The 57443-nt window shown below is 72.5% G+C and carries 54 protein-coding genes and 1 pseudogene (2 of these 55 cut by a window edge); 28 read left to right on the top strand and 27 right to left on the bottom strand.

Annotated features, from left to right (window positions below; translation table 11 throughout):
- Nucleotides 1-475, bottom strand: the beginning of a protein-coding gene (locus tag ISO16_RS07280) for a phospho-sugar mutase (protein ID WP_029544697.1). 1001 nt of this gene lie to the left of the window's left edge; the window shows 475 of its 1476 coding nt (coding positions 1-475); the start codon lies at nt 473-475; its stop codon lies beyond the left edge, outside the window.
- Nucleotides 472-1284, bottom strand: a complete 813-nt coding sequence (locus ISO16_RS07275) for a purine-nucleoside phosphorylase (protein WP_006939640.1) — start codon at nt 1282-1284, stop codon at nt 472-474. The genes ISO16_RS07280 and ISO16_RS07275 overlap by 4 nt, the downstream gene beginning before the upstream one ends.
- A 65-nt stretch (nt 1285-1349) precedes the next feature.
- On the opposite strand from ISO16_RS07275, the gene ISO16_RS07270 reads away from it, so the two are divergent.
- The 6 genes from ISO16_RS07270 (at nt 1350) to ISO16_RS07245 (ending at nt 8091) form a co-directional block, all read left to right on the top strand.
- The gene (locus ISO16_RS07270) at nt 1350-2048 is read left to right on the top strand and encodes an enoyl-CoA hydratase/isomerase family protein (protein WP_006939639.1); all 699 of its coding nucleotides are present in this window, start codon (nt 1350-1352) and stop codon (nt 2046-2048) included.
- A gap of 34 nt (nt 2049-2082) precedes the next feature.
- Complete coding sequence (locus tag ISO16_RS07265) at nt 2083-3243, top strand: M20 family metallopeptidase (protein WP_065923430.1); 1161 nt, start codon at nt 2083-2085, stop codon at nt 3241-3243.
- Nucleotides 3240-4394 (top strand): M20 family metallopeptidase, encoded by a 1155-nt coding sequence (locus tag ISO16_RS07260; protein ID WP_006939637.1) that lies wholly within the window; start codon nt 3240-3242, stop codon nt 4392-4394. The genes ISO16_RS07265 and ISO16_RS07260 overlap by 4 nt, the downstream gene beginning before the upstream one ends.
- 54 nt (nt 4395-4448) lie before the next feature.
- Nucleotides 4449-5489, top strand: a complete 1041-nt coding sequence (locus ISO16_RS07255) for an iron ABC transporter substrate-binding protein (protein WP_006939636.1) — start codon at nt 4449-4451, stop codon at nt 5487-5489.
- Nucleotides 5490-5593: 104 nt separating this feature from the next.
- Nucleotides 5594-7048 carry an ABC transporter permease gene (locus ISO16_RS07250; RefSeq protein WP_170914114.1) on the top strand — a complete coding sequence of 485 codons (1455 nt, stop codon included), beginning with the start codon at nt 5594-5596 and terminating at the stop codon, nt 7046-7048.
- Nucleotides 7045-8091, top strand: coding sequence for an ABC transporter ATP-binding protein (locus ISO16_RS07245; protein WP_050035483.1), 1047 nt, complete (start codon nt 7045-7047; stop codon nt 8089-8091). Before ISO16_RS07250 ends, ISO16_RS07245 begins: the two co-directional genes overlap by 4 nt.
- Here ISO16_RS07245 and ISO16_RS07240 read toward each other — a convergent pair.
- Entirely contained in the window at nt 8088-8558 is a 471-nt protein-coding gene (locus ISO16_RS07240) for a gamma-glutamylcyclotransferase (protein ID WP_006939627.1), read from the bottom strand. The two genes, ISO16_RS07245 and ISO16_RS07240, sit on opposite strands and share 4 nt — an antisense overlap.
- A gap of 177 nt (nt 8559-8735) precedes the next feature.
- Here ISO16_RS07240 and ISO16_RS07235 point away from each other — a divergent pair, with 177 nt between their 5' ends.
- Entirely contained in the window at nt 8736-10136 is a 1401-nt protein-coding gene (locus ISO16_RS07235) for an NAD(P)H-quinone dehydrogenase (RefSeq protein WP_006939626.1), read from the top strand.
- A 376-nt stretch (nt 10137-10512) separates the two neighbouring features.
- Nucleotides 10513-11682, top strand: coding sequence for an aminotransferase-like domain-containing protein (locus tag ISO16_RS07230; protein WP_072635636.1), 1170 nt, complete (start codon nt 10513-10515; stop codon nt 11680-11682).
- Nucleotides 11683-11688: 6 nt separating this feature from the next.
- Here the strand turns inward: ISO16_RS07230 and glpK are convergent, their stop codons facing one another.
- Nucleotides 11689-13203, bottom strand: coding sequence for a glycerol kinase GlpK (glpK, locus tag ISO16_RS07225; RefSeq protein ID WP_006939621.1), 1515 nt, complete (start codon nt 13201-13203; stop codon nt 11689-11691).
- Between the two features lie 95 nt (nt 13204-13298).
- On the opposite strand from glpK, the gene glpD reads away from it, so the two are divergent.
- Nucleotides 13299-15032: a glycerol-3-phosphate dehydrogenase gene (gene glpD / locus ISO16_RS07220; RefSeq protein WP_006939620.1), complete on the top strand. Its 1734-nt coding sequence runs from the start codon at nt 13299-13301 to the stop codon at nt 15030-15032.
- A 108-nt stretch (nt 15033-15140) separates the two neighbouring features.
- Here glpD and ISO16_RS07215 read toward each other — a convergent pair whose 3' ends face one another.
- Nucleotides 15141-15677: a hypothetical protein gene (locus ISO16_RS07215; RefSeq protein WP_006939619.1), complete on the bottom strand. Its 537-nt coding sequence runs from the start codon at nt 15675-15677 to the stop codon at nt 15141-15143.
- Nucleotides 15678-15828: 151 nt separating this feature from the next.
- Between ISO16_RS07215 and ISO16_RS07210 the strand changes: the two are divergent.
- Nucleotides 15829-16380 (top strand): annotated as a pseudogene (locus ISO16_RS07210) (TetR/AcrR family transcriptional regulator); the annotation flags it as partial.
- Between the two features lie 69 nt (nt 16381-16449).
- The gene (locus ISO16_RS07205) at nt 16450-16707 is read left to right on the top strand and encodes a DUF7218 family protein (RefSeq protein WP_029544682.1); all 258 of its coding nucleotides are present in this window, start codon (nt 16450-16452) and stop codon (nt 16705-16707) included.
- 99 nt (nt 16708-16806) lie between these two features.
- Here the strand turns inward: ISO16_RS07205 and ISO16_RS07200 are convergent, their stop codons facing one another.
- The 5 genes from ISO16_RS07200 to ISO16_RS07180 all read right to left on the bottom strand — a co-directional run bounded on the left by ISO16_RS07200 (nt 16807) and on the right by ISO16_RS07180 (nt 25733).
- Nucleotides 16807-17601: a DNA-formamidopyrimidine glycosylase family protein gene (locus tag ISO16_RS07200; protein WP_072635614.1), complete on the bottom strand. Its 795-nt coding sequence runs from the start codon at nt 17599-17601 to the stop codon at nt 16807-16809.
- Complete coding sequence (locus ISO16_RS07195) at nt 17601-22118, bottom strand: ATP-dependent helicase (RefSeq protein ID WP_072635613.1); 4518 nt, start codon at nt 22116-22118, stop codon at nt 17601-17603. Before ISO16_RS07195 ends, ISO16_RS07200 begins: the two co-directional genes overlap by 1 nt.
- A gap of 95 nt (nt 22119-22213) precedes the next feature.
- The gene (locus ISO16_RS07190; RefSeq protein WP_072635612.1) at nt 22214-22777 is read right to left on the bottom strand and encodes a hypothetical protein; all 564 of its coding nucleotides are present in this window, start codon (nt 22775-22777) and stop codon (nt 22214-22216) included.
- A gap of 44 nt (nt 22778-22821) precedes the next feature.
- The gene (locus tag ISO16_RS07185; RefSeq protein WP_170914113.1) at nt 22822-24192 is read right to left on the bottom strand and encodes an FAD-binding oxidoreductase; all 1371 of its coding nucleotides are present in this window, start codon (nt 24190-24192) and stop codon (nt 22822-22824) included.
- Nucleotides 24189-25733, bottom strand: coding sequence for an AMP-binding protein (locus tag ISO16_RS07180; protein ID WP_072635610.1), 1545 nt, complete (start codon nt 25731-25733; stop codon nt 24189-24191). Before ISO16_RS07180 ends, ISO16_RS07185 begins: the two co-directional genes overlap by 4 nt.
- Nucleotides 25734-25871: 138 nt before the next feature.
- Between ISO16_RS07180 and ISO16_RS07175 the strand changes: the two genes are divergently transcribed.
- From ISO16_RS07175 to ISO16_RS07165, 3 genes are read left to right on the top strand one after another with little or no spacing between them, the layout of a single operon-like run.
- Nucleotides 25872-26840, top strand: coding sequence for a hypothetical protein (locus ISO16_RS07175; RefSeq protein WP_072635609.1), 969 nt, complete (start codon nt 25872-25874; stop codon nt 26838-26840).
- 22 nt (nt 26841-26862) lie between these two features.
- Nucleotides 26863-27240, top strand: a complete 378-nt coding sequence (locus ISO16_RS07170; protein ID WP_072635608.1) for a hypothetical protein — start codon at nt 26863-26865, stop codon at nt 27238-27240.
- Complete coding sequence (locus tag ISO16_RS07165; RefSeq protein WP_072635607.1) at nt 27237-27671, top strand: pyridoxamine 5'-phosphate oxidase family protein; 435 nt, start codon at nt 27237-27239, stop codon at nt 27669-27671. The genes ISO16_RS07170 and ISO16_RS07165 overlap by 4 nt, the downstream gene beginning before the upstream one ends.
- A gap of 10 nt (nt 27672-27681) precedes the next feature.
- Here ISO16_RS07165 and ISO16_RS07160 read toward each other — a convergent pair whose 3' ends face one another.
- Nucleotides 27682-28842, bottom strand: coding sequence for a hypothetical protein (locus ISO16_RS07160; protein ID WP_072635606.1), 1161 nt, complete (start codon nt 28840-28842; stop codon nt 27682-27684).
- Nucleotides 28839-30344: an L-piperidine-6-carboxylate dehydrogenase gene (gene amaB / locus ISO16_RS07155; RefSeq protein WP_072635605.1), complete on the bottom strand. Its 1506-nt coding sequence runs from the start codon at nt 30342-30344 to the stop codon at nt 28839-28841. The genes ISO16_RS07160 and amaB overlap by 4 nt, the downstream gene beginning before the upstream one ends.
- A 36-nt stretch (nt 30345-30380) precedes the next feature.
- Between amaB and ISO16_RS07150 the strand changes: the two genes are divergently transcribed.
- Together ISO16_RS07150 and lat are read left to right on the top strand one after the other, a co-directional pair.
- Nucleotides 30381-30830: an Lrp/AsnC family transcriptional regulator gene (locus ISO16_RS07150; protein WP_072635604.1), complete on the top strand. Its 450-nt coding sequence runs from the start codon at nt 30381-30383 to the stop codon at nt 30828-30830.
- 66 nt (nt 30831-30896) lie between these two features.
- Nucleotides 30897-32240 (top strand): L-lysine 6-transaminase, encoded by a 1344-nt coding sequence (gene lat, locus ISO16_RS07145; RefSeq protein WP_044476115.1) that lies wholly within the window; start codon nt 30897-30899, stop codon nt 32238-32240.
- A gap of 37 nt (nt 32241-32277) precedes the next feature.
- On the opposite strand, the gene ISO16_RS07140 is transcribed toward lat, so the two are convergent.
- Nucleotides 32278-34107, bottom strand: a complete 1830-nt coding sequence (locus ISO16_RS07140; protein WP_083662543.1) for a sensor histidine kinase — start codon at nt 34105-34107, stop codon at nt 32278-32280.
- A gap of 505 nt (nt 34108-34612) precedes the next feature.
- Between ISO16_RS07140 and ISO16_RS07135 the strand changes: the two genes are divergently transcribed.
- A complete protein-coding gene (locus ISO16_RS07135) occupies nt 34613-35446 on the top strand; it encodes a tyrosine-protein phosphatase (protein ID WP_083662542.1) in 834 nt (277 codons plus the stop codon).
- Between the two features lie 34 nt (nt 35447-35480).
- On the opposite strand, the gene ISO16_RS07130 is transcribed toward ISO16_RS07135, so the two are convergent.
- From ISO16_RS07130 to ISO16_RS07095, 8 genes are all read right to left on the bottom strand, one after another.
- Entirely contained in the window at nt 35481-35822 is a 342-nt protein-coding gene (locus ISO16_RS07130) for a VanZ family protein (protein ID WP_072635602.1), read from the bottom strand.
- Nucleotides 35819-36079 carry a hypothetical protein gene (locus tag ISO16_RS07125; RefSeq protein WP_006939587.1) on the bottom strand — a complete coding sequence of 87 codons (261 nt, stop codon included), beginning with the start codon at nt 36077-36079 and terminating at the stop codon, nt 35819-35821. The genes ISO16_RS07130 and ISO16_RS07125 overlap by 4 nt, the downstream gene beginning before the upstream one ends.
- Nucleotides 36080-36460, bottom strand: coding sequence for a DUF1707 SHOCT-like domain-containing protein (locus ISO16_RS07120; RefSeq protein WP_043801426.1), 381 nt, complete (start codon nt 36458-36460; stop codon nt 36080-36082).
- A gap of 20 nt (nt 36461-36480) precedes the next feature.
- Nucleotides 36481-37092, bottom strand: coding sequence for a DUF1707 SHOCT-like domain-containing protein (locus ISO16_RS29040; RefSeq protein WP_072635601.1), 612 nt, complete (start codon nt 37090-37092; stop codon nt 36481-36483).
- An 83-nt stretch (nt 37093-37175) separates the two neighbouring features.
- Nucleotides 37176-38972: an acetyl/propionyl/methylcrotonyl-CoA carboxylase subunit alpha gene (locus ISO16_RS07110; protein ID WP_072635600.1), complete on the bottom strand. Its 1797-nt coding sequence runs from the start codon at nt 38970-38972 to the stop codon at nt 37176-37178.
- Nucleotides 38973-39092: 120 nt separating this feature from the next.
- The gene (locus ISO16_RS07105) at nt 39093-40535 is read right to left on the bottom strand and encodes a condensation domain-containing protein (RefSeq protein ID WP_072635599.1); all 1443 of its coding nucleotides are present in this window, start codon (nt 40533-40535) and stop codon (nt 39093-39095) included.
- Nucleotides 40536-40541: 6 nt separating this feature from the next.
- A complete protein-coding gene (locus ISO16_RS07100) occupies nt 40542-40955 on the bottom strand; it encodes a SufE family protein (RefSeq protein ID WP_006939577.1) in 414 nt (137 codons plus the stop codon).
- Entirely contained in the window at nt 40952-41845 is an 894-nt protein-coding gene (locus ISO16_RS07095) for a sulfurtransferase (RefSeq protein WP_072635598.1), read from the bottom strand. The genes ISO16_RS07100 and ISO16_RS07095 overlap by 4 nt, the downstream gene beginning before the upstream one ends.
- A 93-nt stretch (nt 41846-41938) precedes the next feature.
- Between ISO16_RS07095 and ISO16_RS07090 the strand changes: the two genes are divergently transcribed.
- Nucleotides 41939-42340 (top strand): group III truncated hemoglobin, encoded by a 402-nt coding sequence (locus ISO16_RS07090; protein ID WP_072635597.1) that lies wholly within the window; start codon nt 41939-41941, stop codon nt 42338-42340.
- On the opposite strand, the gene ISO16_RS07085 is transcribed toward ISO16_RS07090, so the two are convergent.
- From ISO16_RS07085 to ISO16_RS07065, 5 genes are all read right to left on the bottom strand, one after another.
- On the bottom strand, nt 42306-42668 hold the full coding sequence (locus ISO16_RS07085; RefSeq protein ID WP_006939570.1) for a cupin domain-containing protein: 363 nt from the start codon (nt 42666-42668) through the stop codon (nt 42306-42308). The two genes, ISO16_RS07090 and ISO16_RS07085, sit on opposite strands and share 35 nt — an antisense overlap.
- 9 nt (nt 42669-42677) lie before the next feature.
- Entirely contained in the window at nt 42678-43475 is a 798-nt protein-coding gene (locus ISO16_RS07080; protein WP_072635596.1) for a class I SAM-dependent methyltransferase, read from the bottom strand.
- Between the two features lie 25 nt (nt 43476-43500).
- Complete coding sequence (locus tag ISO16_RS07075) at nt 43501-44157, bottom strand: Maf family protein (protein WP_029544651.1); 657 nt, start codon at nt 44155-44157, stop codon at nt 43501-43503.
- 2 nt (nt 44158-44159) lie between these two features.
- A complete protein-coding gene (locus ISO16_RS07070; RefSeq protein ID WP_072635595.1) occupies nt 44160-44468 on the bottom strand; it encodes an acyl-CoA carboxylase subunit epsilon in 309 nt (102 codons plus the stop codon).
- Nucleotides 44469-44620: 152 nt separating this feature from the next.
- Complete coding sequence (locus ISO16_RS07065) at nt 44621-46261, bottom strand: acyl-CoA carboxylase subunit beta (RefSeq protein WP_072635594.1); 1641 nt, start codon at nt 46259-46261, stop codon at nt 44621-44623.
- A 117-nt stretch (nt 46262-46378) separates the two neighbouring features.
- On the opposite strand from ISO16_RS07065, the gene ISO16_RS07060 reads away from it, so the two are divergent.
- From ISO16_RS07060 to ISO16_RS07045, 4 genes are read left to right on the top strand one after another with little or no spacing between them, the layout of a single operon-like run.
- Nucleotides 46379-47245 carry a biotin--[acetyl-CoA-carboxylase] ligase gene (locus ISO16_RS07060; RefSeq protein ID WP_065922394.1) on the top strand — a complete coding sequence of 289 codons (867 nt, stop codon included), beginning with the start codon at nt 46379-46381 and terminating at the stop codon, nt 47243-47245.
- A gap of 45 nt (nt 47246-47290) precedes the next feature.
- A complete protein-coding gene (locus ISO16_RS07055; RefSeq protein ID WP_072635593.1) occupies nt 47291-47836 on the top strand; it encodes a PH domain-containing protein in 546 nt (181 codons plus the stop codon).
- A gap of 38 nt (nt 47837-47874) precedes the next feature.
- Nucleotides 47875-48558 (top strand): response regulator transcription factor, encoded by a 684-nt coding sequence (locus ISO16_RS07050; protein ID WP_006939563.1) that lies wholly within the window; start codon nt 47875-47877, stop codon nt 48556-48558.
- A gap of 10 nt (nt 48559-48568) precedes the next feature.
- On the top strand, nt 48569-49873 hold the full coding sequence (locus ISO16_RS07045) for a sensor histidine kinase (RefSeq protein WP_006939562.1): 1305 nt from the start codon (nt 48569-48571) through the stop codon (nt 49871-49873).
- A gap of 82 nt (nt 49874-49955) precedes the next feature.
- Here ISO16_RS07045 and ISO16_RS07040 read toward each other — a convergent pair whose 3' ends face one another.
- Nucleotides 49956-50504 carry a GtrA family protein gene (locus ISO16_RS07040; RefSeq protein ID WP_043801440.1) on the bottom strand — a complete coding sequence of 183 codons (549 nt, stop codon included), beginning with the start codon at nt 50502-50504 and terminating at the stop codon, nt 49956-49958.
- Nucleotides 50505-50732: 228 nt separating this feature from the next.
- Between ISO16_RS07040 and ISO16_RS07035 the strand changes: the two genes are divergently transcribed.
- From ISO16_RS07035 to ISO16_RS07010, 6 genes are all read left to right on the top strand, one after another.
- The gene (locus ISO16_RS07035) at nt 50733-51935 is read left to right on the top strand and encodes a 5-(carboxyamino)imidazole ribonucleotide synthase (RefSeq protein WP_202917709.1); all 1203 of its coding nucleotides are present in this window, start codon (nt 50733-50735) and stop codon (nt 51933-51935) included.
- Nucleotides 51928-52431, top strand: coding sequence for a 5-(carboxyamino)imidazole ribonucleotide mutase (gene purE / locus ISO16_RS07030; protein WP_006939559.1), 504 nt, complete (start codon nt 51928-51930; stop codon nt 52429-52431). Before ISO16_RS07035 ends, purE begins: the two co-directional genes overlap by 8 nt.
- A gap of 10 nt (nt 52432-52441) precedes the next feature.
- Nucleotides 52442-53623: a sensor histidine kinase gene (locus tag ISO16_RS07025; RefSeq protein ID WP_072635592.1), complete on the top strand. Its 1182-nt coding sequence runs from the start codon at nt 52442-52444 to the stop codon at nt 53621-53623.
- 13 nt (nt 53624-53636) lie between these two features.
- Nucleotides 53637-54359 (top strand): response regulator, encoded by a 723-nt coding sequence (locus ISO16_RS07020; protein ID WP_072635591.1) that lies wholly within the window; start codon nt 53637-53639, stop codon nt 54357-54359.
- A gap of 142 nt (nt 54360-54501) precedes the next feature.
- Nucleotides 54502-55266, top strand: a complete 765-nt coding sequence (locus ISO16_RS07015) for an ABC transporter ATP-binding protein (protein ID WP_072635590.1) — start codon at nt 54502-54504, stop codon at nt 55264-55266.
- Nucleotides 55266-57443, top strand: partial view of an FtsX-like permease family protein gene (locus ISO16_RS07010; protein ID WP_072635589.1) — the 5' portion only. Its footprint extends 291 nt past the window's final position; the window shows 2178 of its 2469 coding nt (coding positions 1-2178); its start codon is at nt 55266-55268; its stop codon lies beyond the right edge, outside the window. The genes ISO16_RS07015 and ISO16_RS07010 overlap by 1 nt, the downstream gene beginning before the upstream one ends.

The following is a 57443-nucleotide window of genomic DNA, read 5'->3' as shown; positions in this document are numbered from 1 at the left end:
CCACCAGTTCGTCCCCCGCGGGTGCGACGGTGACGCGCGGCACCGACGCCGCGTCGCCGACGGCGTCGATCGCCGCCTCGATCTCCCGGTCGTCCGGCTCGACCAGTTGTGCGCCGCCGCGGGTGTAGACCTTGTAGCCGTTGTCCGTGGCCGGGTTGTGCGACGCGGTGATCTGCACACCCGCGACCGCGTCGAGCGTCCGCACGGCGTACGCCGTCACCGGGGTCGGGAGCGGGCGCGGCAACGCCACGACGTCGAAACCGGCGGCCGCGAGAACCTCTGTGGCGGCGGCGAAGAACTCGGCCGATCCGGTGCGCGCGTCGCGGCCGACGACCACGGTGCCGCCGCCGGAGCCGCGCGCGTCGAGCCAGCGGGCCAGGCCCGCGGTGGTGCGGACGACCACGTCCTCGTTCATGCAGTCCGGGCCGTCGCCGACGGGGCCGCGCAGCCCGGCGGTGCCGAAGCGCAGGGTCACAGCCGGCCCGCCAGCTCACGCAGCAGGTCGCCCATGCGGGTGGCGGCGGCCCGTCCCGCCGCAAGGACCTCGTGGTGGTCGAGGTGCTCGCCGGTGATCCCCGCCGCGGCGTTGGTGACCAGGGAGATGCCGAGGACCCGGGCGCCGGCGGCACGCGCGGCGATGGTCTCGTGGACGGTGGACATGCCCACCAGGTCCGCGCCGAGGGTGCGCAACATGCGGATCTCGGCGGGGGTCTCGTAGTGCGGGCCGGGCAGGCCGGCGTACACGCCCTCGCCGAGGGTGGGGTCGATCTCGCGAGCGAGGGCGCGCAACCTCGGGCAGTAGGCGTCGACGAGGTCGACGAACTGGGCGCCGACGAGCGGCGAGCGTCCGGTGAGGTTGAGGTGGTCCGAGATCAGGACCGGCTGACCGACCGCGTGATCGGGCCGGATGCCGCCGGCGGCGTTGGTGAGCACGACGGTGCGCGCGCCGGCGGCGACGGCGGTGCGCACCGGATGCACGACGCGGCTCAGGTCGTGCCCTTCGTAGGCGTGGGTGCGGCCCGCTAGGAGCAGCACCGGGGTCTCGCCGACCCGCACCGAATGCACGGTGCCCGAATGTCCTTCGGCGGTGGGCGGGGCGAATCCCGGCAGTTCGCTCATCGGAACGTCGGCGACCGCCGTGCCGAAGCGCTCCACCGCGGCGCGCCAGCCGGAGCCGAGCACCACCGCGACGGAGTGCTCGGGCACGCCGGTGCGCTCGGCGAGTGCCGCGGCGGCGCGGGCGGCCTCGGCAGGGGGGTCGGCGATGGCGTCGGGTGCTCCCATGTCGGTCGACCCTAGCGCCAACCGTGTTGTTACTCACCGGTAGGTTCTGGCGCTATCCTCTCCGCATGCCATACCTCGAACGCGACGGCGACGTCTTCGTCCTCCACCTCGGCGACCGCTCCGGCGGCGACACCGAGAACCGCTTCCACCCCGACTGGCTCTCCGCCGTCCACGCGCTGCTCGACGAGGTCGTCGCGCACGACGGCCCCGCGGCGCTCGTCACCGCGGCCACCGGGAAGTTCTGGAGCAACGGCCTCGACACCGACTGGATCTTCGGGAACCTCCCCGGGCTGCCGGGTTACCTCGATTCCGTCCACGAGTTGTACGGGCGGATCCTCACCTTCCCCGCGGCCACCGTCGCGGCGGTGCAGGGCCATGCGTTCGGTGCCGGTGCGATGCTCGCGCTGACCCACGACTTCCGCGTGATGCGGGCCGACCGCGGCTTCTGGTGCCTGCCCGAGGTGTCGCTGAACATGCCGTTCACCGTGGGGATGTCCGCACTGCTGCGCGAGCGGCTGCCGATCCAGGCCGCGGTCGAGGCGACCACGACCGGCCGCCGGTTCGGCGGTGGTGACGCCCTCGCGGCGGGCATCGTCGATCGCGCCGTCGACGGCGACACCGTGCTGGCCGCCGCCGTCGAGCGGGCTGCCGCCCTGACCGGCACCCGGGGTGCCAACCTGGCGGGCATCAAGCGCGGTCTGCACGCGCCGCTGATCGCGGCGCTCGAGACGAAGACGGACGAGTCGAACTTCCGCCTCGGGTGAGGTGCCCTCGTTCCGCCCGTGCCAGACTGAGCGGGTGACGAGCGATGCGGACAGGGCGATCGAGGCTGCGTCGGACGGCCTGATCGCCCTGTCGCATTCGATCCACGCCGAGCCGGAGCTGGCCTTCGACGAACACCGCAGCGCCGCGAAGATCGTCGAACTGCTGCGCGGCGGCGGATTCGAGGTCCGCACCGGGATCGCCGATCTGCCCACCGCGTTCGACGCCCGGTTCGGCAGCGGGGAACTCGTCGTCGGCATCTGCGCCGAATACGACGCCCTGCCCGGCATCGGGCACGCGTGCGGGCACAACATCATCGCCGCCGCCGCCGCCGGCGCGGGCCTGGGTCTCGCCGCGGTCGCCGACGCCCTCGGCATCACCGTCCGCGTCATCGGCACGCCCGCCGAGGAGACCGGCGGCGGCAAGGTGCTCATGCTCGAGCGCGGCGTGTTCGCCGACGTCGGCATGGCCCTGATGGTGCACCCGGGCCCGTTCGACATCACCGGGGCGACGTCGCTGGCCCTCGCCGACATCGCCGTCACCTACACCGGTCGCGAGGCGCACGCCTCCGCCGCCCCCGAATACGGCCGCAACGCCGCCGACGCCGCGACCGTCGCGCAGGTCGCCGTCGGCCTGCTGCGTCAGCATCTGCTGCCCGGCCAGCAGATCCACGGCATCGTCAGCGACGGCGGCACCGCCCCGAACATCGTGCCCGCGCACACCGAACTGCTGTACTACCTGCGGGCGACGACCGCGGACTCCCTCGCCGACCTGTCCGAGCGCGCCGGGAACTGCTTCGCCGCCGGGGCTCTCGCCGCCGGCTGCACGCACGAGATCCGCACCGTGTCGCCGACCTATACCGAACTGACTCCCGACCCGTGGCTGGTCCGGGCTTATCGTGAGGAGATCATCGGTCTCGGGCGCACGCCGCTGCCCGTCGAGGAGGAAGGATCGCGCCCGCTGGGCAGCACGGACATGGGAAACGTGACGAACGTGGTGCCGGGTATCCACCCGGTGATCGGTCTCGACTCGGGTGGGGCGGTGACCCACCAGGCGGCGTTCGCCGCCGCGTGCGTCACCGCCTCGGCGGACCTCGCCGTCCTCGACGGCGCCCGCGCGCTCGCCGCGACGGCGGCCCGGGCGGCGACCGATCCCACGCAGCGTGCACGGCTGCTCGAGAACGTGGCGCGCCGATGAACCCGTACATCGAGAAGTGGCTGGGCGAGCACACCGACGACCTGTCGGCGTGGCGCCGGCACATCCACGCCAATCCCGAACTGGCCCGTCAGGAGTACGCCACCACCGAGTTCGTCGGGAGCACGCTCGCCGCCGCCGGGCTCGAGCCGAAGGTGCTGCCGCGCGGCACGGGCCTGATCTGCGATCTCGGCCCCGAGGGCCCGCGGATCGCCCTGCGTGCCGACATGGACGCGTTGCCCATGCAGGAGCTGACGGGCCTGCCGTTCGCCTCCACCGTGCCGGGCGTGACACACGCCTGCGGGCACGACGCACACACCACCGTCCTGCTCGGCACGGCGCTGGCGCTGCACTCGGTGCCCGAGCTGCCGGTGGGTGTGCGGCTGATCTTCCAGCCGGCCGAAGAGGTGATGCCGGGCGGTGCGCTCGACGTGGTCGCCGCGGGCGCGCTCGAGGGGGTGGCCCGGATCTTCGCGTTGCACTGCGATCCGCGGCTCGAGGCGGGCCGGGTCGGGGTGCGGGTCGGGGCGATCACCTCGGCCGCCGACACGGTCGAGCTGGTCCTCGACTCGCCGGGCGGGCACACCTCCCGCCCGCACCTGACGGGCGATCTGGTGTACGGGCTCGGCACCGTGATCACCGGGCTGCCGGGCATGCTCAGCCGGCGCATCGACCCGCGCACGAGCACGGTGATGGTGTGGGGCGCGGTGACGGCGGGCAAGGCCGCGAATGCGATTCCCCGCACCGGCATGCTGACCGGCACCGTCCGCACCGGCGACCACGAGACCTGGGAGCTGCTCGAGCCGATGGTGCGCGAGATCGTGCACGGTCTGCTCGCGCCGACCGGCCTGAGCTACGAGCTGGACTACCGGCGCGGTGTGCCGCCCGTCGTCAACGACGAGGTGTCGGCCCGGATGGTCGAGGACGCGGTGCGCGCGATCGACCCGGACGCGCTGGCGGACACCCCGCAGTCCGGGGGCGGCGAGGACTTCTCCTGGTACCTCGAGCAGGTTCCGGGGGCGATGGCCCGGCTGGGTGTGTGGCGGGGGACCGGGCCGAAGCTCGACATCCACCAGCCCGACTTCGATCTCGACGAGCGGGCCCTGGCCGTCGGCGTACGGGTGATGACGAACCTGGTCCTGGGATCAGGTTAGGCTTGCACAACCTGTACGTTGCCTGTGAGTCGTCGCTCACGCCAGGAGGTCCGGATGCATTTTCGACGCAGAGCTGTCGCCGTACTGTCGGCCGGGGTCGTCGCCGCCGTGTTGGCCGCCTGCGGCAGCGACTCGGGATCGGGTGAGTCCGAGGGCGGTTCCACCGGTGCGCTCACCCTGTACTCCGGGCGCAGCGAGAACCTGGTCGGGCCGCTGATCGACCAGCTCGAGGGCACCCTCGGCTTCGAGGTCGACGTCGTCTACGGCAGCACCCCCGAGATCACCGGAAAGCTGGTCGAGGAGGGCGGCTCCTCGCCGGCCGACGTGGTGTTCACCCAGGACGCCGGTGCGCTCGGCCTGCTGGACCAGGCGGGGCTGCTCGAGACGCTGCCGGCGTCGGTGACCGAGCTGGTTCCCGCCGACTACCGCGCCGCCGACGGCACCTGGGTGGCGACCTCCGCGCGCGCCCGCGTGCTCGTCTACAACGACGAGAAGGTGCAGCCGCAGGATCTGCCCACCGGCATCGACGGCCTGCTGGACCCGAAGTGGAAGGGCCAGATCGGCTTCGCCCCGACCAACGCGTCGTTCCAGGCGTTCGTCACCGGGCTGCGCGTCGCGCGCGGCGAGGACGGGGCCCGCGCCTGGCTCGAGGCCTTCAAGGCCAACGAGCCGGTGGCCTTCGAGGGCAACGGCCCGCTGATGGAGGGTGTGGACACCGGCCAGGTCACCCTCGGCCTGACCAACCACTACTACTGGTACGGCCTCGCGGACGAGCGCGGTGCCGAGAACCTGAACGTGCAGGTCTACTACTTCCAGGCCGGTGATCCGGGCGCGCTGGTGAACATCGCCGGGGCCGGCGTGCTGAAGACCACGGACCAGAAGGAGCAGGCGGAGCAGTTCGTCGCCGCGCTGCTCTCGCCCGAGGCCCAGGCCTACTTCGCCGACGAGACGGCCGAGTACCCGGTCGTCGAGGGCGTCGAGACCAAGGACCAGCTGCGTCCGCTGTCGGAGATCGGCAACTCCGACATCGAACTCGCCGAACTCGCCTCGCTCGAGCAGACCCAGGCGTTGCTGCAGGAGCTGGGATTCATCTGATCCAGCTCGCCGCTCTCCGTCCCACCCGGCGCAGCCGGCCCGTTCTCACGCTGGCTGCGCTGGGTGTCTCGGTGTTCGCGCTCGCCCCGGTGGCGCACCTGGTCATGCGTGCGTTCGCAGACGGCCCCGACCGCGTGTGGTCGCTGGTGTTCCGGCAGCGCACCCTCGATCTGGTGTGGCGCAGCGGCATTCTCGCGCTCACCGTCACCGTCGCCTGCCTCGTGATCGGCGTCACCGCCGCGTGGCTCACGGCACGCACCGACCTGCCCGGCCGGCGGTGGTTCGCCCTGGCGCTGAGCGTTCCGCTCGCCATCCCGTCGTACGTGTCCGGCTTCGTCTACATCGCCCAGTTCCCCGGCCTCGCGGGTTTCGCGGGGGCCGCGCTGGTCCTCACCGCGGCGAGCTTCCCGTACGTGTACCTGCCGGTGTCCGCCGCGCTGGCCTCGGTCGATCCGGGACTCGAGGAGGTGGCCCGCACCCTCGGCCGGTCCCGGCTGCGCACGACGCTCACCGTGACCCTGCGTCAGGTGTGGCCGACCGCGGCGGCCGGCGGCCTGCTGGTGGCGCTGTACACCCTCAGCGACTTCGGCGCCGTCGCGCTGATGCGGTACGAGGCCTTCACCCTCGCCATCTACGGCAGCTACCGGGGGCTGCTCGACCGCACCCCGGCCGCGGTGTTCGGCTTGGTGCTCGTCGTTCTCGCCGTCGCGCTGACGGTCTCCGAGCGCCGGGTGCGCCGCGGGGCCACCGCGCGCGTCGGTTCCGGCGCCCCACGAGCCGCCGCGGCCGTGCCGCTGGGCGGGCAGCGGTGGACGGCCCTGGCGTTCCTCGCCGTCGTGCTGGTGGTGAGCGTCGGCGTGCCGCTGGCCGGACTCGCGCGCTGGCTGTGGTTCTCGCAGCAGGCGGCGATCGACTGGGCGGGGATCTGGACGGCGACGACGTACACGCTGTGGGTGGCGGCCCTGGGGGCGTTGCTGACGACGGCGCTGGCCCTGCCGGTGGGCACCCTGGCGGCGCGTTCGACCTCGCCGGTGGCGCGGTTCACCGAGAGCGCCTCCTACGTCGGGTTCGCGCTGCCCGGCATCACCGTGGGTCTGGCCCTGGTCTTCTTCGGTATCCGGCTGCTGCCGCAGTGGTACCAGCACACCCCGATGCTCGTGATCGGCTACGCGGTGTTGTTCCTGCCGCTCGCCGTCGGGTCGATCCGCGCGGCCGTCGCCTCGATCCCGCTCGGCCTCGAGGACGCGTCCGCGACCCTCGGCAGCGGACGGCTGCGGACCGGCGTCCGGGTGATGATCCCGCTGGCCGCGCCCGGTGTCGTGGCGGGCGCGGCGCTGGCGTTCCTCACCATCGCGAAGGAACTGCCCGCGACGTTGTTGCTCGTGCCGATCGGGGAGGACACCCTGGCGTCACGGATGTGGAAGTACACCGAGACCCTCGAATACGGTTCGGCGGCCCCGTACGCCGCGATCCTGGTGCTCATCGCCGCGCTGCCGTCGCTGGTGCTGGGTCGACTGTTGCGGGGCCGGGTCGATGCGGAAAGTGGCGGTGAGGAATGAGCGGGCTCTCCATCGAGGGCGTATGCGCCCGGTACGGGCGGACCGAGGTCGTCAGCGACGTCTCGCTGACGGTGGAGCGAGGCGCGTTGCTGGCCGTACTCGGGCCCTCGGGCGGGGGCAAGACCACGCTGCTGCGCGTCGTCGCGGGTCTGCACCCGGCGAGCGCGGGGCGCGTCGTCGCGGACGGACGCGACCTCACGGCTCTGCCGCCGGAGCGCCGGGGGGTGGGGCTGGTGCCGCAGGAGGGTGCGCTCTTCCCGCATCTGAGCGTGGCGCGCAACGTCGGCTACGGGCTGGTGCAGCCGACGTGGCGATCGATGGTGCGGCAGAAGTCCGTCCGGCACCGCCGCGTGGCGGAACTGCTCGACCTGGTCGGCCTGGCCGGCACCGGTCAGCGCAAGCCGTCGCAGCTGTCCGGCGGCCAGCAGCAGCGCATCGCGCTGGCGCGGGCGCTGGCCCCGAACCCGTCCGTCGTACTGCTCGACGAGCCGTTCAGCGCCCTCGACGCCGGGCTGCGGGCCAGTCTGCGCGCCGAGGTCCGCGCCCTGCTGCGGGACCAGGAGGTCGCCTCCGTGCTGGTCACCCACGACCAGGCCGAGGCCCTGGCCATCGCGGACACGGTCGCGGTGATGCTCGGCGGGCGTGTCGCCCAGGTGGGCACCCCGGAGGAGGTCTATCGGTGGCCCGCGACGCTCGAGGTGGGCGCATTCGTGGGGGATTCGGTCGTGCTCGACGCCGATGCGGACGGCGACCGCGCGCACACGGTGATCGGTGCGGTCCCGCTCGCCGCCCCGGCCCACGGCAAGGGTCACGTGCTCGTGCGCCCGGAACAGGTGCAGGTCGCCGCGGCCGACGAGCCGTCGAAGTTCACCGTGCTCGACATCGCCTTCGGCGGGGCACTGACGGAGGTGCGGGTGACCGGCGCCGGGCAGACGATCCGGGCGCAGCGGGCCGCGTCGCACGACGTGCAGGCCGGGGATCCGGTGACGCTACGGGTCGGCGTCCCCGTGCCGTTCTACCCGGACCGGCCGGCCGGGGACTAGAAGCTGTCGGGCCGGCCCGGCCCGACGTTGCGGCTGTTGCGGGTGCGCAGGTCGCGCACGTAGTCGGCGGGGGCTCCCGCGATCTCGGCGGCGTCGGCCATCACGCCCAGGTAGCGGGCCGACGGCAGGCCGCCCTCGTACGCGTCGAGGACGTACAGCCAGGCGAGCACGGGACCGTCGTCGGTGTCCACGCGCAGCCGGATCTTGCGGTGGATGCCGAGTTCGGAGCCCTCCCACCGGTCGAGGCTGCGTTCGTCCTCGTCGGGTACGTCGTACAGCACCACGAACACCTTCGAGTCGGGATCCTCGACGACGGTGGCGAGCGCACCCTCCCAGCCGATGTCGCCGCCGCTGAACGTCAGCCGCCAGCCGTGGAGCCAGCCGGTTCCGGCCATCGGCGAATGCGGGCAGCGCTGCAGCATCTGCTCGGGATGCATGTTGGAGCCGTAGGCGGCGTAGATCGGCACGGGGTACAGGCTAATGGCTGACCGTCCGGCGCAGGACACGGGGCGCTGGCCGCTGCGTGGCCGAGTCCGCGTGCGCAGGACGGGGCCGGTGGCATAGCGTGTCTGCGGACGTTCGGCAACCCCGGCGCCCGCACACCCGGACCGAGGACCATCTCGGAATCGATACAGAGGAGAACAATGACCCGGATCGTGATCATCGGCGGCGGCCCTGCGGGCTACGAGGCGGCGCTGGTGGCGGCTCAGTACGGCGCGACCGTGTCACTGATCGATTCGGACGGGGTCGGCGGTGCCTGCGTGCTCTTCGACTGCGTGCCGTCCAAGACGTTCATCGCGTCCACCGGCATCCGCACTGACATGCGCCGAGCCGCCGACCTCGGCGTCCAGCTCGAAAGCTCCGGGGTGGCGCTGCCCGAGGTCAACGCCCGGGTCAAGAGCCTCGCCCGCGCGCAGTCCGCGGACATCCGCACCAAGCTCGAGGCGGCCGGCGTGCAGTTGCTCAGCGGCCGCGGCGAGCTCATCGACAGCCAGGTCGGGATGGCGGCGCACCAGGTGCGCGCCAACCTCTTCACGGGCGAGGAGCGGATCCTCGACGCCGACGTCGTGCTCATCGCGACCGGCGCGAGCCCGCGGGTGCTGCCCGGCGCGGAGCCGGACGGCGACCGCATCCTCAACTGGCGTCAGCTCTACGACCTCGACGCGCTGCCCGAGCACCTCGTGGTCGTCGGTTCCGGTGTCACCGGCGCCGAATTCGTCTCCGCCTACACGGAGGTCGGTGTCCAGGTGACGCTGGTCTCGAGCCGCGACCGGGTGCTGCCGCACGAGGACGAGGACGCCGCCCTCGTGCTCGAGGACGCCTTCGCCGAGCGGGGCGTGAACCTGGTCAAGCACGCCCGTGCCGACGCCGTCGAGCGCACCGCGAACGGGATCCGGGTCAAGCTGGCCGACGGGCGCATCGTCGAGGGCAGCCATGCCCTGATGACGGTCGGCTCGGTGCCGAACACCTCCGACCTCGGGCTCGAGAAGGTCGGCCTGCAACTCGACCGGGGCGGTTACCTCCAGGTCGACCGGGTCTCGCGCACGTCCGTCTCGGGTATCTACGCCGCCGGCGACTGCACCGGGCTGCTGCCGCTGGCGTCGGTGGCCGCGATGCAGGGCCGCATCGCGATGTACCACGCCCTCGGCGAGGGGGTGAGCCCGATCCGGCTCAAGACCGTCGCCTCGGCGGTGTTCACGCGGCCCGAGATCGCCACGGTCGGCGTCAGCCAGGCCGCGATCGACAACGGCGAGGTGCCGGCCCGCACCGTGATGCTGCCGCTGCACACCAATCCCCGTGCGAAGATGTCGGGGCTGCGCCGCGGCTTCGTGAAGATCTTCTGCCGTCCCGCCACCGGCGTCGTGATCGGTGGCGTGGTGGTCGCCCCCACCGCCTCGGAGCTGATCCTGCCCATCGCGATCGCGGTGCAGAACAATCTCAGCGTCGACGATCTCGCCCACACCTTCTCGGTGTACCCGTCGCTGACCGGGTCGATCACCGAGGCGGCGCGCCAGCTGATGCGGCACGACGACCACCTGGACTGAGACACGAGGGTCGGGCGCTCGTGACCCGTCCGGCGACGGTGCGGTCGAGCGGGAGGTGTACGCGCCCAGCGGGAGCTTGTCGTCGGCCTCTCTCGGCCGACGCCGCAGTCATGGCCCGCTCGGCGCGACACACTCCCGTTCGGCACCTCGCGTCTCGCTCGGGCGCCCGGCCGCGCCGCCGCAGGACGCCTTCTCATAATATGAGAAGCGCGTTTCAAGGAGTGGGTGACGGTGCTACGGTCGGACGCGACGGCCGGATCCGGTCCGCCCATCGACACCCTCGCGCCTACCGCGGACCCGGGACGAAAGAGGTGTTCTCCCAACCTGTCCAGGAGTCCTCGTGCCCGTCGACCACATTCTGCGCCCCGCCCGCCGCATGCGCGGCCTGCGCAGTTCCGCCATCCGTGATCTGCTCGCCCTGACCGCCCGACCGGACGTCCTCAGCCTCGCGGGCGGGCTCCCGGCGCCCGAGCTGCTGCCCACCGCGGAGATCGCCGACGCGGCCGCCACCGTGCTCCGTGACCCGGCTGCCGCCCAGTACGCCGCGACCTCCGGTCGCGGGGACCTGCGCGCCGTGCTCGCCGAGCGGGAGGGCGAGCGGCTCGGCCGCGCCGTCCACCCGGACGAGGTCGTCGTCACCCACGGCTCCCAGCAGGCGCTGAGCCTGCTCGCTCAGGTGCTGCTCGACCCGGGTGACACGGTGATCGTCGAGGAGCCCGCGTACACCGGTGCGCTGCAGGTCTTCCACGCCGCCGAGGCTCGCGTGGTCCCGGTACCGCTCGACGACGACGGCATGGACACGGAGGCGCTCGAACGCCTCCTGGCGGCGGGGGAGCGGCCGGTGCTCGTGCACACCGTCGCCACGTTCCACAACCCGCGCGGGGTTGTGTTGTCCGCGGCTCGGCGCCGGCACCTCGCGGCCCTCGCCGACCGGTACGGATTCCGCGTCGTCGAGGACGATCCGTACGGCGAGCTGTGGTTCGGACAGGCACCTCCGGCGCCCGTCGCGTCCTGGTCGGACCGCGTCGTCCGGCTCTCGAGTGCCTCGAAGACCCTCGCCCCGGCATTACGGGTGGGCTGGCTGCACGGCGACCGGCGGCTGTGCGCGGCCGTGGAGCTGCTGAAACAGGGCGCCGATCTGTGCGGCTCGTCCCTGACCCAGGCGATCGCCGCCGCGCTCCTCGCCGACGGGCCCTGGTACGCCGGGCATCTCGACCGGCTCCGGGGCACCTACGGCGCCCGGGCCACGGCGCTGTCGACCGCCCTCGCCGCGGAGTTCGGCGACGCGGTCGTCTCCTCCGCCGTGCGCGGCGGCATGTTCACCTGGGTGCGGTTCGCCGGTGAGCTCGACACGGCCGAGTTGCTGCCCGTCGCGGCCGAGCACGGTGTCGCGTTCGTGCCGGGGACCGCCTTCGCGGTGTCCGGGGACCACGGTCGCGCTGCACGGCTGTGCTTCGCCACCGCCGGGGAGGCCGACCTCGCCGAGGCGGCGCGCCGGCTCGGCCGCGCCGTGCGCGCCCTGCAGCACAGGACGGCCCGTGCGTAACGCGGCTCAGGCCCAGCCGTAGGTCCGCTCGACCGCCTTGTTCCACTCGGCGTAGAGCCGCTCCCGCTCGGCGGCGTCCATTTTCGGTTCCCAGGTGCGGCCGGCCGCCCAGTTGCGCCGGATGTCGTCCTCGCCGTCCCAGAAGCCGACCGCCAGGCCCGCCGCGTAGGCCGCGCCGAGCGCGGTGGTCTCGGCGACCACGGGCCGGACCACCGGGGCGCCGAGGATGTCCGATTGGAACTGCATCAGGGTTTCGTTGACGACCATCCCGCCGTCCACCTTCAGGGTGTGCAACTCGACGCCGGAGTCGGCGTGCATCGCCTCGATCACCTCGCGGGTCTGGTAGGCGGTCGCCTCGAGCGCGGCGCGCGCCAGGTGCCCCCGGTTGACGAAGCGGGTGAGCCCGGCGATCACGCCGCGCGCGTCGGGGCGCCACCGCGGCGCGAACAGGCCGGAGAACGCCGGCACGAAGTACGCGCCGCCGTTGTCGGGGACGGTCGCGGCGAGATCCTCGATCTCCGCGGCCGTGCGGATGAGCCCGAGATTGTCGCGCATCCACTGCACGAGCGACCCCGTGACCGCGATCGAACCCTCGAGGGCATACACCGCCGGGGCGTCGCCGACGCGGTAGCAGACGGTGGTCAGCAGCCCGTGCTCGCTCCGGACCGGCGTCGTCCCGGTGTTGAGGAGCAGGAAGTTCCCGGTCCCGTAGGTGTTCTTCGCCTCGCCCGGCGACAGGCACGCCTGGCCGAACGTCGCGGCCTGCTGGTCGCCGAGGATGCCCGCCACCGGGACGCCGGCGAGCGGCCCGCGTTCGCGGGCGTACCCGTAGATCTCCGACGAGCTGCGGATCTCCGGCAGCATCGACATCGGGATCCCGAAGTCCGCGCAGATGTCCGGATCCCATTGCAGCGTCTCGAGATTCATGAGCATCGTGCGAGAGGCGTTGGTGACGTCGGTGAGATGCACTCCCGGCTGCCGGTTGCCCGCGCCGGTGCCGCCGGTGAGGTTCCACAGGATCCAGCTGTCCACCGTCCCGAACGCGAGCTCGCCGGCCTCCGCCTTTTCCCGGGCGCCCTCGACGTTGTCGAGGATCCACCGCACCTTCGGGCCCGCGAAGTACGTCGACAACGGCAGGCCCGTGGCCTTGCGATACCGGTCCACGCCCGCGTCGCCGGCGAGCTGCTCGACCAGGCGATCGGTGCGGGTGTCCTGCCACACGATCGCGTTGTGGACGGGCCGGCCGGTGGAGCGTTCCCACACGACCGTCGTCTCGCGCTGGTTGGTGATGCCGATCGCGGCGATGTCGGCGCGTGTCAGATCCGCCTTCGCCAGGGCCAGGGCGGCGACTTCGCGGGTGTTGAGCCACAGCGTTTCCGGATCGTGTTCCACCCAGCCGGCGCGGGGGAGGATCTGCTCGTGCTCGGTCTGGGCCCAGGCCACGATGCGGCCGTCGTGGTCGAAGATGATGCAGCGGCTCGATGTGGTCCCCTGATCGATCGCGGCGATGTATCGGGTCACGGCAACCTCTCCGGGCGTATGGTTCGGGACGGCAGTCTGCGGACGAACCTACTAGCCTGAGTGCGGAAACGTCGGCGACTCACGGGAGCGATGCGGTGACCAACCAACCAGGCGTCCAGATTCTCGGGCCGCAGCAGCGCCGTGACGCGTGGCGACGGCTCGGTTCGGAGCAGTTCGACGTGGTGGTCATCGGCGGCGGCGTCGTCGGCGCCGGTGCCGCCCTGGACGCCGCCACCCGCGGGTTGAAGGTCGCCCTCGTGGAGGCACGGGACTTCGCCTCCGGCACGTCGAGCCGCTCGTCGAAGATGTTCCACGGTGGGCTGCGCTATCTCGAGCAGCTCGAGTTCGGGCTCGTCCGCGAGGCGCTGCGGGAACGCGAGCTGTCGCTCTCGACGCTGGCGCCGCATCTGGTCAAGCCGTTGAAGTTCCTCTTCCCCCTCACCCACCGGGTGTGGGAGCGCCCGTACATTGCCGCGGGCATCTTCCTGTACGACCGGATGGGCGGCGCCAAGTCCGTGCCCGCGCAGAAACACCTGACCCGCTCCGCGGCGCTGCGCATGGCGCCCGGGCTCAAGCGCGACTCGCTCGTGGGCGGGATCCGGTACTACGACACCGTCGTCGACGACGCCCGTCACACCATGACCGTCGCCCGCACGGCCGCGCACTACGGCGCCGTGGTGCGGACCTCGACCCAGGTGGTCGGGTTCCTGCGCGAGGCCGACCGCGTCTCCGGCGTGCGGGTGCGCGACTCGGAGGACGGGTCGGTCACCGAGGTGAAGGGGCACGTGGTGATCAACGCCACGGGGGTGTGGACCGACGAGATCCAGGCCCTGTCCCGGCAGCGCGGCCGGTTCCGGGTGCGCGCCTCGAAAGGCGTGCACATCGTGGTGCCGCGCGACCGGATCGTCAGCGACTCGGCGATCATCCTGCGCACCGAGAAGTCAGTGCTGTTCGTGATCCCGTGGGGCAGCCATTGGATCATCGGCACCACCGACACCGATTGGAACCTCGACCTCGCCCACCCGGCCGCGACGAAGGCCGACATCGACTACATCCTCGACCACGTGAACCGGGTCCTGGTCGTCCCGCTGACCGACGACGACATCGACGGCGTGTACGCGGGCCTGCGGCCGCTGCTGGCCGGGGAGAGCGACGAGACGTCGAAGCTGTCGCGCGAGCACGCCGTCGCCCGGGTCGCACCCGGCCTCGTGGCGATCGCCGGCGGCAAGTACACCACCTACCGCGTGATGGCCGAGGACGCCGTCGACCTGGCGGCGGAGGACATCCCCGCGCGGATCGCCCCGTCCATCACCGAGCGGGTGCCGCTGGTGGGTGCCGACGGCTATTTCGCGCTCGTGAACCAGACGATGCAGCTCGCCGAGCGGTACGGCCTGCACCCGTACCGGGTCAAGCATCTGCTCGACCGGTACGGGTCGCTGATCGACGAGATGCTGGAACTGGCGGCCGACCGTCCCGAGCTGCTCGAGCCGCTCACGGATGCGCCGCAGTACCTGCAGGTGGAGGTCGTGTACGCGGCGGCCGCGGAGGGAGCGCTGCATCTCGAGGACATCCTCGCCCGCCGCACCCGCATCTCCATCGAGTACCCGCACCGCGGCGTGCACTGCGCCGAGCAGACGGCCCGCCTGGTCGCCCCCGTCCTCGGCTGGGATGCCGCGACGGTGGAGCAGGAGATCGCGACCTACCGGGCCCGGGTCGAAGCGGAGATCCGCTCGCAGAGCCGGCCCGACGACGAGTCCGCCGATGCGCTGCGGGCCGCCGCCCCGGAGGCCCGCGCGGAGATCCTCGAGCCGGTCCCGACGGGCGTCTGAGGCGCCACCGGCGCGCGTCCCAGCCCTGTCGGTGGCCGGGAAGGTCAGTGGCCGGGAAGGTCAGTGGCCGGGAAGGTCAGTGGCCGGGAAGGTCAGTGGCCGGGAAGGTCAGTGGGTCAGGATGACCTTGACGAGCACCACGGTCGCGGCAACCGCGGTGAGTGCGACGGCACTCACCAGTGAGGTGCGCCCCGGCCGCTCCCCGTTGAGCCGGCCGATGACGAAGACGATGCCACCGATCCGCAGCAGCACGGCGACCTCGGCGAGCAGCTGGGCCGTGCGCGGCTCGAGCCAGCCCAGCCAGCCGAGTCCCAGGATCACGCACGGCAGGACCGCCGAACTCAGGATCGGCACCGAATTGCGCAGTTCGGCGATCTTCTCCGCCCGGGTCAGCGGGGTCCCCTGGCGCACGGTGTGCCCGACCGCCTCGGCGAATGCGTGGGCGACGAACGTCGACAGCGCCGTACCGAGCACGATCGCGATGCCGACGTACTTCGGGCCGGTGATGATCGGTACCAGCGCCGCGAGCACCAGGACGTTGCCGTAGATGTAGGCGCTGATACGGCTGGCGGCGTTGTCCCGGTCCAAAGGTGTGCGCCGGGAGAACAACGGACCGTGCAGGAGCGCGTGGGCATCGGAGTCCATGCCGACAAGGGTGACAGACGGCGGTCGCACGGAGCCTGCGACCGCACACATCCGCTGCGTCCGGGCCGCGGCGTAGGATCCGACGACGCAGGTGGTCGACGACGGGATCGCGGTGGTGGAGAGGGTGCGACGGCGCTGGGGCGGCACCGACATGGCGGAACGCCGGCGGGCACGCCGCGACGCGCTGCTCTCGGTGGGCATCGATCTGCTCGGCGCGCCCGAGGGGCCGGCGGTCAACGTGCGCGCCGTGTGCCGGGCGGCCGGACTGACGGAACGGTACTTCTACGAAAGCTTCGACGACCGGGACGCGTTCGTGCGCGCCGTGTATGCCGCCGTCGGCGAACGGGTGCGCACGGCGCTGGAGGCCGCGGTCGGTACGGCCCCGCGACCGGGGGATCTTCCCGAGGCGGCGGTCCGGGCCTTCGTCGAGCTGATCGTCGACCGCCCGGCCCTGGGCCGGGTGCTGCTGCTCGGCCCGCTGCGGGAGCCGTCGCTCGGTGGTCAGGGACTCGACCTCGCTCCCACGTTCGTGCTGCTCGTCCAGCAGCAGCTCACGGCGATCGCCGACCGCGAGGAGCGGCACATGGTGGCGGTCGGGCTCGTCGGGGCGCTGACGAGCCTGTTCATCGGCTATCTGGACGGCACCGTCGCGGTGTCGCCGGAGCGGTTGGTGCGGCACTGCGTGGGCCTGCTCGTCCAGGCCGGAAGTGTAGAGCCGCAGGCGGAGGGGTATTCGCGAGACGACGGCACGCTCGACGAAAGGAGGGGCATCATGCCCAGGTCGTCGATCAAGGACGAGAAGCTGTATCAGGAACTGCGCGACGACGGCGCCTCCAAGGAGAAGGCCGCCCGGATCTCGAACGCGGCGGCGAAGCGCGGCCGGTCCTCCGTCGGCCACAAGGGCGGTACGTCGGGGTCCTACGAGGACTGGACCGTCGACGAGTTGAAGAAGAGGGCCAAGGAGCTCGGGATCTCGGGCTACTCGTCCAAGCGCAAGGGCGAGCTCATCGACGCGCTGCGCAACCACTGAGCTGCGCAACCACTGAGCTGCGCAACCACTGAGCTGCGCAACCACCGAGCTGCGCAACCACTGAGCTGCGGGACGACCGAGCCGGCGGGACGCGCCGGCTCAGCCGTCCCCGTCGCGCGGCTGACAGTGCGGGCACCAGTCGATCTTGCGATCCGGGTCGCTCGCCGACCCCAGCATGCCGGTCCGGATCGTGGTTCCGCACCGGCGGCACGGCTTGCCCGCGCGTCCGTATACCCATGTGCCCCGGCCGGGCCGGCGGTCGCCGGTGGTGATCCGGCTGACGCGGTCCCGGTTGAACACCAGCAGGCGGTGCGCCAGATCGACCCAGGCGGCCGCCTCTCCCGCGTCCGCGACCGGTGTCGACGGGTGCACGCCCCGCAGGAAGCACAGCTCGCACCGGTACACGTTGCCTACCCCGGCCATCACCCGTTGATCGAGCAGCGCCAGACCGACGGGTCGGCCCGGATCGCGCATCAGGTTCGCGGCGGCGGCTGCCGGGTCCCAGTCCGGGCCGAGCAGATCGGGTCCCAGGTGTCCCACGGCCTCCTCCTCGCGGTCGCGGTCCAGCACCTCGACGATCCCGAGGTCGAAGCCCACGGCCTCGGCGTCCGCGACCGCGAGCACGATCCTGGCGTGATATCCCTGACGGCGCCAGCGGGTCCCGGGCGCGTGGACGTCCCACACCCCCTCCATCTTCAGGTGGGTGTGGAGGGTGTGCGCACCGACGCGGACCAGAAGATGCTTGCCCCGGGCGAGCACCTCGTCGACCACGGTGCCGGTCAGATCGACCGTCGCGTACCGGGGCACGCGGATGTCGCAGCGCGTCAACGGCTTTCCCGCGAGGGCGCGGCGCAGCCGGGTGGCCGCCTGGAAGACGGTGTCGCCCTCGGGCATCAGGCCCTCAACCGGAAACCGCGGGGGGTGGCCGAGAAGCCGGCCTCGGCGAGGAATTCCGCGAACAGGTGACCGTGAATGGAACTGCCGTCGACCTTCTCGACGACGAGCGTGTCGAGGCCCCCGCCCTTGACCGACCCGGCCAGTGACGCGCACGCACCGCGGAGTGTCCCCGGGTCCTCGGTGAACGTCAGTACCGTGCGGCCGCCGCGTTCGACGAACAGACCCAGCTCGCCGTCGACGAGCACCACCAGCCCCCCGGCCTTGCGGCCGGGGCGGTGCCGCGGCGAGTCCTCGGGCGCCGCCGACTTCGGCCAAGGCAGTGCCGCGCCGTACGGGTTCGCCGGGTCGCACGCGGCCAGCGTCACCGCGGGTGTGCCGGTGTGGCGGCCCTCGAGCGACTCGCCGTAGGACCGCAACCGGTCCACGACCTCCGGGGTGGAGAACTGCGCACCGCCGAGCGTGTCGACGAAGTAGCCGCGGCGGCACCGCCCCGTCTCCTCGAACCGGCTCAGTACCTTGTACATCAGAGCGAAGCCGCCCGGCACGCCCTCGGCGACGACCGCGCCGCGGGTGACCACACCGTAGCGCTCGAGCAGCAGGTCCGCGGCGGCGTGGGCGCGCACCGTCGGATCGGTTTCCCGGTCGGGCAGCAGCGACCACCGCCCACCGACCGTCGGTGGCCCGGTCCGGCTCGGCAGCGCCGGACGGCCGCGGTACATCCGGGCGCGCGGGGCGCGTCGGGGCGTGCGGTGCGCGGGGGTCGCGCGGGAGGTGTCGCCGACGAGGGCGCGCAGCGCGGCCGGCGTGTCCCCCGAGACGAGGCCGGCCCACACGAGATCCCACAGTGCCGAGGCGGTTTCCGTGTCGGTGGTGCCGAGGGCCTCGGTGAGCTGACGGAAGAAGAACGCCCCGCCGCCCGCGAGCGTGCCCAGGATGCCGCGGTGGACGTCGGTCTGTTCGATCTCGGCCGCCGGCGCGAGGGTCAGGGGGGCGGTGTCGGTCAGGTGCAGCGACACCCAGCCGTCCTTGCCGGAGATCTGCCCCGACCCCGCCCACAGCACCTCGCCCGTCGTGGTGAGTTCGTCGAGCATCGCGGGGGAGTAGTCCCGCACCCGCGGCGCGAGGATCAGCGGCTCGAGAGCGCTCGCCGGCACCGGCACCCCGGCCAGTTGCTCGACGACCGCGGCTACCCCGTCCACCCCGCGCAGGCCGCCGCCCACGTGCTGCCACGCCGGCAGGAACCGGCCGAGGGTGGCGGTGCCGACCGGCTCCACCTCGTGTCGTGCCGCCGCGAGCGACCGTCGCCGCAGCCGCCGCAGCACCTCGGTGTCGCACCACTCGGCGCCCGTCGTGCCGGGCCGGAACTCACCTGCGCTGACCCGCTTCTCGGCGGCCAGCCGGTGCAGCACGTCCTGCACCACCGCGGTGCCGAGCCCGAACCGGGCCGCCGCCTCCGCCGCGGTGAACGGGCCGTGGGTGCGGGCGTACCGGCCGATCAGGTCGCCCAGCGGATCGGGCACCGGCTCGACGAACGCCGTCGGCACGCCGATCGGCAACGGCACCCCGAGCGCGTCCCGGAGACGCGAGGCGTCCTCGATGGCCGACCACCGCTCGTGGCCGGCGAAGGACACCTTCAGCACCCGTCGCTGCGCATCCAGCTCGTCGAGCCATGCGGCGGGATCGGCCGTGGTGCGCTCGGCGATCTCGGTCTCGGTCAGCGGGCCGAGCAGCCGGAGCAGGTCCGCGACACCTTCGGCGTCGCGGGCCTTGCGGTCCGGGGCCAGGTGCTGCAGCTCCAGTTCGGCCCGGGCAATGACGTCGGCGTCGAGCAGTTCCCGCAGCTCCACACGCCCGAGCAGTTCGGCGAGCAGTGTCGAGTCCAGCGACAGGGCCGCGGCGCGCCGTTCTGCCAGGGGGCTGTCGCCCTCGTACATGAACGCGCCGACGTAGTCGAACAGCAGTGAGGTCGCGAACGGTGACGCGGTGGCCGTCTCGACCTCCACGATGCGGACCTGCCGCCGGGCCACGCGGCCGAGCAGGTCCCGCAGGGCGGGCAGGTCGTAGACGTCCTGCAGGCATTCCCGCACCGTCTCGAGCAGGATCGGGAAGGTGGGGTAGCGACGGGCCACGTCGAGCAGCTGCGCCGAGCGCTGCCGCTGCTGCCACAGCGGCGCCCGCTTGCCGGGCGTGCGCCGCGGCAGCAGCAGTGCCCGCGCCGCGCACTCCCGGAAGCGGGAGGCGAACAGCGCCGAGCCGCCCACCTGCTCGGTGACCAGGTCCTCGATCTCGTCGGTGTCGAAGGCGAACACCTCCGCGCCGGGCGGGGCGTCCTCGGTGTCGGGGAGCCGGACGATGATGCCGTCGTCCGAGGCCGTGGGCGCGGCCTCGACGCCGTACCGGTCGAGCAGCCGTGCGCCCACGGCGAGCGCCCACGGCGCGTGCACGCGCATCCCGTACGGGGAGTGCAGCACGAGGCGCCAGTCGCCGAGTTCGTCGCGGAACCGCTCGACCACCAGGGTCCGGTCGGTGGGCAGGCGGCCGGTGGCGTTGCGCTGCTCCTCGAGCAGCCGTGTCAGGTTGGCGGTCGCGTTGTCGTCGAGGCCGCCGCGACGGCACCGGGCGGCGGCGTCCTCCGGATCGGCGTGCCCCAGTTCGCGCACGAACGCCCCCAGGGCGGCGCCGAGTTCGGCCGGGCGGCCGACTCCGTCACCGTGCCAGAACGGCAGCCTGCCGGGCTGCCCGTAGGCGGGGGAGACCAGCACCCGGTCGAAGGTGATCTCCTCGATGCGCCAGCTCGTCGCGCCGAGCGCGAACACGTCGCCCACCCGGGACTCGTACACCATCTCCTCGTCGAGTTCTCCGACCCGGGTGGCCTTCTCGCCGACCATGTACACGGTGAACAGGCCGCGGTCGGGGATCGTGCCGCCCGAGGTGACGGCCAGCCGCTGCGCGCCCGGCCGGCCGGTGAGGGTGCCGGCGGTGCGATCCCACACCACCCGGGGCCGCAGCTCGGCGAACTCGTCCGACGGGTACCGCCCGGCCAGCAGGTCCAGCGTCGACTCGTACGCCGAGCGGGGCAGCGTCGCGAAGGAGCCGCTGCGCCGCACCGTGTCGAACCACTCGTCCACGTCGAGCGGCTCGAGGGCGACCGCGGCGACGGTCTGCTGGGCGAGCACGTCCAGCGGGTTGGCCGGCACCTGCAGGGCCTCGATGTGCCCGCCCACCATCCGTTCGACCGTGACCGCGCAATGCACCAGGTCGGTGCGGTGCTTGGGGAACAGCACCCCGCGGGAGACCTCGCCCACCTGGTGGCCCGCCCGCCCGACGCGCTGCAGTCCGCTCGCCACCGACGGTGGTGCCGACACCTGGATCACGAGGTCGACCGCACCCATGTCGATGCCGAGTTCGAGGCTCGAGGTGGCGACGACGCAGCGCAGCCGCCCGGACTTCAGGTCGTCCTCGATCAGCGCCCGCTGGTCCTTGCTCACCGAGCCGTGGTGCGCCCGCGCCAGCAGCGGCTGCGCGCCGAACGCGACCTCGGTGGGCGCCCCGATCTGCGCCGGGGGCGGGGGCCGGCGGTCCACCGCCTCCCCCTCGCGTTCGGCGTGGATCTCGTTGAGCCGGGCCGTCAACCGCTCGGCGAGGCGGCGGGAGTTGGCGAACACGATGGTGGAACGGTGCGCGACGATGAGGTCGACGATCTGCTCCTCGACGTGCGGCCAGATCGACCCGGCCTGCGGAACCCCCGGCATCCCGTCGTCCGAGGGTTCCGGCTGCACGCCCAGTTCGGTCATGTCCTCGACGGGCACCCGCACCGTGAGATCCCACGTCTTGGCGGACGGCGGGGCGACGATGCGGATCGGCGCGGTCCCGGCGAGGAACCGGCCCACCTCCTCGTGCGGGCGCACCGTCGCCGACAGGCCGATCCGCTGCGCCGGCCGCCCGAGCAGCAGATCGAGCCGTTCGAGAGAAAGAGCAAGGTGCGCACCGCGTTTCGTTCCGGCGACGGCGTGCACCTCGTCGACGATGACGGTCTCCACGCCGGCGAGCGTCTCGCGCGCCGCGGAGGTGAGCATGAGGAACAGCGACTCGGGGGTGGTGATGAGGATGTCCGGCGGGGTGCGGATCAGGGCGCGCCGGTCCGCCGCCGACGTGTCGCCCGAGCGTACGCCGACGGTGATCTCCGGCGGCTCGAGGCCGAGCCGCCGCGCGGTCTGGGTGATGCCGACCAGCGGCGAGCGCAGGTTCCGTTCCACGTCCACCGCGAGGGCCTTGAGCGGGGAGACGTAGAGCACGCGGGTGCCGGAGTGCTCGGTCGGGGTGGCCGCGAGGCGGTCGAGCGACCACAGGAACGCCGAGAGTGTCTTACCCGACCCGGTGGGGGCCACCACCAGGGTGTGCGCGCCGGACGAGATCGACTCCCAGGCCCCGAGCTGCGCGGGGGTCGGGGCCTCGAACGCGCCCGCGAACCACTGCCGGGTGGGCTCGGAGAAACGGGTCAGGACGTCGGTCACCGTTCCATGGTGCACCGCCGGTACGACACGCCGGAGGTTTCCCGGACACCGCGCTCGTGCCGGTGGCCCCCGGCCGGCGGGTCGGGGGCCGGACGTCAGTCGGCCAGCGCGAACCGAGCGAGCTGCGCGCAGTGGTGAGCCGACCATCGGCACTTGCCGTTGCGCATCACGCGTCCGACGAGTGCGGCGGCGGCGGGCTCCCACGGTACGGCGGCGAACTGCGCGCGGCTGGCGGGTCCGTCGGACCAGCCGATCGACACGACCGGCCCGTCGGGGCGGAACTGCAGGTCCGAGTGGGCCGCCGCGAGCACGTCCACACTCGTTCCGGCGGCCGCCTCGAGGTCGTCGACGGCCACGGTGACCCGGCCGCCGATCCGGCGGGGCTGCGCCGCCGGGGCCTCCACGTACAGCCCCGCGGCCTCGATCGCGCCGACGTGCACGCTCACCAGCGGTTCCGCCTCGATGGAGCCGTCGTGCGGCGGCAGGCACACCACCGACCAGTACTCGCGTTCACTCATCCTCGGGTTGGGCACCGCGGCGCGCACGTAGTCGCGCAGCCAGGCTGTCGCCGCGGCGGACTCCGGGTACTGCTCGAACGTCCGGTAGCGGGTGTCGCGCAGCGGCAGGCCCGCCGGCGACAAGGGCGTACGGGCGTTCACTGGATTCGGTCCTCACGCACGCGGCCACCGTACTCGATCTTGCTTCAGAGGATGACGCCCGGATTGAGGATGGATTCCGGGTCGAGCGCCGCCTTGATCCGCCGGGTCAGGGCCATCACGTCGGGACCCACCTGATCCGGCAGCCACGCCTTCTTCAGCCGGCCCACCCCGTGCTCCCCGGTGATGGTGCCGCCCAGCGCGATCGCCAGGTCCATGATCTGCCCGAAGGCCACGTGCGCGCGGGCCGTCTGGTCGGCGTCGGCGGGGTCGTACACGATCAGCGGATGGGTGTTGCCGTCGCCGGCGTGCGCGATCACCGCCACCGTCACCGCATTGCGGTCGGCGATCTCGGCGACACCCCCGACCAGTGCCGGCAGGGCCGGCAGGGGCACGCCGACATCCTCGAGCAGCAGGCTGCCGGTCCGTTCGACCGCCGGGATGGCCATCCGCCGCGCCGCCGCGAACGCCTCGCCCTCCTCGGGGTCGTCGGTCGAGAACACCTCCTCGGCACCGGCGTCCTCGCACGCCCGCACCATCGTCGCGATCTCCTGCGCCGAGGCCGTGCCGGGCGCGTCGGACCGGGCGATGAGCATCGCCTCGGTGTCGCGGTCCAGTCCCATGTGCAGCGCGTCCTCGACCGCATTGATCGAGGCGCGGTCCATGAACTCGAGCATCGCCGGGCGCAACGTGGCCGTCACGGCCAGCACCGCGTCGGCCGCGGCCTGGACCGAGTCGAACGTGGCGACCATCGTCGATGCCGGCGGTTGCGGCGGGAGGAGCCGCAGGGTCACCTCGGTGATGATGCCGAGGGTGCCCTCGCTGCCGACGAACAGCTTGGTCAGCGACAGGCCCGCCACGTCCTTGAGGCGGGGTCCGCCGAGCCGCACCGCGGTGCCGTCGGCGAGCACCACCTCGAGGCCGAGGACGTAGTCCGTGGTGACGCCGTACTTCACGCAGCACAGCCCCCCGGCGTTGGTCGCCGCGTTGCCGCCGATCGTGCACATCTCGAACGAGGACGGGTCGGGCGGATACCACAGCCCGTGCTCGGCCGCGGCCCGCTTGACCTCGGCGTTGAGCAGTCCCGGCTGGACGACCGCCGTGCGGGTGACCGGGTCCACGGTGATCGCCCGCATCCGCTCGGTGCTCAGCACGATCCCGCCCGGCACCCCGCCCGCCCCGCCGGACAGGCTGGTGCCCGCGCCGCGCGGCACCACGGGCACCCGGTGGGCGCTCGCCCATCGCAGTGTGGCTTGCACGTCCGCCGTGCGCGTGGCCCGCACGACCGCGCGCGGCACCGCCGCGTCCGGATCGCGCGCCCAGTCCTGCCGGTACCCGGCGAGCAGGTCCGGATCGGTGATCAGCGCGCCGGCCGGGAGCTGGTCGGCGAGCTCGGCGAGATCGGCGGACACGGTCAGCCTGCCGGGGTGAGGTAGCGGGCGCGCAGCTTGTGTTTGACGAGCTTGCCGGTGGGCGTGCGCGGCAGGTCGTCGGAGAAGTCGATGCTGCGCGGCGCCTTGAAGTGGGAGACGCGCTCGCGGACGAAGTCGAGGAGCTCGCGCTCGACCTCGGGTCCGGGCTCGACGCCGTCGGCGAGCTGGACGACGGCCTTGACCTCCTCGCCCATCTCCTCGTTGGGGACCCCGATCACCGCGACGTCGTACACCTTGGGGTGCAGGGTGAGGACGTTCTCCGATTCCTGCGGGTAGATGTTCACGCCGCCGGAGATGATCGTGAACGCGGCCCGGTCGGTGAGGTACAGGTAGCGCTCCTCGTCGAGGTATCCGATGTCGCCGCTGGTGGTCCAGGTCGGATGATCGGGGTGCGTCGCCTCCTCGGTCTTCTCCGGGTCGTTGTGGTACTCGAACGGCCGCTCGTCGCGCTCCCACCACACCGTGCCGGTGGCACCGACCGGCAGCTCGGCGCCGCTGTCGTCGCAGATGTGGACGACGCCCATCACGCCGTCGCGACCCACGGATCCCGGGTGTGCAAGCGCCTGCTCCGAGTCGATGAACGTGGCGCCCGCGCCCTCGGTGGAGGCGTAGTACTCGTACACGATCGGGCCCCACCACTCGATCATGGCGCGCTTGATCTCCGGCGGGCACGGCGCCGCCGCGTGGATGGCGACCTTCAGGCTCGACATGTCGTACTTGCCGCGCGCCTCCTCGGGGAGCTTGAGCATCCGCACGAACATCGTCGGCACCCACTGGCTGTGTGTGACGCGGTAACGCTCGATCAGGGCGAGCGCCTCCTCCGGCTCGAACCGGTCCATGAGGACCACCGTGCCCCCGACGGACTGCACCACTCCGCAGAAGCGAAGCGGCGCAGCGTGATACAGCGGGGCCGGGCACAGGTACACCGACTCGGCATCGAAGCCGTACATCGGGGCGAACACCGCCGTGTAGGGGTCCGGGACGTCCTGGACCTGTCCCTCGGGCAGCTTCGGCTTGATGCCCTTGGGCCGGCCGGTGGTGCCCGAGGAGTAGAGCATGTCCTGACCACGCGGCTGCGACTCCAGCGGCGAGGCGTCGAATGCCGCGAGCGCGTGGGCGTAGTCGTCGAAGCCGGGCAGTGCACCGCCGTACACGAGCCGGCGGATCACGTTCGGGTAAGCCCCGGAACGGGTGTCGATCGCGGTCGCCGCGCCCGCCGAGGCGAGGAGCACCTTCGCGCCGCAGTCGTTGACCACGTAGGCGGCCTCGGCGGGGGTGAGGTGCCAGTTGACCACCGTGACGTACAGGCCGGAACGCAGCGCCGCCCAGTAGACCTCCATCACCCGCAGGTCGTTGTCCGAGATCAGCGCGATGTGGTCGCCCGGCTCGAGTCCGGCGGCGCGCAGGTATTTCGCGAGGCGGACGGAGCTCTCGTCGAGCTGCCGGTAGGTGAGCGACTCCCCGGTGGCGGGCCGCACGATGGCGGGCTTGTCGGGGGTCGTGGCGACGAAGTTCCCAGGAAACATGCCCCTTGGTCTACCACAGCTGTGGCCCGGGTCACGTGAGCCGAGAGGCGCTCGGCGCACTGCTCGACCGGCCCGTCCGGTCGGCGTACCCTCACCCGCACGTGAACGGCACCGGAGCATGCGGACGGGAGGGACGACGTGGCGCTCGCTCTGGAGAAGGACCGCCTGGTGTTCGAGTTCCCCGAGGTGCACGCCGCCGCCCGCATGGCCGTCTCGTTCCACCGCACCCTGCGGGTGCCGGACGACGGCAACACCTACCCGTTGCCGCCCGGCCTGGGACGGTTCCCGCTGCGGACCGTCGCCGGACTCGACGACGCCCGGAGACCGGACTCGTGGCGGTCCCGCGGCGGACTGGTGATGCCGATGTGGCAGTCGGAGGCGTGCTGGCTCGGGTTCGAGTCCCGGTACCCGTTCCTGGTGAAGGTCGCCGCCGGGGACGTCGACGCGCTCACCGGCGAAACCTGGTCGCCGGTGCCGGACTTCGAACGCGAGGACTACCTCGAGGTGCCGGCGCAACCGTGGCTCGACGGCTTCGTCGTGGCGCAGGGGCGGGTGCGCCAGTTCGTCGCGATGCCGCTCGGTTCCGGCTACGGCGTCGAGGAACAGCTGCGGTCCGGGCCGGCGCAGGGCGGGATCCGCATCGCGGCGTACCCCATGCGGGCGCGACGATGGGAGGAACGTGCCGAGTTCGACGCCCGGCGTCCGATGCACTCCTTCGCGCCGGCCGCGGCCATGGGGCTCGGTGCCGGCGGGTCCGTCGAGCAGGGCGTCGCCACCCCGGTCGAACCGCACGATGCGTGGGACCTCGACCACCGCTCGGTCGTCGACGTGCACCTGGTGAACAGCGAGCAGTGGCGCACGGTCACCGGGGAGGCCCCACCGACCCGGCCCCTGGCCGCCGCCGACTACACCGGGCGCGGATTCCCGTGGTTCGAGCTCTACGACGAGACCGTCGCGCGGCAGGGGGCGCAGCCGCTCGCGGACGTCGACACGGTCGCCGACGTCGGGCGGCGCCGCGGGGAGCCGTTGCCCGGCAACGAGACCGTCACGGTGCCCGAACCGATCCGGATCCGGCCGGCCCCGCGCGATCCCGGCCGCCGCGGATGATCCGGCGGTATCGTCTGTCGGCATGGGGCGGATCACCCAGCGCGTCGAACCGGAACCGCTTGCCGGCAGGCTGCTCGAGCACGGTCGGGCGGCGGTCGCGTTCGACGACGCCGGTGCGGTCACCGCGCTGCCCGCGCGGGTCCGGCGACGCGACGGCGAGTTGTGGGTCGGTGTGCCGCGGGAGTCGGTGCCGCCGTCGGCCGGTCTCGACCGGGTCACCGTCCTGCTCGACGACGGCGAATTCTGGTTCGAGCTGCGGGCGGTGAACTGGCGCGGACGCCTCGCCGCAGCGGATGCCCCCGCCCCCGACGGTCGCGAGGACCTCGCCTGGTTCGTGTTCACGTCCCGGCGGGCCACCGCGTGGGACTACGCGACCCTGCACGAGGAGCGGGACGCGTGAAGGCCGACGACGCCGTCGTGCGCGACTTCCTCGACCGTGCCCTCGTCGCGCGCCTGGCAACCCGCTCCCCGAAGGGCGCGGCGGCCCTGGCCCCGCTGTGGTTCGTGCAGGTCGACGGCCGGTTGTACTTCGCCACCGGTCGCAGCACCGTGGCGGCGCGCAACGCGGCCGCGAATCCCGACGTCGTGGTGCTGCTCGACGACGGCGAGCGGGGACCCGTCCTGCGGCTGCACGGCCGGGCCACCGTGCGGCCGGGCGGGCCACCGGCGACCGTCATGGCCCGCTTCGGCCGGAAGTACTACCTGGCCGGGTGGCGCTCGGAACTGTCCCACGCGCGGAGCTGGCTCCTGCGTACGCGGTACTACGGCCGGACCGAACCGGCCACGATCGTCGTCGAACCGGGGGAGGCCGAGCTGCTGCGGCGGCCCTGAGCGGTGCCTCTCACGACGGCGGTCCGGCGTTCACGGCTGCGACGTGCCGCAGCCACTCGGCGAGCGCCTGGAATCGCTGCCGGTCGGGATGGTGGAACACCACCGTGTCGGGATCCGCCGACGCCGGCGCGCCGTCCCGGCCGCTGCCCGTCACGATCCGGAGCATGCCGTCGGTCTGGGGCAGCGCCGGGCGGAACTGCACGTCCACCACGTCCCGCAGACGGATCCGCTTGGGCGTCAACGGAACCGGACCCAACGCCCGCGCCACGGGGCCCTCCCGCAGGATCCACAGCCGGTCGCCCTGCACGACGATCTGCCCGCCCCACCCGTGGTACCGGTGCATCGGCAGCACCGGGTCGGGCGGGTCGGCGACCGGGCCGGGCGCCAGCCGCGGCACGACCACCGGCGGTCCGTCCAGGACGCGCTCGTCGATCTCGTCGGCCGGCGTCACCGACACCGTCACCTCGGCCGCCAGCCGGGATCCGCTCACCGCGGCCCGCGCGGCGGTGCGGAGTCCACGCGCGGACAGGTGCGTCACGATCGGCAGCAGACGCGCACTGGACCGCCGGCCGAGGTATCCGCACGCCCGGTCGTCCACCCGCACCTCTACCAGCGCGCCGTCCGCCTCGTGGAGGGTGACGAGCAGGGCGTACTTGCCGGGCGGGTCGGCGTAGGGGTGCAGCAGGTCGAAGTGTCGTTCCTCCCCGGTGACCTGGAGGGTCCGGCCCGGGGGCAGCAGCGTGTAGGGCACGTCCGGAGGATCGTTGCGGGGCACCAGTCGGGCCGGGGCGCCGAGGCTGACCGAGACGCGGGCGATGACGCGGCCGCTGCGGGACGGGTCGTCGTTGTAGGCGCCCGCATCGGCGGCCCAGATGCGGCCCGGCACGGTCGGCAGATACCCGCCTGCGACGACACGGCGGAGCACCGGCCCGTAGCGCAGCGCGTCGCCGTCGCCGAGGATGCCCAGCGTCAGCCCGTCCGCGCGCACGCTGACGCCGTGTGTCTCCGGCAGCAGGGACACCTCCCTCCGGATCTCGGCGCCGGCCGGCTCGAACGCCGCGCCGAGGGTCCGCACGATGTGGTCGGTCCACGCGAACTCGCCCTCGATCTCGGTGTCGAACCGGTCCGGTCGGCACCCCCACAGTCGGTACGGAACCAGCTTGTCGCTCAACCGAACTCCACACCCTGCGCCAGCGGCAGATCGTCGGAGTAGTTGATCGTGTTGGTGGCGCGGCGCATGTACGCCTTCCACGAGTCCGAACCCGACTCGCGGCCGCCGCCGGTCTCCTTCTCGCCGCCGAACGCGCCCCCGATCTCCGCGCCGGAGGTGCCGATGTTGACATTGGCGATGCCGCAGTCCGAGGCGGCGAGGAAGCGCTCGGCCTCGCGCTGGTCGGTGGTGAAGATCGACGACGAAAGTCCTTGGGGTACCCCGTTGTGCAGGGCGATCGCCTCGTCGAAGCCGTCGTAGGTCAGCACGTAGAGGATCGGGGCGAACGTCTCCTCGCGCACCACGTCCGTCTGCGCCGGCATCCGCACGACCGCGGGCCGGACGTACACCCCGTCACCGGGGACCTCGACCGCGTCGCCGCCCGTGACGAGAATGCCGCCGTCGAGTTCGGCGCGCTCGAGCGCGGTCCGCATTGCGGCGTGGGCACGGCCGTCGATCAGCGGTCCGACGAGCACCCCGTCGTCGAACGGATCGCCCACCCGCAGCCCCGAGTAGGCCTTGGCGATCCGCTCGGTCAGCTCGTCGACGACGGAGCGGTGGGCGATCAGCCGTCGCAGGGTGGTGCAGCGCTGCCCGGCGGTGCCGGCCGCGGCGAATACCACGGCCCGCACGGCGAGGTCGAGGTCGGCGGAGGGGCCGACGATCGCGCCGTTGTTGCCGCCGAGTTCGAGCAGGCAGCGCCCGAACCGCGCCGCCACCCGGGGCGCGACGATGCGGCCCATCCGGATCGAGCCCGTCGCGCTGACCAGCGCGACGCGCGGATCGTCGACCAGCGCCTCGCCGACGGCGGCGTCGCCGACCAGGACGTGGTGCAGGCCGGCGGGGGCGCCCACGTCGCCCGCGGCCCGCTCGAGCAGCGCATGGCAGGCCAGCGCCGTGAGCGGGGTCTTCTCGGAGGGCTTCCACACCACCGGATCGCCGCACACGAGCGCGATCGCGGTGTTCCAGGACCACACGGCGACGGGGAAGTTGAACGCAGAGATCACCGCGACCACCCCCAGCGGATGCCACGTCTCCATCAGCCGGTGGCCGGGTCGCTCGGAGGGCATCGTGCGGCCGTAGAGCTGGCGCGAGAGGCCGACCGCGAACTCGCAGATGTCGATCATCTCCTGCACCTCGCCGAGCGCTTCGGAGGGGATCTTCCCGGCCTCGAGCGTGACGAGCTCGGCGAGATCGGACTTGTGCTCGCCGAGTAGGTCCCCGAGCCTGCGGACCAGCTGTCCCCGCATCGGCGCCGGGACCTGCCGCCAGTGCCCGAAGGCCGCGCTCGCCGCGGCGACCGTGGCGTCGACGTCCGCGGCGCGGGCCGGGTGCAACCGCGCGAGCTCCGAGCCGTCGATCGGGCTGGTGACCGTGTGGGCGCCGTCGAGGGCGGGGGCGCTCGCCCCGCAGCGACGCAGCGCGGCCGCGGCGCGATCGTGCAGATTGCCAGTCGGATTCATCGTCGATGTCCTTTCCGGTTCGATTAGCCTGCGCTGATGGCGGAGAACTCGAAGGAGTCCCTGGACGAGATCGACCGGCTGCTCATGCGCGAACTGGTGGTGGACGGCCGGGCGACGCTGGCCACTCTCGCCGAGAAGGCCGGATTGTCGATCTCCGCGGTGCAGTCCCGGGTTCGCCGCCTCGAAGCCCGGCAGGTGATCCGCGGATACGCGGCGAAGATCGATCCCGAAGCGCTCGGGTTGATGCTGTCGGCGTTCGTCGCGATCACCCCTCTCGACCCGTCCCAACCCGATGACGCGCCGGCGCGGTTGCGGCACATCGACGCCATCGAATCCTGCCACTCCGTGGCGGGGGACGAGAGCTACATCCTGCTCGTGCGCGTCGCCTCGCCGCGGGCGCTCGAACAACTGCTCCAGGAGATCCGCGCGACGGCGAATGTGGCCACCCGCAGCACCGTCATTCTCCAAACATTTTACGAACGATAGCCGGAGGAAGGGGTGATCTTCCTTTATCGCGCCGATCTTGACGGAACTTTGACGTATTCTCTGGGCATGAGCACTGCATTCCGACACCCGGACGGTGCCCGCGAGCTGCCCCCGAGCCGGGTACACGCCGTTCTGCGCGAACATCTGCTGGTGGACGGGTTCGACCTCGTCCTCGACCTCGACCGATCGCGGGGCGTGCGGCTCGTCGATCAACGGGACGGCACGACCTACCTCGACATGTTCGGGTTCTTCGCATCCTCCGCGCTCGGGATGAACCCGCCCGACGTCGTCGACGACCCGGCGTTCGCCGCCGAACTCGCCACGGCCGCCGCGAACAAGCCCAGCAACTCCGACATCTACACGGTGGCGATGGCCCGGTTCGTCGACACCTTCGCGCGGGTGCTCGGCGACCCGGCCCTGCCGCACCTGTTCTTCGTCGACGGCGGCGGGCTCGCGGTGGAGAACGCACTCAAGGCGGCCTTCGACTGGAAGAGCCGGCTCAACGAGGCGCGCGGACTCGGCTCCGACCTCGGGGGCAGCGTTCTCCACCTGACCGAGGCGTTCCACGGTCGCACCGGCTACACGATGTCCCTCACCAACACGGACCCGATCAAGACGGCCCGGTACCCCAAGTTCCGCTGGCCGCGCATCGACGCGCCCTACCTCGCCGACGACCGCGACGTCGAGGCCGCGGAGGCGCATGCGCTGCAGCAGGCGCGCCGGGCGTTCGCCGAGAATCCGCACGACATCGCGTGTTTCATCGCCGAACCCATCCAGGGCGAGGGCGGCGACCATCACTTCCGGCCGCAGTTCTTCCAGGCCATGGCGGAACTGTGCCGCCGGCACGATGCGCTGCTGATCTTCGACGAGGTGCAGACCGGCGTCGGGCTGACGGGAACCACCTGGGCGTACCAGCAGTTCGGCGTCGCACCCGACATCGTCGCCTTCGGCAAGAAGACCCAGGTCTGCGGCATCATGGCCGGCGGCCGGATCGACGAGATCCCCGACAACGTCTTCATGGTCTCGTCGCGGCTCAACTCCACCTGGGGTGGCAGCCTGACCGACATGGTCCGCGCCCGGCGCATTCTGGAGGTGATCGAGCGGGACCGGCTCGTCGACCGGGCGCGCATGACAGGGGCGCATCTGCTGTCCGGGCTGAACCAGCTCGCCGGCCGCCACCGGCTGGTCGGCGAGCCGCGCGGACGCGGCCTGATGTGCGCGTTCACCCTGCCCACGCCCACCGTCCGCGACGCCGTGCTCACCCGCCTGCGGGTCGACGAGCACGTGCTGATGATCGGAACCGGGCAGCGCGGCATCCGGTTCCGGCCGCCGCTGACGGTCACCACCGCCGAACTGGACGAGGCGCTCGACGCGCTGGACCGCGTGCTGGGAGAGGTAGCACGGCACTGATCCGCCGGGCCGGGAACCGTCCGGCGGACGGGGCCGGTCAGGACTTGACGTCGAGGTGGAACGGGAGCGTGACGTCGACGGTCGTGCCGCGGCCCTCGGGACTGTCGAGCACGAGGTCGCCGCCGAGAGCCTCGGTCCGATCCCGCAGCCCGTCCAGCCCCCCGCCGGGCGTCGGCCGCGCGCCACCGCATCCGTCGTCACGGATCGTCATGCGCAGCGCATCACCCGCCCGGTGCAGGCAGATGCGGACGGCGGTGGCCCCGGAGTGCTTTCCGGCATTGGTGACGGCCTCCGCCCCGATGAGGTACGCGGCGAGCTCGACGGGAGGCGAGGGCCGGCCGGGGAGGCCGTCGTCGATGCCGACGGGCACGGGTGCCCGCTCGGCCAGCGAGCGCAGCGCAGCCGCGAGCCCGCGCTCGGTGAGCACCGCCGGGTAGACACCCCGGGCGAGCTCCCGCAGTTCCGTCAGGGCGGTGTCGAGTTCGGCGGCACCGTCCGCGAGCAGCCGGCGCAGATCGGCCTCCTCCCCGGCGCGCTGGGCGCGGCGCAACAACAGCGACGCGGCGACGAGCCGTTGCTGCGCACCGTCGTGCAGGTCGCGCTCGAGGCGTCGCCGCTGGATGTCGCCGGCCGCGACGATCCGTTCGCGGGAGCGCCGTACCTCGTCGAGCCGGAGCTGCAGGTCCGCCTGCAACCGTTCGTGCTCAAGAGCCAGCGCGGTGGCGCTGTGGACCGCGGCGAGCAGCTCGGGTTGGGTCTCGAGGGACGGGTCGTACACCAAGGCCCCCACGGGAGTGCCGCCGCGTTCGAGGATGGTCGCCGCGCGAGAATCGGAACGGCGGGGAAGAGCGTGGACCGACCCGTCCGGATCGACGTAGGCCGCGCGCTCCGGCGCATAGGTCCACAGCACCAGGCTCGGGTCGTGCACGGCCCGCCGCAGCGCGTCGACGAATCCGACACCGATGGGGGCGGAACCGATCTCCACCATCGCGTCGCTGACCGCAGCACGCGCCAGCCGGTACCGGACGAGACCGACCGCCACCGCCAGCGGAAACAGCGCCGTGGTCGGGTAGCGCAGGTTGAGCACCCACGGCGGGGGCGACCAGGGAAGGCTCACCGCGCTCGACAGCACCACGATCGTGATCACCGCCGAGAGGCCGTACGCGACGCCGAGCGGCGCGAAGCCGGCCCGGTACGCCGGTGAGCCCGAACGCCAGCGAACGATCACCACCAGCACGAGCGTGCCCACGATCAGGAACGCGCAGAACCCGACGACGAGCTGCACCGCCTGTGCCAGGGACGGATCATCCCGGAGCAGAAGAAGATTCGTCGACGTCGACGGTGATGCCGCGGGTGCGGTCCGCGGATCGAAGAACAGCCACTCGGCCACGATGCTGATCGTGGCGAGAAGCCACGCGGCGCCCACGAACAGGCGCTGCCACCGTCGGTGCAGCCGGCCGGTCGGGAACCCGATCAGGGCCTGCAGCAGGACGGGCAGATACAGGTTCGTCGCCGCCACGCCGACGGTGAAGGCCACGGGCTCGCCGGAACGTCGCAGGCCGCCCAGGAACCACAACAGGCCGGCCATGAGGATGAGGGGCCCGCTCAGGTCGTGCGGGCGGTTGTTCCATGCGATCGCTCCGGAGACGACGAATGCGACTCCGGTGCCGAGGAACAGCGCGAGTTCGGTGGGCCCGAACACCGGCAGGAACGGCCCCTCGGCGGCGGCGAAGGATTCCCGCGGCCCGAGGAGCAGCGTGCGGGCCGGATCCCGCAGCGCCGCCGGCGACCAGTCCACCGCCGCGGCGATCGCCGCGACCAGCACCGCGGTGACCACGACGAGCAGCTGGATGACTCGGTGCCGCACGGCCGGCCTCCTCCCGGACCGTCTCGGTCTCCTCCCGGACCGTCTCAGTCTCCTCCCGCGCCGTCGCCGGCACCACCGTGCTGGCACGGACCGCGTGCGGGTGTCACCACGGTCCCGCATTCCGGTGTCACCACGGATGCAGCGACGGGGGCCGAACCGCACAGTTGTGGTGGGTCCGGAACCCGCCGGGCCGCACGGAAGCGGTAGCGGTAGCGGTAGCGGTAGCGAGAGCGCCGCAAGAACCGAAGGAGACGGCAATGCGGTTCACCATCATCGTGAATGCCCTCACGAACCTGCTGCCGCTCGTGTTGCCCGACGACGCGAGCATCAAGGACGTCATCCGCGCCCTCACGCGGTAGTGGGTGGGTCCTGTGACACTCGGCTGCCGGCGAATCCGGCACTCGCGTCGATCGCCCGGATCTCCGCGTGCGCCCGGCGCCGCTCCGGCGGATCGGACCGGGTGCACCGATCCGGACGGGTGAACCGACCCGGTTAGGGTGGGCGCATGTCGGACTCCGCCGGTCGTCCCGGTACCCCCACCTCCCGAGGGCCGATGCCCGGTCCCGAAGCGACCTCGATACCGAACCTGCGCGATGTCGGTGGATACGCCACGCGCGACGGTGCGTCGGTGCGCCGGGGCATCGTCTTCCGGTCCACCGACCTGAGCCGGGTGACCGACGCCGATGCGCGGGTGCTGTCCGGGCTCGGCCTGGCGACTGTCGTGGACCTGCGGACCGAACCGGAGCGGCAGGCGGCGCCGGACCGGCTCCCGGAGGGTGTGCGTACCCTCGCCCTCGACGTGCTCGCCGACCGCGAGCACGGTTCGATCGCCGCGCACATGAAGGAGCTTCTGACCGACGCCGCGTTCGCCCGCGAGGTCCTCGGGGACGGGCGCGGCGCCGAATACCTGCGGGGCAGTTACCGTGACTTCGTCCTGCTGCCGAGCGCCCGCGCCGCATACCGGACGTTGTTGCAGACCCTGCTGACCGGCGACGCCGACCCGGTGCTCGTGCACTGCACCACCGGCAAGGACCGCACGGGGTGGGCGTCGGCCGTCCTGCTGCTCGCGCTGGGCGTGGACGAGGACACCGTCTTCGAGGACTACCTGCTCACCAACGAGCTGCTGCTGCCGGTGTTCGCCCCGGTCCTCGAAGCGCTCACGGCGAAGGGGGTGCCCCGCGGGGACCTCGAATCCGTCCTCGGTGTCCGCGCCGAGTACCTCGCGACGGCGCTCGCGGCGGCGGAGGAGGCGTTCGGGTCGTTCGACCGCTACCTGAGCGACGCCCTGGGGCTCACGGACTCCGGTCGGGCGCTGCTACGGCAACGACTCCTGGAATGAGGGCCGGGGGAGCGGACGGCGCAGGCGCCGGGCCCTACGGTTCCGAGCGACTCCGTCGGCGTACGGCCTCGAACACCGTGACACCGATCGCCACGCCGAGCAGATCCGCGCACCAGTCCCACACCGACCCCGACCGCCGGACCGCGACGGTCGCCTGCAGGACCTCCGTGACCACCCCGTACACCGCGAGCCACGCGACGGTCGCGACGGGCGGGATCCGGGCGAAGCGGGACGCGTAGGCGAGCACCGCGAACATCAGTGCGTGCGTGATCTTGTCGGCGTGCGGGAACGCCGACGGAGTCGTATCGCCCGGCAGCATGAGCAGCACGGTGACGACCACGAGCGTGAGCGCCACCGGAACGAACCGGGCGGTCATGTGGATTCGGTGACCGCCATGTTCCAGGCGCTCTCGGCGAACCGGCGCACGGCGGCCAACGCGGCGGCCAGCGCGTCCTCGCAACCGGGTTCGGCCGACCCGGTCAGCGTCCCGTCGGGCCGGAGTTCCACGGTGGCTTCGACATCGGCGGTCGTCGCCTCCCGCACCGACCAGTGGTAGCCCGTGCCGGCGGCCCACTCGTCGGGGCGTTCGGCGAGCAGGTACCAGTTGCCGGCGTTGATCTCGACGGGGTCCACTCAGCAGCCGCCCTTCGTGCCCTTGGTCGCGGAGTACAGGATGCCTGCGGCCGGGATCAGCAGGAACCACAACCAGCTTCCGGAGACGAAGAACAGCAGGAGAGCGACGAGGGGGATCAGCCCCATGGCGGCGGTGCGCCACCTCTCCCGCTGCTCGGCCTTCGCGGTGTCGTCCACCGGGGCAGGCGTGTTCGGGGTCGCCGGGGGAAGGTCGGTGAACAGGGCGTCGAGTTCGGCGCGGGTGGTGGCGGCGGCCGCCTTCGCGCTGCGCTCGTCGAACTCGACGAGGGTGAGCCTGCCCGCACCGAAGTGCTCACCGAGCAGGTTCAGTGCCTGTTCGCGTTCGACGGTGCCGATGCGGACCTCGGGGGAGTCGGCCATGGGTCCACACTAATGGGTCGTCAGCGACCGGTCCCGCCGGTCCCGGTCCGGAATGCACGGGAGATGATCAGGATCAGCGCGACGGCGGAGATCAGCAGCGCGATGGGGTGCCGCAGCACCAGCGCCGGCGCGACGGCGAACATGCTCATCGTCAGCAGCCACACCACGTCCGGGACGTCGCGCGTCGCGGATGGCTGTGGGTCCCGGGAGTGCGGGTCCCGGGCGGCGCGGGCGGGGAGCGGCGGGACGTCGCGGAGAAAGGCCGGCTCGGCCGTGCGCGGTCGTCCGCCGCGGGCGCGGGCGGCAAGGACGGCGATGGTGGCGGCGACCGTCGCGCCCGTCATGATCCACACGTTCGGTTCCAGGAGTTGGTAGAACGCGACCAGTCCGAGGACCACCACCGGGACCAGAAGCCACCACCCGCGCCGGTGCCCGTCGGCCCGGCCGGTCACGGTGGGCAGGTCGGTGAACAGGACCGCGAGATCGCGGCGGGTGACGGCGGCGGCGATGCGGCCGCTGCGGTCCTCGAACTCGGTGAGGGTGAGGCGACCGGCACCGAAGTGCTCGCCGAGCAGGCGCTGGGCCTGTTCGCGCTCGGCCGTGCCGATACGGACCTCCGGTGAATCGGCCATATCACCACCCTAGTCCCGGAACGAACGACGGCGCGCCCCGTGAATCCGAGGATTCGCGGGGCGCGCCGTCGCAGGCGGAACTGCTACTTGAGCTCGGCGAGTACCGTGCCCTGGGTGATGGCGGCGCCGGGCTCGACCGACAGGCCGGTGACGACGCCGGCCTTGTGCGCGTTGACCGGGTTCTCCATCTTCATGGCCTCGAGCACCACGATCAGGTCACCCTCGGCGACCTCCTGACCCTCGGAGACCGCGACCTTGACGACGGTGCCCTGCATCGGCGCGGTCACCGCGTCACCGGAGGCCTTGCCGCCGTGTGCGCCGCCCCGCTTGCGCGGCTTCGGCTTCTTGCGGAGCGCCCCACCGGCGGCACCGCCGCCGGCGCCGAGGGTGAACTGGCCGGGCAGCGACACCTCGACGCGGCGGCCGCCGACCTCGACGACGACGTTCTGCCGCGGCAGCGCCTCGTCCTCGTCCTCGGGGGCGACCCCACCGCCGGTGTACGGCTCGACGGTGTTCTCCCACTCGGTCTCGATCCACTTGGTGTAGACGTCGAACTTCTCGCCGTCCCCGACGAAGGCGGGGTGCTCGACGATGTGCCGGTGGAACGGGATCACGGTGGCCAGGCCGTCGACCTCGAACTCGGCGAGGGCGCGGCGAGCACGCTCGAGGGCCTGGGTGCGGGTCTCGCCCGTGACGATCAGCTTGGCGAGCATCGAGTCGAACTGGCCGCCGATGACGTCGCCCTGCACCACACCGGAGTCGACGCGCACGCCCGGGCCCGAGGGCTCGCGGTACACGCTGATCGGACCGGGGGCCGGCAGGAAGCCGCGGCCGGCGTCCTCACCGTTGATGCGGAACTCGAACGCATGCCCGCGCGGGGCCGGGTCCTCGGTGAGCTCGAGCTTCTCGCCGTTGGCGATGCGGAACTGCTGGCGCACCAGGTCGATGCCGGCGGTCTCCTCGGTGACCGGGTGCTCGACCTGCAGGCGGGTGTTGACCTCGAGGAAGGACACCGTGTCGCCCTGGACCAGGTACTCGACCGTGCCGGCGCCGTAGTAGCCGGCCTCGCGGCAGATGGCCTTGGCGGACTCGTGGATGCGGCGGCGCTGCTCGTCGGTCAGGAACGGCGCGGGGGCCTCCTCGACGAGCTTCTGGAAGCGGCGCTGCAGCGAGCAGTCGCGGGTGCCGGCGACGATGACGTTGCCGTGCTGGTCGGCGATGACCTGCGCCTCCACGTGGCGCGCCTTGTCGAGGTACTGCTCGACGAAGCACTCGCCCCGGCCGAAGGCGGCGACGGCCTCGCGGGTCGCGGACTCGAACAGCTCGGGGATCTCCTCGATGGTGTGCGCGACCTTCATGCCGCGGCCGCCACCACCGAAGGCCGCCTTGATCGCGACCGGCACGCCGTACTGCTTCGCGAACTCCACGACCTCGTCGGCGTTCTTCACCGGATCCTTGGTGCCGGCGGCCATCGGCGCCTGGGCGCGCTCGGCGATGTGCCGCGCGGTGACCTTGTCGCCGAGGTCGCGGATGGCCTGCGGGGAGGGGCCGATCCAGATCAGACCGGCGTCGATCACGGCCTGCGCGAAGTCGGCGTTCTCGGACAGGAAGCCGTAGCCGGGGTGGATCGCGTCGGCACCGGACTTGCGGGCGGCGTCGAGGATCTTGTCGAACACCAGGTAGGACTCGGCGGAGGTCTGGCCACCGAGCGCGAATGCCTCGTCGGCGAGCTTCACGAACTGGGCGTCGGCGTCGGGTTCTGCGTAGACGGCCACGCTCCCGTAACCGGCATCCTTGGCGGCTCGGATGACCCGCACAGCGATCTCGCCGCGGTTGGCGACGAGCACCTTCGTGATGTGCGCGCTGGCATGACTGGGCACGGAGCCTCCTGTTGATCGATCGTTAGGTTATTGCCGTCTCTGGGAGTGTAGGCGCCAATCCGATAGACGATGTAACCGGATAGCCCCTACACCCTACGGGTCGCCCGGAACCCGGCAACATTACCGGCCGGTAGCGGAAGCGTCCTCGTTCCCGTGTTCCGGCGTGTCCCACTCGCGGCCCTCGCTCGCCTCGTGCATCAATTCTCGGACCCGCTCGACGAACGACGGCACGTTGGCCGCCGCGGTCGGCGTGTCGGGAAACCGGCCCGCCAGGTTCACTCCCTTCGGGCTGCGGTTGAACCACAGGAACACGTCGTGCGTGTAGCTGCGGCTGCGCAGCGTCCGGGCGTTCCACTGCGGCCACTGCGCGGCCATGGGGACGAAGCGAACGTCCATGTACGACACCAGGAATCGCGGTCGCATGGGTACCTCGAGCAGTTCGCCGACCAGGTCGAACGGCACCCGTGCGCTCGCCCGCGTGCGGCGCAGCTCGGCGCCGGCGCGCGCCGTGAGCGTCGCGAAGTCCGTGGCCCCGGCCGCATCGATGTCGACCGGGCGCAGTCCCACGAACCAGCCGAGGGCCCCGGCCCACATCGGACCGCTGCGGGTGTGGGACGGCGCGATCGTCCGGAACCGGTCGACCCCGGCGAGCTCGACCGTGGCGCGGGCGAGGCACGCGAGCGTGCCGGCGAAGAAGCCGTGCCCGGCCTCCCGGCACTGGGCGGCGAAGCGGTTGGCCCGGTCGTCGTCGAGCATCCGCGTCGACAGACGGCGCTGCGGCACCGCACCGGCCGGCCGGGGGCCGAGGGGCAACGGGAACTCGGGCATCGCGCCGCCGCCGGCGGTCAGGGCCTCCCGCCAGATCCGCACGGCCTCGTGCTCGCCGGCCAGATCGGCGGCGTCCGCCCGCTCCGCGGCACCGAAGTCGATGTAGCTGCCCACGGGGAACAGTCCGGCCGGCCGGCCGGACCGCTCCTGCTCGTACAGGGCCGTGATCTCGTGGGCGACCAGCACGACCGAGTAGGCGTCGGCGACCGCGTGGTCGGCGGCGAAGAACACCGTGAACGACGCCGCGGACGCGTCCCCGTCCTCGGGCTCGAGGGTGGCGAAGACGTACGCCGGCCACGTGTGCGGCTCGGTGCAGTCGGCCAGCAGTTGCTCGAGGTGCTCGCGGATGTCGTCCGGGGCGGACGGCAGGTGCCGGACGAATCGGACCGACACCGCGCCCGGCGGCGCGGTCCGCCGGGTCACGCCGCCGGAGCCGATGGCGCCGTCACCGCTCAGGACGACCTGGCTGCGCAGCGGTTCGTGCCGGTCGATCCACCGCTCCAGGGCGCGCCGGAACGGCTCCTCCTCGAGGCGTCCCGCGACCTCGAAGGCGGTGCCCAGCCACGCGTCCGGGACGTCGCCGTACCGGCTGCCCGCGGTGCGCCGCAGATGTGCCTCGTGCACGTACGACACCGGTCGCGGATCGGTGCTCCAGGCATCCGCTGCGACGCACGGCAGCCATTCGGTCAGTACACCCGCCGGGATGGGGTAGTCCTCGAGTTCGGTGAACTCCATGGCATCTCAGGAACGCAGATGCCGCTTGATGCGCGCCAGCATCGCGCTCATTCCCCGCAGGCGCAGGGGGCTGACCGCGTCGGCCAGCCCGAGGGCCGAGTAGAAGTCGTCGGGCACCTCGAGGATCTGCTCGGCGCTGAGACCGTCGAGCCCCTGATGCAGGATCGATGCGAAGCCGCGGGTGGTCGGGGCCTCGGGGGGCGCGCTGAAGTGCAGCCGCACGTGCTCCCGGTCGGCCGTATCGACCGACAGGAACAGCGGCGACTGACATTCGGGGACCGGCTCCATCGCCGCTTCCTCGAGCTCGGCCGGGATCGGCGGGAGTTCCCGGCTGAACTCGAGCAGCAACTGCAGCTTGTCCTGGCCCTCGACGGCGGCGAAATCGTCGACGATCTCGGCGAGGGGAGCGGGCAGGGTCACCGGGCCGGCACCTCTCCGGGCTCCTCGCCCTTGACGATCGGCACCCGCACCGCGTTGCCCCACTCGGTCCACGACCCGTCGTAGTTGCGCACGTGCTGGTAGCCGAGCAGGTACGTCAGCACGAACCAGGTGTGGCTGGACCGTTCCCCGATGCGGCAGTAGGCGATGACGTCGGAGTCCGGCGCGATGTCGGCGTAGATCTCCTCGAGCTCGGGGCGCGAGCGGAACCGGCCGTCCGGCGCCGCCGCGCGGGCCCACGGGATGGACACGGCCGTGGGGATGTGGCCGCCGCGCAGGGCGCCCTCCTCGGGGTAGTCCGGCATGTGGGTGCGCTCGCCGGTGTACTCCTGCGGGGAACGCACGTCCACGAGCGGGCCCTTGCCGAGATGGTCCAGCACGTCGTCCTTGAACGCCCGGATCGCGGCGTCGTCCCGCTCGATCACCGGGTAGCCGGTGGTGGTGTTCACCGGGATGTCGAGGGTGGTGTCGCGGTTCTCGGCGATCCAGGCGTCGCGGCCGCCGTCGAGCAGGCGCACGTCCTCGTGGCCGAACAGGGTGAACACCCACATCGCGTACGCGGCCCACCAGTTGGACTTGTCGCCGTAGACGACGACCGTGTCGGTGCGGCGGATGCCCTTGCGGTCCATGAGGGCGGCGAACCGCGTGCCGTCGATGTAGTCGCGGGTGACCGGGTCGTTGAGGTCGAGATGCCAGTCGATCTTCACGGCGCCGGGGATGTGGCCGACGTCGTAGAGCAACACGTCCTCGTCCGATTCGACTACCTTCACCTCGGGCGCACCCAGATGGGCGGACAGCCACTCCGTCGACACCAGGCGGGTCGGATCGGCGTAGGCGGCGAAGGACGGGTTGGCGTCGGGCGCGACGGGCACAGGTGGCTCCTGAGGCAGTGGTGACAGTTCGGTGATCGGCAATCCGGTGACGACGAGGTGCGCCGTCGATTCTAGGCGGTACCGTCGGGACACGTGCTGCGCTCCCCGTCCGCCCCGACCGACCTCGCGACGCGCGCCGACATCGATCGGCTGCTGCGCCGGTTCTACGACCGGGCGCTGACGGATCCGGACCTCGGGGCGGCGTTCGCGACGCTGGCCGTCGTGGGTCTCGACGAGCACCTGCCGGTCGTCGGGGACTTCTGGGAGCAGGTCCTGTTCGGCACCGGCCGTTATCGGGGCCGGCTGGTTCCGGTGCACACGGCCCTGCACCGGCAGCACGGTCTCGGCGCGGCGCGCTTCGACCGCTGGGTGCGGTTGTGGACGGACAGCGTCGACGCGCTGTTCGCCGGCGCGAACGCGGACCGGGCCAAGGCGAAGGCGGCCGCGATCGCGGCGGCGCTCAGCGCGCAGCTGGATCGAGCATCGTCAGCATGAGCCGGGACGGCTCGACGGCCCGCACCGCGTGCGGCAGGCGGGTGGTCATGTGCACCACCCCGCCGGGCTCGAGATCCACGGTGCGCCCGTCGGCGGTGACCTGCAGGTGGCCCGTGAGGGCCTGCAGCAGCACCGGGAACGCGGCCGTGTGCTCGCGCAGTTCCTGCCCGGCGTCGAACGCGAAGATCACCACGCGGGCGCCCTCGGCCACGAGGACGCGCTGTGGGCGCGGCCGGTCGGGGTAGGGCTCGACGGCGTCGCGGACGTCGGCGAGATACGACAGGGCGGGGGTCGCGGGTTCGGGCTGCGGCGCGGCGGCGGGGCTCACGACCGCAGGCTACCGCGGCTTCGTCGCGACGATCGCCACGGCCGCGATCGACCTGCGGTACGTCGTGAACGTCGCGCGCATGCCCAGCACCCGCGTGCGGGCGTCGCCGTCGCGCAGCATGTTGCGCACGAAGCGCAGGGTGCCGACGACGCCCTCGTCGGCGACGAACCGGGCGGGCTGCAGCAGCGCCATCGGGGCGAGCCGCACGACGTCGACGCTCAGGCCCGCCTCGGTGAGCAGGGTTCGCCACTCGCCGACGGTGAGCGGCCGGGCATTGACCTTGATGGACCGGGCCAGGCCCTGCCGGATCTCCGTCTTCACCGCATCGTCGAGCTCGTCGGGGACGAGGGCGAGTTCGTGGATCGCGTACCGGCCGCCCGGGCGCAGCGTCCGCACGGCCTCGGCGACGATGCGCGCCTTGGCCGCGTCGGTCTGCATGGTGAGCATGGCCTCCCCGACGACGACGTCGGCGCCGGCGTCGGGGAGGCCGGTGGCAGCGGCGTCCGCGACGACGCAGCGGCCGCGGTCGCCGATCGCGGCGCGGGTCAGCTCGGCCGCGGCCTCGTCGTGTTCGACGCCGGTGTACGACAGCGGCGCCAGGTCCAGGATCTCCCGCGCGGTGCGGCCGAGGCCGGGCGCGAGTTCGACGACGTCGCTGCCCTCGACGTCCGCATCCACGAGCAGGCGGGTGGTCATCCCCGCGCCTCCGGGGCGCAGCACGCGCTTGCCGAGCCGGGCGAGCAGCCAGTGGCCGGGCAGGTGTGCGGAGTCGCGCTCGGACATGGGCAGGGCACGGGAATCGCTCATGCCCCGATGCTAAGGCAAGGCAAGCCTAAACTGAAGGGCTTTCGGCCGTGTTCGCGGCCCACAGCCGCGCCACCGACACCCCCACGTCGGCCAGGAGTCGACGCACCAGCGGCAGGCCGATCCCGATCACCGAGGAGGGATCGCCCTCGATGCGCTCCACGAACCAGCCGCCGAGGCTGTCGAGCGTGAACGCCCCCGCCACCTGCAGCGGCTCGCCGCTGGCCAGGTACGCCTCGAGGTCGTCCGCGGTGGGGCGGCCGAAGTGGACGGTGGTGCTGCTGTGGTCGGCGGCCTGGGCGACGACCTCGCCGTCGCGCAGGCGCAGGACGCTGTGCCCGGTGAGCAGGTCGGCGCTGCGTCCCGCCATCGCCCGCCAGCGCTCGCGCGCCACCTCGACCGTCCCCGGTTTGCCCTGCAACTGCCCGTCGACGAGCAGCATCGAGTCGCAGCCCACGACGAGGGTGTCGTCGCCGAGGCTGTCCCGGACCAGGCCGGGCACCACGTCCGCCGCCTTCGCGCGGGCCAGTTCGGTGACCACCACCGCGGGCGGTGCCCCGGGACCGAGTGCGGCGGCGAGCGCATCCTCGTCCACCGCGGACACCCGCACGATGGGCGCGACGCCGGCCGACCGCAGCACGGACAACCGGGCCGGGGACGCCGACGCGAGCACCAGCCTCGCCATGATCAGCCCAGGTTCGGGTACGAGTACGGCGAGAACGGCGCCGTCCGGCGGTGCATCCGGGTGGGGTCGCCCCACGTCTCGCGCGGGCGGTCGTCCACTGCCGGGGCGGCGGACCCGGAGGCCGCGGCGAGCACCGCCACCAGCGCGGCGATCTCGACGTCCGAGGGCCGGCCCTTGACGATCCGGATCGCCGCAGCCGCCTCGGGGGCGGCGGTCTCGGCCGCCGGCGCCGCCGCCGGGGCCTCGTCGGCCGCCGCGACCTCGGTCACCTCGGTGTCGATGATGGTTTTCTCCTCAGCTACCGCAGTCACAACACACCTCCCGGGAGGCTACCGGAGCCGGTGGGCAGGACGCGGGAGCGGGATCGCTGCGCGTTCGAAGTCATGTCGTCCCTCTCGTGGGGTCGTGGCCCGGCCGGCTCGGAAGGACCGAGCCGGCCGGGATGGTCTCGGCCGTGCGGCCGTCAGAGGGGGATGTTCCCGTGCTTCTTCGGCGGAAGCGTGACCATCTTGCGCTCGAGCAGCCGCAGGGCCGCCACGATCTGCCCGCGGGTGTGCGACGGCGGGATGACCGCGTCGACGTAGCCCCGCTCGGCGGCGACGTACGGGTTCACCAGGGTGTCCTCGTACTCGTTCTGCAGCTCGAGGCGCAGCGCGTCGACGTCCTCGCCGTTCTTGGCCGCCTCGAGCAGGCGCTTGCGGTAGACGAAGCCGACGGCACCGGAGGCGCCCATGACGGCGATCTGCGCGGTCGGCCAGGCCAGGTTGACGTCCGCGCCCATGTGCTTCGAGCCCATCACGTCGTACGCGCCGCCGTAGGCCTTGCGGGTGATGACGGTGATCTTGCCGACAGTGGCCTCGCCGTACGCGTACAGCAGCTTGGCGCCGCGGCGGATGATGCCGTTGTACTCCTGCTCGGTGCCCGGCAGGAAGCCCGGCACGTCGACGAGCGTGACGATCGGGACGTTGAACGCGTCACAGGTGCGCACGAAGCGCGCGGCCTTCTCCGACGCGTCGATGTCCAGGCAGCCGGCGAACTGGGTCGGCTGGTTGGCGACGATGCCGACGGACCGGCCGTCGACGCGGCCGAAGCCGACGATGATGTTCTGGGCGCGCTCGGCCTGGACCTCGAGGAACTCGTCGTCGTCGAGGAGGCGACGGATCACCTCGTGCATGTCGTACGGCTGGTTCGCCGAGTCCGGGATCAGGGTGTCGAGCTCGAGATCCTCCTCGGTCAGCGACTCCTCGATCGACCCGAGGATCGGGTCGGTCGGCTCGGTGCGGGGCGCGGCGGCCTGGTTGTTGCTCGGCAGGTAGGACAGCAGGTCCTTGACGTAGTCCAGGGCGTCCTGCTCGCCGTCGGCGACGTAGTGCGCCACACCGGACTTGACCATGTGGGTGTGCGCGCCGCCGAGGTCCTCCATGGTGACGTCCTCACCGGTGACGGTCTTGATGACGTCGGGACCGGTGACGAACATCTGGCTGGTCTGGTCGACCATCACCACGAAGTCGGTCAGGGCGGGGGAGTAGACGTGTCCACCGGCGGCCGGGCCCATGATCAGCGAGATCTGCGGGATCACCCCGGAGGCCTGCACGTTGCGGTGGAAGATCTCGCCGTAGAGGCCGAGCGAGACGACACCCTCCTGGATGCGCGCGCCCGCCCCCTCGTTGATGCCGATCAGCGGGCGGCCGGTCTTGAGCGCCAGGTCCATGACCTTGACGATCTTCTCGCCGTAGACCTCGCCGAGGCTGCCGCCGAACACGGTCGCGTCCTGCGAGAACACGCACACGTCGCGGCCGTCGATGGTGCCGTAGCCGGTCACGACGCCGTCGCCGACCGGGCGGTTCTCGGCCAGGCCGAAGTTGGTGCTGCGGTGCCGGGCGAGCTGGTCGAGCTCGACGAACGAGCCCTCGTCGAGCAGCGCTTCGATGCGCTCGCGGGCGGTCAGCTTGCCCTTCGCGTGCACCTTCTCGACGGCGGCCTCACCGCTCGGGGCCTGAGCCTGAGCCTGGCGATTGCGCAGGTCTGCCAGCTTGCCGGCAGTCGTGTGGATATCGGGCGTACTCGCCGCCTCGGGCGCGGACGGCTCCTGGACAGTGGTCATGGCCCATGAGCTTAGCGAGCGTCAGTCAGCGATCGCGCACCGAGGCCCCGCTTGTGTTGAATCATTGAACTGAAGCTACCGGCGAGTACGTTTCGCTGCCCATCCTAGGCTGTGCGGATGCCCACCGAACCCGAACCGCAGCGCCCGCCCGTCGACCCCGCGCCCGTGCGGCGCGAGCTGGATGCCGCCCGGCTGCGCGCCGCGCTCGTGCGTGGCGCCGACCCCGACGCGTTCTACCGGCGCCTCGACGTCGTCACCGAGACCGCCTCGACCAACGCCGACCTGCTCGCGGCCGCCCGCGAACCCGGAGCCGACCGCCGCGTCCTGCTCGCCGAGTTCCAGCACGGCGGCCGGGGCCGGCACTCGCGTGGATGGACCGGTGTTCCCCGCGCCCAGGTGATCGTCTCGGTGCTGCTGCGCATGCCCGGCATCGACCTCGCCGACCTGGGCTGGCTGCCGCTGCTGGCCGGCATCGCCACCGTCGACGCGATCCGCTCGGTCACCGGAGTGGACGCCGAACTGAAGTGGCCCAACGACGTGCTCGTCGAGGGCCGCAAGGTGGCCGGCATCCTCGCCGAGGTCGCCGGTACCCACCCCGAGCCCGCCGTGGTGGTGGGCATCGGCCTCAACGTCTCGCTCACCGAGGACGAGCTGCCGGTCCCCACCGCGACGTCGCTCGCGCTCGCCGGGGCGACCGAACTCGATCGCACCGCACTCGCCGAGGCCCTGCTGCGCGAACTCGGCCGCCGGTGGGAGCAGTGGTACGTCGCGGGCTGGGACGTCGCCGGGCTGGCCGCTGCCTACCGCGACCGGTGCGGCACGCTCGGCCGCCGGGTGCGGGCGGTCCTGCCGGGCGACACGGAACTGCACGGCGTCGCGGTCGACATCGACGAGCAGGGCCGCATCGTCATCACCCCGGACGACGGTGGCGAGCCGATCGCGGTGTCGGCCGGGGACATCACCCACCTGCGCCCGGTGCCCTGACCCGGCACGGGCGCCCGGCGCTGCGGCTGTGCCATCGTGTCCGGCATGGGATACCCGGAGGACGCCCTCGCCCCCGAGGAACGGCTGCTGCTGCACCGGCACCCGCACTGGAAGATGCTCATCGTGCCGGCGGCGATCTTCCTGGTCGCCACCGCGCTCGCGGGATTCCTGCTCGGCCTGAGCCAGGCCCGGCTCGACGGCTCCACCGCGAGCACGCTGGCGATCGTGCTCGCGGTGCTGTGGGCGGCGATCGTCGCGTGGCAGTGCCTGGCGCCGCTCGTGAGCTGGCTGTCGACCCACTTCATCGTCACCGACCGGCGGGTGCTCGTCCGGCAGGGCGTGCTCACCCACTCCGGCATCGACATCCCGATGGGCCGCATCAGCAACGTGCAGTTCCGGCACGGCCTGCTGGACCGGATCCTGCGCACCGGCACCCTCGTCATCGTCTCCGCGGCCGACGATCCGCTCGAGTTCGACGACATCCCCGACGTGCAGCGCGTGCATGCCCTGCTGTACCAGCAGGCGTTCCACGCCGACCCGGCGCGGGACCGGGAACCCCGACCCGACGGGCCGAGTCGCAAAGCCTGGTAACGCGCCGGACGGCCGGTGCCGATCCGTACGCTGGATCCGTGACCGCAGTCCTGCTCGCCGAAGACGACGAAGCCATCGCCGCGCCCCTGTCCCGGGCGCTGGGCCGGGAGGGATACGACGTCACCGTCGAACAGACCGGTCCCGCCGCGCTCGAACGGGCCCTGTCCGGTGACTACGAACTGCTCATCCTCGACCTCGGGCTGCCCGGCATCGACGGCCTCGAGGTGTGCCGGCAGATCCGGGCCCACCGCTCCGACCTCGCCGTCCTGATGCTCACCGCCCGTACCGACGAGGTCGACTTCGTCGTCGGCCTCGATGCCGGCGCCGACGACTACGTCGGCAAGCCCTTCCGGCTCGCCGAACTCATGGCCCGGGTCCGGGCGCTGCTGCGCCGCCGTGGCGGCGGCGAGCCCGAGGACATCGTCGAGGTCGCGGGCATCCGGCTCGAGCGGGCGGCCCGGCGCGTGCTCGTCGACGGCTCCGAGGTCACCCTCGCCAACAAGGAGTACGAACTGTTGCGGGTGCTGCTCGAGCACGCCGGCCAGGTGGTCTCGCGGGACGTGATCCTGCAGGAGGTGTGGGGCGACGCCGACCTGCGCGGGTCCAAGACTCTCGACATGCACATGTCCTGGCTGCGCCGCAAGATCGGTGACGAGGGCCCGGCCGGGGAGCGGCGCATCGCCACCGTCCGCGGCGTCGGCTTCCGCCTGAACACCGACTGACGGGACCGGAGTGCGCCGCCGAATCCTGTTCGCGGTCCTCGCGGGCTCGCTGCTCGTGGCCCTGCTGCTCGGAGTCCCGCTCGCCTACACCGCCTGGCTGTTCGTCGAGGACACCGCGCGCAGGGACTTGCAGGACCGGCTCGACCGCATGTCCGCGGAGATCATCGCCCAGGAGGGCGCCGACGGCCTGGTCGTCGGCGGCCTCGACACCAGTTCGCTGCGGCTCGTCGTTCCCGACGGCGGCCGCCTCCTCGTCGTCTACCCGACCCCCGAGGACGCCGCGGCCCGCCTCGACATCGGCGCCGCCGCAGTCCCGAACCCCCTGGTCGAGTCCCTGTCGATGGGAACGTCGGGATCCCTGCGGCTCGAGGCGCCGTCCGAGGACATGCGCCTGCTGCAGCGGCAGGTCCTGGTCGGGGTGACGCTGCTGGTGCTGTTGTCCATGGCCGTCGGCGCCGTCGTCGCCGTCGTCACCGCGCGGCGGCTGGCCGACCCTCTGCGCGACGTCGCGGCACGGGCCCGCCGGCTGGCCGAGGGCGACTTCCGGCCCGATCCACGCCGGCACGGCATCCCGGAACTCGACCGCGTCTCGGACGTCCTCGACGCCGCGACCGTGGAGATCGCCGGGCGCCTGCAGCGGGAGCACGCCCTCGTCGGCGACGTCTCGCACCAGCTGCGGTCCCGGCTGACCGCGGTGCGGCTGCGCCTCGACGAGCTGTCCACCCACGCCGACCCGGCCGTCGTCGAGGAGGCGGAGGAGGCGATGCGCCAGGTGGACCGGCTCACCACCGCCATCGACGAGCTGGTCCGCGCGTCCCGTAACAGCGGCTCCGAGCTGCGCACCGAGGTGTCCGTCGTGGGGGAGCTGGCGGGGGTGATCGCGGACTGGCGGGGGCCCTACAAGGAGGCGGGCCGGGAACTGCTGCTGAGCGGGGATCCGTCGCTGCGCAGCCGCGTGACCGGATCCCGGCTGCGCGAGGCCGTCGCGGTGCTGGTCGACAACGCCCTCATGCACGGCGGTGGAACGTGCACGGTGTCCGTGCGGCGGGTATCGACCCACGGCGGCGGATCGACCGTGTGCGTGGAGGTGACCGACGAGGGTGACGGCGTCAGCGACGAGCTGGCCCCGCACATCTTCGACCGCGGCTTCTCGGGTACCGGCTCGACCGGGGTGGGCCTCGCGCTCGCCCGTGCCCTGACCGAGGCCGACGGCGGGCGCCTCGAACTGCAACGCCGGCGGCCCGCCCTGTTCGCCCTGTTCCTCGGCTCGACCCGCGACGAGTCCGCCCCCGCGGGGATCCGGGAACCACGCTGACACGCGGCGGCGGGGACCGGATTCGGCTGACCCGCGGCGGCGGGGACCGGATTCGGCTGACCCGCGGCGGCGGGGACCGGACTCAGGAGTGTCCCAGGCCTTCCTCGGCGAGTTCCTCGTGCTCGGGAATGTCGTCTCCGCCGGGGTTCATCTCCTCCGGGAACACGAAACGGCGGAAGCACCAGAACCGGAAGATCATCTGCAGCAGATTGCCGATGAGATAGGCGCTGACGAAGTCGGCGATGTTCTCCATGGTGAGGCTGACGTTCGGCACCCGCAGGTCGAACACGTAGCTCGAGATCCACAACGGGATGAAGCTGAGGACCACGCCGATGCCGCTGACGGCGAAGAACAGCAGCGCCTCGTGGTGCCGCTCCCGGCCGCCCCGGTTCTTGAACGACCACTCCCGGTTGAGGACGTACGAGCAGATCACGGCGATCACCCCGGCGATGACCTTGGCGGTCACCGGCTTCTCCTCGAGCACCGTGAGCTTGAGGGTGTAGAAGATGACCGAGTCGACGACGAAGGTGGTGCCGCCGACGATCGCGAACTTGATCAACTCGTGGTGCCGCAGCAACAGGCCCCGCAGAGGCTCGGGGACTCGGTTCACGGCAGCATCGACGAAAGACACCCGGACGAGTCTACGAAACCGGGATCCGAACACACGAACCCGCGGGCGGTTTATCAGCTTTACCACAGGAACGACGGGGTGTCGCGCGGGAGCGCGGCGCCGCGCCCGCCGCCCGCTGTGACACCATGGTGAGCCGTGACCGCTACACCCCCGGACTCGGCCGCCGCGACTCCCGCCTCCGCGGCCGGCGACGCCCCTTCGCACCCTCCCCGCACGCTGCCCACCGGTATGCCGGTCGTCGCGATGGTCGGCGGCGGCCAGCTCGCCCGGATGACCCACCAGGCCGCGATCGCGCTCGGCCAGACCCTGCGGGTGCTGGCCGCGAGCCCGGACGATCCGGCCGCGCGGGTCAGCCCCGACGTGGTGCTCGGCAGCCACACCGATCTCGACGCGTTGCGCAGTGCCGCGACCGGCGTCCACGCCTTGACCTTCGACCACGAGCACGTGCCCACCGAGCATCTCGAGGTGCTCCAGCGTGAGGGCGTCAGCGTGCAGCCGCCGCCGCAGGCCCTGATCTACGCGCAGGACAAGCTCGCGATGCGCCGGCGCCTCGCGGAGCTCGGTGCCCCGGTGCCGCCGTTCACCGAGCTCACCTCGGTCGACGACCTCACCGCGTTCGGCGACGAGCACGGGTGGCCCGTCGTGATCAAGTCGGCGCGCGGCGGCTACGACGGTCGCGGTGTGTGGATCACCGACGACGTGGACGAGGCGCAGCGGATCGTCGCCGAGCAGCTCGCGGCCGGGGTGCCGCTCATCGCCGAGGAGAAGGTCTCGTGGCGGCGGGAGCTGTCCGCGATGGTCGCGCGCTCGCCGTTCGGGCAGGGCGCGAGCTGGCCCGTGGTCGAGACCGTGCAGTTGAACGGGCAGTGCGCCGTCGTCATCGCGCCCGCCCCGAACCTGCGGGCCGACATCGAGGCCGGCGCCGAGCAGCTGGCCCTGCGCATCGCCGCCGAGCTCGGTGTGGTCGGAGTCATGGCGGTCGAACTGTTCGAGACCGAGACCGGCGAGCTGATCGTCAACGAGCTCGCGATGCGGCCGCACAACTCCGGGCACTGGGGCATGGACGGCGCCCGCACCGGGCAGTTCGAGCAGCACCTGCGCGCGGTGCTGGACTACCCGCTCGGCGACACGTCACCGATCGCCCCGGTGACGGTGATGGCGAACGTCCTCGGCGCCCCCGAGGCGCCCGCGATGAGCATGGACGAGCGGCTGCACCACCTGTTCGCCCGGATGCCCGACGTGCGTGTGCACCTCTACGGCAAGGGCGAGCGCAAGGACCGCAAGATCGGGCACGTCAACGTGCTCGGGGACGCGTCCGGGTCGATCGACGACCCGCAGTACGTGGCGGCGGTGCGCGAACGCGCGGAACGCGCGGCGCACTGGCTCTCGCACGGAGTGTGGACCGACGGATGGGATTCTCACGGTGACTGACGGAGCACAGGTCGGCCTGATCATGGGCAGCGACTCGGACTGGCCGACGATGGAGGCCGCCGCCGAGGCGCTCGTCGAGTTCGGCATCCGCTTCGAGGTGGGGGTCGTCTCGGCCCACCGCACCCCGCAGCGCATGCTCGACTACGCCCGCGACGCCGCCGGACGCGGCATCAAGGTGATCATCGCCGGCGCCGGCGGTGCCGCCCACCTTCCGGGCATGGTCGCCTCCGCGACCCCGCTCCCGGTGATCGGCGTGCCCGTCCCCCTGAAGTACCTCGACGGCATGGACTCGCTGCTGTCGATCGTGCAGATGCCTGCCGGGGTGCCTGTCGCGACCGTCTCCATCGGCGGCGCCCGCAACGCCGGCCTGCTCGCCGCCCGTATCCTCGGCGCGGCCGACCCCGCGCTGCGGGGCCGGATGGAGCAGTTCCAGGCGGGCCTCGAGCAGATGGTGCTCGAGAAGGACGACGCGTTGCGGCGGAAGCTGCTGGGCTGACGGCCGCGCCGTGCCCGCCCCCACTCGCCTCGAGCGGTGGTACCGGTGGAGCGGCACCCACACCGGCGCCATCGACGCGGTCCTGGCCGCTCTGCTGACCGCCTTCGGGTTGCTCGTCGTCGCCACCTCCGAGCCCGGCTGGTGGGACGCGGTCCTCGTGCTCGTCCTGAGCGTGCCGCTGGCGTGGCGGCGCACCCGGGTGGTGCCGGCCACGGCCGTGGTCGCCGCCGCCGCGTTCGTGCACCTGGCGACCGTGCCGACGGTCAGCCCCGTCGCCCCGGTGGCCGCCCCGGCGGCGGTCTACGCCCTCGCCGCCTACGGCCCGCGGTGGGCGAGCACCCTCGGCCTCGCCGCGGCGGTCGCCGGCGGTGCCCTCGCGGGCATCCGCTACCTCGGGAACATCGAAGACCGCTCCGCCCTCGGCATGGCCGTGTCCGCGGTGTTCGTGGTCGTATTCCTCGCCGGGGCATGGGCGTTCGGGCGTATCCGGAATCTGCGCCTGGAGGAGATGGCGAACCTCAGCGAGCGCAACCGCCTTCTCGAACTCGAACGGGAGAAGGAGACCGAGCTCGCCGCGCTCGGCGAGCGCACCCGCATCGCCCGGGAGATGCACGACATCGTCGCGCATTCGCTGACCGTCGTGATCGCCCAGGCCGACGGTGGCCGGTACGCCGCCCCGCAGCACCCCGAGGAGGCCGTGTCCGCGCTGACGGCCATCGCCGACACCGGCCGGCGCGCGTTGAGCGACATGCGCTCGCTGCTGGCAGTTCTGCGCGAGGACGGACCCCGCGAGTTCCGCGTCGCACCCGGGCCGGACGACCTCGACGAGCTGATCGCCGATCTGCGGGGCGGCGGGCTCGACGTCGAGTTCACGGTCACCGGTCCGCGGCGCGACCTGTCCGCGGGCACGGGCCTGACCGTGTACCGCATCGCGCAGGAGGCGCTGACCAACGTGCTGCGGCACGCCGGCCCCCGCGCCCACGCCCGTGTCCGCCTCGCGTGGCTGCCCGAACGCGTGGAGGTGGAGATCGTCGACAACGGTCGCGGCGCGGCGGCCCTCGTCGAGCCCCGCCCGGGCGGGCAGGGACTGATCGGCATGGCGGAACGCGCCCGGCTGCACGGCGGCGCCGTGTCCGCCGGTCCGGCGCCGGGCGGCGGCTACCGTGTCCATGCGCTGCTTCCGTACCACTGAGAGGAGAGAGACCGTGCCGGAGTCGGGCCCGGAGCCGAGACCCGTCCGGGTCGGTCTCGTCGACGATCAGCACCTCGTGCGGGCCGGCTTCCGGATGGTGCTCGACTCGCAACCGGACCTGACGGTGGTCGCCGAGGCGGCGGACGGGCACGCCGCCCTCGACGCGCTCGCACGGGCCGAGACGGACGTGGTGCTGATGGACGTGCAGATGCCCGGCCTGGACGGGATCGAGACCACCCGCCGGCTGCTCACCCGCCCGCACGCGCCGAAGGTGGTGATGCTCACCACCTTCGACACCGAGGAGTACGTCGTCTCCGCGCTCGGCGCGGGCGCGAGCGGGTTCCTGCTCAAGGACGCGCCGCCGGAGGATCTGCTCGCCGCGGTCCGCACGGTGCACCGCGGCGACGCGGTGATCGCGCCCCGCGCCACCCGCCGGCTGCTGCGGCACGTCGGTCCGCTGCTCGGGGGCGACGGCGCGCCCGATCGTCGTCCGGCCGTGCGGGTTCCGCCGGAGTTGACCCCGCGTGAGCTCGAGGTGCTCGTCGCGATGGCGCACGGCCTCACCAACGCCGAACTCGCCGAACGCTTCGTGCTGTCGGAAGCCACCGTGAAAACGCATGTGGGGAGGGTGCTTTCGAAGACAGCGTCGCGGGACCGCGTGCAGGCGGTGCTGTTCGCGTTCCGTGCGGGACTGGTCCGGCCGGAGGATCTGCTCGGCGCGGCGGACGGACCGTGAACCTGCGGGCGCACGGCTGCGCGGCTCCGGCCGTCCGCCCGTCGTGGTCGCGGCCGGTCATACCACGGTAGGACCCGCGGCGGCCGGAAGATCCGTCCGCGCTCCGATGTGCCGGTGCGGCGCGGTTCCTAGCGTCGACGGCATGGACGACAACGAGGTGGGAACCGCCGCCGTGCGTGCGGAAGAGCTGGTGAAGGTGTACGGCCGGGGCGACGCCGAGGTGCGTGCGCTCGACGGGGTGAGCGTGGCCTTCGAGAAGGGAGCCTTCACGGCGATCATGGGGCCGTCGGGATCCGGGAAGTCCACCCTCATGCACTGTCTCGCCGGGTTGGACACCGCGACCTCGGGGCGGATCTTCCTGGGGGACGACGAGATCAGCGGGGCAGGGGACCGGCGGCTGACCGGACTACGGCGCGACCGCATCGGATTCGTCTTCCAGGCGTTCAACCTGCTGCCCGTGCTCACGGCCGAGGAGAACATGCTGCTGCCGATGCGGCTGGCCGGGCGGCGACCGAGCGACGAATGGCGCGACCACGTCGTCACGCGCCTCGGCCTCGACGGGCGGCTGCGGCACCTGCCGCACGAACTGTCCGGCGGCCAGCAGCAGCGGGTCGCCGTCGCGCGGGCCCTGCTGCCCCAGCCCGATGTGGTCTTCGCCGACGAACCGACCGGGAACCTCGACTCCCGCTCCGGGGCGGAGGTGCTCGGCCTGCTGCGGGCGAGCGTGCGCGAGACCGGTCAGACCGTCGTCATGGTCACCCACGACCCGGTGGCCGCGTCCTACGCCGACCGCGTCGTGCTGCTCGCGGACGGCCGGCCCGCCGGCGAGATCGCCGCGCCCACGCCCGACACCGTCCTCGACACGATGCGTCGCCTCGGCACCGCCGCGCTCCAGGAGGTGCGCTGATGCGGCGGCTGGCGCTCGCCCAGGCCCGGGCACACGCCGGCCGGTACCTCTCCTCGGTTCTCGCCGTCCTCGTCGCGGTCGCCTACGTCGTGACGACTCTCGTCCTCGGAGACACGGTGCGCGCCGGGGTGACCGATTCGCTCGCGGCCCAGTACCGCGGCACCGACGCCGTCGTCACCGCGCCCGAGTCGCCGCCGGCGCCCGTCGAGCGGCCGCAGGATCTCGCGGCCCGGGCGGCCGCGGTGCCCGGCGTGAGCGCCGTCGCGGTGGACCTGACCGCGTCGGTGCGCTACACCGGTCCCGAGGGTGTGCCCTCGTACGCCGACGTCACCTCCGTCGGGGGCGACGAGGCCCTGCGCTGGCAGCGGCTGGCCGACGGCCGATGGCCCGCCGCCGATTCCGAGATCGCGGTCGGTTCGACCACCGGTGTGCCGCTCGGCACGGTCCTGACCGTGACGGATGCCGAGGGCGGCGAGCCCGCGACCGTGACGGTGGTCGGGCAGGTCGATCTGGCCGGAACCCCGCAGGCCGCGGACGCGGCGGTGTTCGGGACCGGAGCGCAGGTCGACCGATGGGCCGGCGGCGCACCGGGGTGGGAACTGCGCCTGGCGGGGGACGGCGCCGTCACCGCCGCCGACCTCGTCGACCGGGTGTCCGAGGCGCTGCCCGGATGGACCGTCCGGACCGGCGCCGAACGGTCCGCCGCAGTGGCCGCGCGCTACTTCGGCGACGCCGACCTGCTGCGCAACGTGCTGCTCGCGTTCGGTGCGATCGCCGTCGTGGTGTCCGCGCTCGTGATCGCCAACACCTTCGCGGTCGTGCTCGCCGCCCGCACCCGGGAACTGGCCCTCATGCGCTGCGTCGGGGTCACCGCCGCACAGGTACGGCGCAGTGTCCTGCTCGAGGCGCTGCTCGTCGGCGCCGTGGCCTCGGTTGCGGGCGTCCTCGCCGGAATCGGGCTCGCCGCGGCGGTGGTCGCGGCGGCCCGGGCGTGGGACGCACCGCTGCCCATCGGGTCGCTCGCCGTCGGGCCCCTCACCGTCGTCGTGGGCCTGCTCGTCGGCATCGTCGTGACGGTCCTGGCCGCCACCGGTCCCGGACGGGCCGCCACCCGCGTCGCGCCGCTGGCCGCGCTCCATCCGATGGAGAGCACGCCGGAGCCGGCACGGTCGTCCTGGTTGCGCCGCATCGTCGCGACGGTCGGCCTCGTCGCCGGGGCCCTGCTGCTGACCGCGGGCGTCCTGGGAGTCAACGTCCTCGTCGCGTGTGCGGGCGGGCTGCTCGCATTCGTCGGATTCCTCGCCGCGACCCGGCGCATCGTCCCGGCGGTCGTGCAGGGGGCGGGGCGTGCCCTGGCGCGGATCGGCGGGCCCGTGGGCGAGCTCGCCGCCGGCAACGCCGGCCGCAATCCGCGCCGCACCGCCGCCACGGCAACCGCGCTGATCCTCGGCGTCACCCTCACCGCGACGATCGTCGTGGGCGTGGCCACGGTGAAGGCGAGCGCGCCCGCGGCCATCGACGGCCAGTTCCCCGTCGACGTGACCGTCACGGCCGCCGGCGACGAGGGCCTTCCGGCGGGCCTCGGCGAACGCCTGCACACGATCGACGGGGTCGCGGAGACCGCGGACCTGCAGGCGGTCACCCTCGCCGTCGGCGGAGTGGACCTGCGCGTGCTCGGCGTGGATCGGGTCGACGTCGGCCGCACCCTGCGCACCGACATCACGCTGCCGGGACCGGGGGAGATCGCCCTGTCGCCCGACGAGCGTGCCGGACGCGGCGTGTCCGCGGGTTCCCGGCTCGACGTCTCCGGAGAGCGGGGGCGTCGGACCCTCACCGTGGTCGACGGCACCGAGGGCGCCCCGGCCCTCGTCGACGACGCCGACCTGCCCGCGCTGACCGGGGCGACGCGCACCGAGGCGGTGTGGCTGCGGCTGGCCGACATCGACGACGACGCGGCGATCGCCGCCGCGCAGCGCGCCGTCACGAGCGCCGCGGCCGAGGCCGCCCCGGGCAGCGAGGTCGGCGGCGCCGTCGCGATGCGCCGCACCATCGAGCAGGTGCTCGACACGATGCTGCTCGTGGTGGGCGGCCTCCTGTCGGTCGCCGTGCTCATCGCCCTGATCGGCGTCGGCAACACCATGGCCCTGTCGGTGCTCGAGCGGCGCCGGGAAACGGGA

The organism is Rhodococcus sp. M8, assembly GCF_015654185.1.
Taxonomy (GTDB): Bacteria; Actinomycetota; Actinomycetes; order Mycobacteriales; family Mycobacteriaceae; genus Rhodococcus; species Rhodococcus aetherivorans.
This window is presented reverse-complemented; position numbering and strand designations above follow the sequence as displayed.

What these genes read in the sequence shown, in the direction of transcription:
- ISO16_RS07260 (WP_006939637.1), top strand. Translation starts at nt 3,240, where the DNA reads ATGAACCCGTACATCGAGAAGTGGCTGGGCGAGCACACCGACGACCTG.
- ISO16_RS07035 (WP_202917709.1), top strand. Translation starts at nt 50,733, where the DNA reads ATGCCGGTCGTCGCGATGGTCGGCGGCGGCCAGCTCGCCCGGATGACC.
- ISO16_RS07245 (WP_050035483.1), top strand. Translation starts at nt 7,045, where the DNA reads ATGAGCGGGCTCTCCATCGAGGGCGTATGCGCCCGGTACGGGCGGACC.
- ISO16_RS29040 (WP_072635601.1), bottom strand. Translation starts at nt 37,092, where the DNA reads ATGGCCGATTCACCGGAGGTCCGTATCGGCACGGCCGAGCGCGAACAG.
- ISO16_RS07200 (WP_072635614.1), bottom strand. Translation starts at nt 17,601, where the DNA reads ATGCCCGAGGGCGACACCGTCTTCCAGGCGGCCACCCGGCTGCGCCGC.
- amaB (WP_072635605.1), bottom strand. Translation starts at nt 30,344, where the DNA reads ATGAATCCGACTGGCAATCTGCACGATCGCGCCGCGGCCGCGCTGCGT.
- ISO16_RS07270 (WP_006939639.1), top strand. Translation starts at nt 1,350, where the DNA reads ATGCCATACCTCGAACGCGACGGCGACGTCTTCGTCCTCCACCTCGGC.
- ISO16_RS07080 (WP_072635596.1), bottom strand. Translation starts at nt 43,475, where the DNA reads ATGAGCGATTCCCGTGCCCTGCCCATGTCCGAGCGCGACTCCGCACAC.
- ISO16_RS07075 (WP_029544651.1), bottom strand. Translation starts at nt 44,157, where the DNA reads ATGGCGAGGCTGGTGCTCGCGTCGGCGTCCCCGGCCCGGTTGTCCGTG.
- ISO16_RS07215 (WP_006939619.1), bottom strand. Translation starts at nt 15,677, where the DNA reads ATGGACTCCGATGCCCACGCGCTCCTGCACGGTCCGTTGTTCTCCCGG.
- ISO16_RS07180 (WP_072635610.1), bottom strand. Translation starts at nt 25,733, where the DNA reads ATGTTTCCTGGGAACTTCGTCGCCACGACCCCCGACAAGCCCGCCATC.
- ISO16_RS07065 (WP_072635594.1), bottom strand. Translation starts at nt 46,261, where the DNA reads ATGACCACTGTCCAGGAGCCGTCCGCGCCCGAGGCGGCGAGTACGCCC.
- ISO16_RS07135 (WP_083662542.1), top strand. Translation starts at nt 34,613, where the DNA reads ATGTCGGACTCCGCCGGTCGTCCCGGTACCCCCACCTCCCGAGGGCCG.
- ISO16_RS07150 (WP_072635604.1), top strand. Translation starts at nt 30,381, where the DNA reads ATGGCGGAGAACTCGAAGGAGTCCCTGGACGAGATCGACCGGCTGCTC.
- ISO16_RS07250 (WP_170914114.1), top strand. Translation starts at nt 5,594, where the DNA reads ATGCGTGCGTTCGCAGACGGCCCCGACCGCGTGTGGTCGCTGGTGTTC.
- ISO16_RS07105 (WP_072635599.1), bottom strand. Translation starts at nt 40,535, where the DNA reads ATGGAGTTCACCGAACTCGAGGACTACCCCATCCCGGCGGGTGTACTG.
- ISO16_RS07275 (WP_006939640.1), bottom strand. Translation starts at nt 1,284, where the DNA reads ATGGGAGCACCCGACGCCATCGCCGACCCCCCTGCCGAGGCCGCCCGC.
- ISO16_RS07120 (WP_043801426.1), bottom strand. Translation starts at nt 36,460, where the DNA reads ATGGCCGACTCCCCCGAGGTCCGCATCGGCACCGTCGAACGCGAACAG.
- ISO16_RS07170 (WP_072635608.1), top strand. Translation starts at nt 26,863, where the DNA reads ATGGGGCGGATCACCCAGCGCGTCGAACCGGAACCGCTTGCCGGCAGG.
- lat (WP_044476115.1), top strand. Translation starts at nt 30,897, where the DNA reads ATGAGCACTGCATTCCGACACCCGGACGGTGCCCGCGAGCTGCCCCCG.
- ISO16_RS07060 (WP_065922394.1), top strand. Translation starts at nt 46,379, where the DNA reads ATGCCCACCGAACCCGAACCGCAGCGCCCGCCCGTCGACCCCGCGCCC.
- ISO16_RS07235 (WP_006939626.1), top strand. Translation starts at nt 8,736, where the DNA reads ATGACCCGGATCGTGATCATCGGCGGCGGCCCTGCGGGCTACGAGGCG.
- ISO16_RS07230 (WP_072635636.1), top strand. Translation starts at nt 10,513, where the DNA reads ATGCGCGGCCTGCGCAGTTCCGCCATCCGTGATCTGCTCGCCCTGACC.
- ISO16_RS07255 (WP_006939636.1), top strand. Translation starts at nt 4,449, where the DNA reads ATGCATTTTCGACGCAGAGCTGTCGCCGTACTGTCGGCCGGGGTCGTC.
- ISO16_RS07015 (WP_072635590.1), top strand. Translation starts at nt 54,502, where the DNA reads ATGGACGACAACGAGGTGGGAACCGCCGCCGTGCGTGCGGAAGAGCTG.
- ISO16_RS07130 (WP_072635602.1), bottom strand. Translation starts at nt 35,822, where the DNA reads ATGACCGCCCGGTTCGTTCCGGTGGCGCTCACGCTCGTGGTCGTCACC.
- ISO16_RS07055 (WP_072635593.1), top strand. Translation starts at nt 47,291, where the DNA reads ATGGGATACCCGGAGGACGCCCTCGCCCCCGAGGAACGGCTGCTGCTG.
- ISO16_RS07205 (WP_029544682.1), top strand. Translation starts at nt 16,450, where the DNA reads ATGCCCAGGTCGTCGATCAAGGACGAGAAGCTGTATCAGGAACTGCGC.